Source organism: Mesobacillus maritimus, assembly GCF_023715205.1.
Classification (GTDB): domain Bacteria; phylum Bacillota; class Bacilli; order Bacillales; family Cytobacillaceae; genus Mesobacillus_B; species Mesobacillus_B maritimus_C.
Genome location: NZ_JAMBNR010000004.1, coordinates 288358 through 346028 on the forward strand (window position 1 = coordinate 288358; position 57671 = coordinate 346028).

The 57671-nt window shown below is 39.5% G+C and carries 52 protein-coding genes and 1 riboswitch (1 of these 53 running past the window's edge); of the genes, 38 read left to right on the forward strand and 14 right to left on the reverse strand.

The window, feature by feature from the left end; genetic code table 11:
- Positions 1-359: 359 nt before the first annotated feature.
- Positions 360-2015, reverse strand: coding sequence for a glutamine--tRNA ligase/YqeY domain fusion protein (locus M3182_RS07780; protein ID WP_251557581.1), 1656 nt, complete (start codon positions 2013-2015; stop codon positions 360-362).
- Between the two features lie 375 nt (positions 2016-2390).
- Between M3182_RS07780 and M3182_RS07785 the strand changes: the two genes are divergently transcribed.
- A complete protein-coding gene (locus M3182_RS07785; protein WP_432806691.1) occupies positions 2391-3167 on the forward strand; it encodes a threonine/serine exporter family protein in 777 nt (258 codons plus the stop codon).
- Positions 3168-3184: 17 nt separating this feature from the next.
- Complete coding sequence (locus tag M3182_RS07790) at positions 3185-3640, forward strand: threonine/serine exporter family protein (RefSeq protein WP_251429045.1); 456 nt, start codon at positions 3185-3187, stop codon at positions 3638-3640.
- Positions 3641-3901: 261 nt separating this feature from the next.
- Here the strand turns inward: M3182_RS07790 and M3182_RS07795 are convergent, their stop codons facing one another.
- Entirely contained in the window at positions 3902-4888 is a 987-nt protein-coding gene (locus M3182_RS07795; protein ID WP_251557582.1) for an NADPH:quinone oxidoreductase family protein, read from the reverse strand.
- A gap of 546 nt (positions 4889-5434) precedes the next feature.
- Here M3182_RS07795 and M3182_RS07800 point away from each other — a divergent pair.
- The 7 genes from M3182_RS07800 to M3182_RS07830 all read left to right on the forward strand — a co-directional run bounded on the left by M3182_RS07800 (position 5435) and on the right by M3182_RS07830 (position 11274).
- Positions 5435-6616, forward strand: a complete 1182-nt coding sequence (locus M3182_RS07800; RefSeq protein ID WP_251429049.1) for an MFS transporter — start codon at positions 5435-5437, stop codon at positions 6614-6616.
- Positions 6597-8726: a formate dehydrogenase subunit alpha gene (fdhF, locus tag M3182_RS07805; protein ID WP_251429051.1), complete on the forward strand. Its 2130-nt coding sequence runs from the start codon at positions 6597-6599 to the stop codon at positions 8724-8726. The genes M3182_RS07800 and fdhF overlap by 20 nt, the downstream gene beginning before the upstream one ends.
- 77 nt (positions 8727-8803) lie before the next feature.
- The gene (locus tag M3182_RS07810; RefSeq protein WP_251429054.1) at positions 8804-9352 is read left to right on the forward strand and encodes a 4Fe-4S dicluster domain-containing protein; all 549 of its coding nucleotides are present in this window, start codon (positions 8804-8806) and stop codon (positions 9350-9352) included.
- Positions 9353-9537: 185 nt separating this feature from the next.
- Positions 9538-10278 (forward strand): Mrp/NBP35 family ATP-binding protein, encoded by a 741-nt coding sequence (locus M3182_RS07815; protein ID WP_251429057.1) that lies wholly within the window; start codon positions 9538-9540, stop codon positions 10276-10278.
- A 34-nt stretch (positions 10279-10312) separates the two neighbouring features.
- Positions 10313-10843 carry a Rieske 2Fe-2S domain-containing protein gene (locus tag M3182_RS07820; RefSeq protein ID WP_251557583.1) on the forward strand — a complete coding sequence of 177 codons (531 nt, stop codon included), beginning with the start codon at positions 10313-10315 and terminating at the stop codon, positions 10841-10843.
- Complete coding sequence (locus M3182_RS07825; protein ID WP_251429063.1) at positions 10836-11033, forward strand: hypothetical protein; 198 nt, start codon at positions 10836-10838, stop codon at positions 11031-11033. Before M3182_RS07820 ends, M3182_RS07825 begins: the two co-directional genes overlap by 8 nt.
- A 40-nt stretch (positions 11034-11073) precedes the next feature.
- Positions 11074-11274 carry a hypothetical protein gene (locus tag M3182_RS07830; protein ID WP_251429066.1) on the forward strand — a complete coding sequence of 67 codons (201 nt, stop codon included), beginning with the start codon at positions 11074-11076 and terminating at the stop codon, positions 11272-11274.
- A gap of 66 nt (positions 11275-11340) precedes the next feature.
- Here the strand turns inward: M3182_RS07830 and M3182_RS07835 are convergent, their stop codons facing one another.
- Positions 11341-11850, reverse strand: coding sequence for a hypothetical protein (locus tag M3182_RS07835; protein WP_251429069.1), 510 nt, complete (start codon positions 11848-11850; stop codon positions 11341-11343).
- Positions 11851-12137: 287 nt separating this feature from the next.
- Between M3182_RS07835 and M3182_RS07840 the strand changes: the two genes are divergently transcribed.
- The gene (locus M3182_RS07840; RefSeq protein WP_251557584.1) at positions 12138-14879 is read left to right on the forward strand and encodes a GTP-binding protein; all 2742 of its coding nucleotides are present in this window, start codon (positions 12138-12140) and stop codon (positions 14877-14879) included.
- Between the two features lie 67 nt (positions 14880-14946).
- On the opposite strand, the gene M3182_RS07845 is transcribed toward M3182_RS07840, so the two are convergent.
- From M3182_RS07845 to M3182_RS07855, 3 genes are all read right to left on the reverse strand, one after another.
- The gene (locus M3182_RS07845; protein WP_251429073.1) at positions 14947-15504 is read right to left on the reverse strand and encodes a sugar O-acetyltransferase; all 558 of its coding nucleotides are present in this window, start codon (positions 15502-15504) and stop codon (positions 14947-14949) included.
- Positions 15505-15541: 37 nt separating this feature from the next.
- Positions 15542-16564 (reverse strand): ROK family transcriptional regulator, encoded by a 1023-nt coding sequence (locus M3182_RS07850; protein ID WP_251557585.1) that lies wholly within the window; start codon positions 16562-16564, stop codon positions 15542-15544.
- A 210-nt stretch (positions 16565-16774) separates the two neighbouring features.
- Positions 16775-17986 carry an MFS transporter gene (locus tag M3182_RS07855; protein ID WP_251429077.1) on the reverse strand — a complete coding sequence of 404 codons (1212 nt, stop codon included), beginning with the start codon at positions 17984-17986 and terminating at the stop codon, positions 16775-16777.
- Positions 17987-18175: 189 nt separating this feature from the next.
- On the opposite strand from M3182_RS07855, the gene M3182_RS07860 reads away from it, so the two are divergent.
- Positions 18176-18928 (forward strand): FixH family protein, encoded by a 753-nt coding sequence (locus M3182_RS07860; RefSeq protein WP_251557586.1) that lies wholly within the window; start codon positions 18176-18178, stop codon positions 18926-18928.
- Positions 18929-19166: 238 nt separating this feature from the next.
- Positions 19167-20357, forward strand: a complete 1191-nt coding sequence (locus tag M3182_RS07865; RefSeq protein WP_251557587.1) for a M14 family metallopeptidase — start codon at positions 19167-19169, stop codon at positions 20355-20357.
- A gap of 338 nt (positions 20358-20695) precedes the next feature.
- On the opposite strand, the gene M3182_RS07870 is transcribed toward M3182_RS07865, so the two are convergent.
- On the reverse strand, positions 20696-23074 hold the full coding sequence (locus M3182_RS07870; protein WP_251557588.1) for a M14 family zinc carboxypeptidase: 2379 nt from the start codon (positions 23072-23074) through the stop codon (positions 20696-20698).
- Positions 23075-23539: 465 nt separating this feature from the next.
- On the opposite strand from M3182_RS07870, the gene nirB reads away from it, so the two are divergent.
- The 17 genes from nirB (at position 23540) to M3182_RS07955 (ending at position 45451) form a co-directional block, all read left to right on the forward strand.
- Positions 23540-25966, forward strand: coding sequence for a nitrite reductase large subunit NirB (nirB, locus tag M3182_RS07875; RefSeq protein ID WP_251557589.1), 2427 nt, complete (start codon positions 23540-23542; stop codon positions 25964-25966).
- 15 nt (positions 25967-25981) lie between these two features.
- Positions 25982-26290 (forward strand): nitrite reductase small subunit NirD, encoded by a 309-nt coding sequence (gene nirD, locus M3182_RS07880; protein ID WP_251429089.1) that lies wholly within the window; start codon positions 25982-25984, stop codon positions 26288-26290.
- A gap of 83 nt (positions 26291-26373) precedes the next feature.
- A complete protein-coding gene (cobA, locus tag M3182_RS07885; RefSeq protein ID WP_251557590.1) occupies positions 26374-27807 on the forward strand; it encodes a uroporphyrinogen-III C-methyltransferase in 1434 nt (477 codons plus the stop codon).
- Between the two features lie 296 nt (positions 27808-28103).
- Positions 28104-29024, forward strand: a complete 921-nt coding sequence (locus M3182_RS07890; protein ID WP_251557591.1) for a DMT family transporter — start codon at positions 28104-28106, stop codon at positions 29022-29024.
- Positions 29025-29109: 85 nt separating this feature from the next.
- Positions 29110-29877 carry a 3-hydroxyacyl-CoA dehydrogenase gene (locus tag M3182_RS07895; RefSeq protein ID WP_251429097.1) on the forward strand — a complete coding sequence of 256 codons (768 nt, stop codon included), beginning with the start codon at positions 29110-29112 and terminating at the stop codon, positions 29875-29877.
- Positions 29878-30033: 156 nt separating this feature from the next.
- On the forward strand, positions 30034-31179 hold the full coding sequence (locus M3182_RS07900; RefSeq protein WP_251429100.1) for an acyl-CoA dehydrogenase family protein: 1146 nt from the start codon (positions 30034-30036) through the stop codon (positions 31177-31179).
- A gap of 46 nt (positions 31180-31225) precedes the next feature.
- Positions 31226-32377, forward strand: a complete 1152-nt coding sequence (locus tag M3182_RS07905) for a thiolase family protein (RefSeq protein WP_251557592.1) — start codon at positions 31226-31228, stop codon at positions 32375-32377.
- A 42-nt stretch (positions 32378-32419) separates the two neighbouring features.
- Complete coding sequence (locus M3182_RS07910; protein WP_251557593.1) at positions 32420-33988, forward strand: fatty acid--CoA ligase; 1569 nt, start codon at positions 32420-32422, stop codon at positions 33986-33988.
- A 95-nt stretch (positions 33989-34083) separates the two neighbouring features.
- The gene (locus tag M3182_RS07915; protein ID WP_251557594.1) at positions 34084-35175 is read left to right on the forward strand and encodes a CaiB/BaiF CoA transferase family protein; all 1092 of its coding nucleotides are present in this window, start codon (positions 34084-34086) and stop codon (positions 35173-35175) included.
- Positions 35176-35334: 159 nt separating this feature from the next.
- Positions 35335-36954, forward strand: a complete 1620-nt coding sequence (locus M3182_RS07920; protein ID WP_251429112.1) for a long-chain fatty acid--CoA ligase — start codon at positions 35335-35337, stop codon at positions 36952-36954.
- An 18-nt stretch (positions 36955-36972) separates the two neighbouring features.
- Positions 36973-37461 (forward strand): DinB family protein, encoded by a 489-nt coding sequence (locus M3182_RS07925; RefSeq protein ID WP_251557595.1) that lies wholly within the window; start codon positions 36973-36975, stop codon positions 37459-37461.
- Between the two features lie 66 nt (positions 37462-37527).
- Positions 37528-38082, forward strand: coding sequence for a thioredoxin family protein (locus M3182_RS07930; RefSeq protein ID WP_432806595.1), 555 nt, complete (start codon positions 37528-37530; stop codon positions 38080-38082).
- 395 nt (positions 38083-38477) lie between these two features.
- Positions 38478-40202, forward strand: a complete 1725-nt coding sequence (locus tag M3182_RS07935; protein ID WP_251557596.1) for an ABC transporter ATP-binding protein — start codon at positions 38478-38480, stop codon at positions 40200-40202.
- A 12-nt stretch (positions 40203-40214) separates the two neighbouring features.
- On the forward strand, positions 40215-42002 hold the full coding sequence (locus M3182_RS07940; protein WP_251557597.1) for an ABC transporter ATP-binding protein: 1788 nt from the start codon (positions 40215-40217) through the stop codon (positions 42000-42002).
- A gap of 82 nt (positions 42003-42084) precedes the next feature.
- Positions 42085-42195, forward strand: a riboswitch (SAM riboswitch).
- A 94-nt stretch (positions 42196-42289) separates the two neighbouring features.
- Positions 42290-43507 (forward strand): homoserine dehydrogenase, encoded by a 1218-nt coding sequence (locus M3182_RS07945; RefSeq protein WP_251557598.1) that lies wholly within the window; start codon positions 42290-42292, stop codon positions 43505-43507.
- A gap of 288 nt (positions 43508-43795) precedes the next feature.
- Positions 43796-44242, forward strand: coding sequence for a MarR family winged helix-turn-helix transcriptional regulator (locus tag M3182_RS07950; protein ID WP_251429125.1), 447 nt, complete (start codon positions 43796-43798; stop codon positions 44240-44242).
- Complete coding sequence (locus tag M3182_RS07955; protein WP_251429126.1) at positions 44243-45451, forward strand: MFS transporter; 1209 nt, start codon at positions 44243-44245, stop codon at positions 45449-45451.
- 706 nt (positions 45452-46157) lie between these two features.
- Here the strand turns inward: M3182_RS07955 and M3182_RS07960 are convergent.
- The 3 genes from M3182_RS07960 to M3182_RS07970 form a co-directional block, all read right to left on the reverse strand.
- Positions 46158-46343, reverse strand: a complete 186-nt coding sequence (locus tag M3182_RS07960; RefSeq protein WP_251429129.1) for a YfhD family protein — start codon at positions 46341-46343, stop codon at positions 46158-46160.
- A gap of 130 nt (positions 46344-46473) precedes the next feature.
- A complete protein-coding gene (locus M3182_RS07965) occupies positions 46474-46602 on the reverse strand; it encodes a YfhE family protein (protein ID WP_221874246.1) in 129 nt (42 codons plus the stop codon).
- Positions 46603-46657: 55 nt separating this feature from the next.
- Positions 46658-47578, reverse strand: coding sequence for a TIGR01777 family oxidoreductase (locus tag M3182_RS07970; protein WP_251429132.1), 921 nt, complete (start codon positions 47576-47578; stop codon positions 46658-46660).
- Between the two features lie 93 nt (positions 47579-47671).
- Here M3182_RS07970 and recX point away from each other — a divergent pair, with 93 nt between their 5' ends.
- Both recX and M3182_RS07980 read left to right on the forward strand, forming a co-directional pair.
- Entirely contained in the window at positions 47672-48487 is an 816-nt protein-coding gene (recX, locus tag M3182_RS07975) for a recombination regulator RecX (protein WP_349775430.1), read from the forward strand.
- Positions 48488-48569: 82 nt separating this feature from the next.
- Entirely contained in the window at positions 48570-48902 is a 333-nt protein-coding gene (locus M3182_RS07980; RefSeq protein WP_251429135.1) for a YfhH family protein, read from the forward strand.
- Positions 48903-48926: 24 nt separating this feature from the next.
- Here M3182_RS07980 and M3182_RS07985 read toward each other — a convergent pair whose 3' ends face one another.
- Positions 48927-49097, reverse strand: coding sequence for a small, acid-soluble spore protein K (locus M3182_RS07985; protein ID WP_251429138.1), 171 nt, complete (start codon positions 49095-49097; stop codon positions 48927-48929).
- A gap of 110 nt (positions 49098-49207) precedes the next feature.
- Between M3182_RS07985 and M3182_RS07990 the strand changes: the two genes are divergently transcribed.
- Positions 49208-49477: a YfhJ family protein gene (locus M3182_RS07990; protein ID WP_251429141.1), complete on the forward strand. Its 270-nt coding sequence runs from the start codon at positions 49208-49210 to the stop codon at positions 49475-49477.
- 70 nt (positions 49478-49547) lie between these two features.
- Here M3182_RS07990 and M3182_RS07995 read toward each other — a convergent pair whose 3' ends face one another.
- Positions 49548-50528: a metal-dependent hydrolase gene (locus M3182_RS07995; protein WP_251557599.1), complete on the reverse strand. Its 981-nt coding sequence runs from the start codon at positions 50526-50528 to the stop codon at positions 49548-49550.
- A 136-nt stretch (positions 50529-50664) separates the two neighbouring features.
- Between M3182_RS07995 and mutY the strand changes: the two genes are divergently transcribed.
- Complete coding sequence (gene mutY, locus M3182_RS08000) at positions 50665-51765, forward strand: A/G-specific adenine glycosylase (RefSeq protein WP_251429147.1); 1101 nt, start codon at positions 50665-50667, stop codon at positions 51763-51765.
- Between the two features lie 24 nt (positions 51766-51789).
- Here the strand turns inward: mutY and M3182_RS08005 are convergent, their stop codons facing one another.
- Positions 51790-52014: a mother cell protein YfhS gene (locus M3182_RS08005; protein ID WP_251429150.1), complete on the reverse strand. Its 225-nt coding sequence runs from the start codon at positions 52012-52014 to the stop codon at positions 51790-51792.
- A gap of 112 nt (positions 52015-52126) precedes the next feature.
- On the opposite strand from M3182_RS08005, the gene fabL reads away from it, so the two are divergent.
- The 5 genes from fabL (at position 52127) to M3182_RS08030 (ending at position 56526) form a co-directional block, all read left to right on the forward strand.
- Positions 52127-52876 carry an enoyl-[acyl-carrier-protein] reductase FabL gene (gene fabL, locus M3182_RS08010; RefSeq protein WP_251557600.1) on the forward strand — a complete coding sequence of 250 codons (750 nt, stop codon included), beginning with the start codon at positions 52127-52129 and terminating at the stop codon, positions 52874-52876.
- Positions 52877-52974: 98 nt separating this feature from the next.
- A complete protein-coding gene (locus tag M3182_RS08015) occupies positions 52975-53301 on the forward strand; it encodes a gamma-type small acid-soluble spore protein (RefSeq protein WP_251429156.1) in 327 nt (108 codons plus the stop codon).
- Between the two features lie 408 nt (positions 53302-53709).
- Positions 53710-53964: a YgaB family protein gene (locus M3182_RS08020; protein WP_251429223.1), complete on the forward strand. Its 255-nt coding sequence runs from the start codon at positions 53710-53712 to the stop codon at positions 53962-53964.
- Positions 53965-54164: 200 nt separating this feature from the next.
- Positions 54165-54695: a nucleoside tri-diphosphate phosphatase gene (gene ntdP / locus M3182_RS08025; RefSeq protein ID WP_251429159.1), complete on the forward strand. Its 531-nt coding sequence runs from the start codon at positions 54165-54167 to the stop codon at positions 54693-54695.
- 82 nt (positions 54696-54777) lie between these two features.
- A complete protein-coding gene (locus tag M3182_RS08030) occupies positions 54778-56526 on the forward strand; it encodes an ABC transporter ATP-binding protein (RefSeq protein WP_251429163.1) in 1749 nt (582 codons plus the stop codon).
- A gap of 139 nt (positions 56527-56665) precedes the next feature.
- Here M3182_RS08030 and M3182_RS08035 read toward each other — a convergent pair whose 3' ends face one another.
- Positions 56666-57671, reverse strand: the 3' portion of a protein-coding gene (locus M3182_RS08035; protein WP_251557601.1) for an FUSC family protein. It continues 77 nt past the right edge of the window; 1006 of the gene's 1083 nt are visible here — the last part of the coding sequence; the start codon falls outside the window, past its right edge — the gene reads right to left on this strand; its stop codon occupies positions 56666-56668.

Genomic DNA, 57671 nt, shown 5'->3' on the forward strand with positions numbered 1-57671 from the left:
GGGAGAACCATTTTCTATTTGGGAAATGGTTCTTTTTTTGGTGAATGGACGTAGTTTTAGGGGACAGTTAGACAGAGGGGGGGACGCGGTATGTTAGTGCCCAAAGTGGGGAAAGAACTTAGAGTAAGGAAACGAATAGGATTGATTGGTGCCCTAAGTGGGGAAAAAATCGAGAGAAAGGAAACCAATAGTTTTGACTTGTGACCAAAAGTAATGGAAAAATCACTCTAAGGTCACCAATAACAATAAAAAAACAAAAAGCGTTTGCCTAGTGTGCGCCATCAATACGACACGCCCAAAAGGCAAAACGCTTTTTTATAAGTCAGAGCCGGACACTAATCTTTTGAATTAGTTATGTCTTATAATTTAAAAGAACTTTTCAGTGAAACAATACGATTAAAGACAAGTTTGTCAGCTGTTGTATGTTTAGGGTCAACATTGAAATAGCCGTGACGGAAGAACTGGAATTTATCTTGTGCCTTAGCTTCATTCATATTTGGCTCAATATATCCTTGTAGAACTTCAAGCGAGTTTTTGTTCACATAATCAAGGAATGTTTTCTCTTCTTCTTCGCTTTCTTCTTTATCAGCGTCAAGAATGAGCGGTTCATATAGGCGGAACTCAGCTGGGATCGCATGTTTTGCATCTACCCAATGCAAGGTTCCTTTCACTTTCCGGCCAGTAAAACCAGTGCCGCTCTTTGTTTCAGGATCATACGTACAACGAAGTTCAATCACATTACCGGCTTCGTCCTTGATGACTTCTTCACACTTAATGAAATAGGCATGCTTTAAGCGGACTTCATTTCCAGGGAAGAGGCGGAAATACTTCTTCGGTGGATTTTCCATAAAGTCGTCTTGTTCCACATAGATTTCGCGTGAGAAAGGAATCTTTCTTGTGCCCATCTCAGGATTTTCAGGATTGATTTCAGCATCAAGCCATTCAACTTGTCCTTCTGGGTAATTCGTGATGACTACTTTTAATGGTTTTAAAACACCCATAGTTCTTGGTGCTTTTAGTTTTAAATCTTCCCTTACAAAATGTTCAAGCATTTGGGCGTCAACGGTAGAATATCCTTTTGAAACACCTGCTGCAGCAACAAATTCACGGATTGCCTCTGGTGTAAAACCGCGTCTTCTTAACCCAGAGATGGTTGGAAGTCGTGGGTCATCCCAGCCGTCAACATAATTCTCTTCTACTAGTTGTTTTAATTTGCGTTTACTCATGACGGTATTGGTGAGGTTTAAACGTCCAAACTCGATTTGTTGAGGAACGTTTTTCATCTCGCATTCCGCTACAACCCAATTATAAAAAGGGCGTTGATCTTCAAATTCAGTTGTACACAGAGAGTGTGTGACACCCTCAATGGCATCTTCTAACGGATGTGCAAAAGCATACATTGGATAAATACACCATTTGTCACCAGTATTATGATGGCTTGTATGGGAAATTCGATAAATCACTGGATCGCGTAAGTTGATATTGGGTGATGCCATATCAATTTTAGCACGGAGGACTTTTTCTCCATTCCCAAATTCACCTTTGCGCATGCGTTCAAATAGGTCAAGGTTTTCCTCAACAGTACGGTTGCGATATGGACTTTCCTTTCCGGGTTCAGTTAGTGTACCACGGTATTCACGAATTTCATCTGCAGAAAGGTCATCGACAAATGCTTTGCCTTTTTTAATCAAAAAAACTGCGCGATCATACATCTCATCAAAATAGTTTGATGCATAACAAAGGTCGTCCCATTCATAACCTAACCACGCGACATCTTCTTTGATGGAGTCAACATATTCCTGATCCTCTTTTAAAGGGTTTGTATCATCAAAGCGGAGGTTGGTTTTCCCATTGAACTCATCAGCTAGACCAAAGTTAATCACAATTGACTTTGCATGACCAATGTGAAGGTAGCCGTTCGGTTCAGGCGGAAACCGAGTAACAATTTTATCGTGCTTCCCAGTTTCCAAATCTTCCTTAATAATGGTTTTAATAAAATTTGAGTTTTCTTCCAACCTGAATCACCTTTCCGTTCTTTTATGTATGACTCTTCTCCCAAACTCAGTTGCATTTAAGCGTGTAAGTAAACTGCCAACTTTCTAAGAAAAGAGTCTAAAAATTGACCTACAACATACAAAATAGCTTTTCCTACGTTAAAATGGGTTTTAGGATTTTAACATCAAATGTACGAAGTAAACTTAATGTAAAGTATTATCATCATTATACATTTCTATAGAACTTTATACTAATAAGAAATGAGTAGAAATACAAGTTTATCGCAGATTAATTCATAAGGAAAATGGATTTGTTTAGAGAGAAAAACTCTTTTTTATCATTTTTTGCTTGTTTCTGGTATTTTAAGTAGTAGAAATTATGGGAGTTTCGTTCCTATGTTAAGTGAGGAGATTATGAATAATCAAAATCAAATCTATGAAATCATGAACGTATGTCTGTTAGCAGGGAAGATTATGTTAAGGAGTGGAGCGGAGACTTATCGGGTTGAAGATACAATGAGAAGAATTGCCCTGGCGTTTGGAATTGAGGAAACCCATAGCTATGTGACACCGACAGGAATTATGTTCTCTGCAGATTATGGTCAGCCTGAGACGACAAGACTTGTCAGGATTTCTGAGCGGACGACGGATTTAAAGAAAGTAGCCTTAGTCAATGATGTTTCTCGGAGAATTAGTGGCGGTGTGATCGACCTAAATGAAGCGCGCCGTCAATTAAAAGAAATTGAAAGAGCTGACCTAATGTATCCGCTTTGGATGCAAATTTTTGCAGCCGGAATGGCCAGCGGTTGCTTTGCAATTATGTTTCTCGGTGGTTGGGGTGACTTTATACCAGCGTTAATGGCTGGTGGGGCAGGATATTATTCATTTATTTTGTTTCATCGACTTATTCCCGTAAAGTTTTTCGCTGAATTCCTAGCCTCCGTGTTTATTGGCGTCTGCTCTTCAATCTTTCTATTGATTGGGATTGGAAATGAGCTAGATAAAATCATTATCGGCGCAGTAATGCCGCTTGTACCAGGGCTTTTGATTACAAATGCTGTTCGAGATTTGATGGCCGGTCATTTGGTGTCTGGCTTGTCAAAAGGAGCAGAGGCGTTTCTGACTGCATTTGCAATTGGGTCGGGAATTGCTGTTGTTTTATCATTGCAATAAATACTTGGGGGACGGACATGATTTATTTGGAACAGCTTATTACTAGCTTCATTGCATCCGCCGCATTTGGTGTAATCTTCAACGCGCCAAAAGAATCCTTAGTAAAATGCGGATTATCAGGTATGTTAGGCTGGATTGTGTACTATTTGCTAACATCATATGGATACGGGACCGTGTTAGGGACCCTTGCAGCATCCTTTCTTATTGCATTTATTAGTCATCTATTTGCTAAGCATTATAAAATGCCGATGATTATTTTTAGTGTAGCGGGAGTCATTCCGCTTGTACCAGGTGGATTGGCATACGATACAATGAGGAATTTTGTGGAAAATGACTACAATACAGGCATAGCACTAGGTGTTAAGGCACTAATGATATCAGGAGCCATTGCCGTGGGACTAATCTTCTCGGAAGTGTTAAATTATGTCATCCGGAAATCCGCGATTCATCCTTATAATAGTAGTAATAAATGATTAACTAGAGTGTTTGCCTGCTGCATTTTGGAGCGCAGGCCGCACCTTGCGTCCCTTATGCATTACTTTAAGGATATTGCCGATTTAATTACTGTGACGACAGTGTTTTTCGACTTTTAGTCAATAAAACTACATGATTGGTTCATTTCTCGGGAAATACGACATGGAAATGACAAAGAGAATGTCGTTAAACGAGAATCCAGAAAAAAACAAAGCGCTCTTCCATTTTATTTAGGAAGTGCGCTTTGTTTTGGGAGTTTTTTATAGTTTTACAATTGTTCTACCGCGAGCTTCTCCTTTTAATATAGTAGCTAAAGCAGTTGGGAGGTTTTCAAGCGTAATTTCATTTTTTATAGATTGAAGCAGTTCATTAGGCTTTAAGTCGGTTGCCATTCGTTTCCATAAATCTGCTCTAACCTCCATTGGACAGAACACAGAATCAATCCCTAGGACATTTACTCCTCTCAAGATAAAAGGAAAAACGGTCGCTGCTACATCTGTTCCACCTGTTAACCCACTTACCGCTACCGATCCATTGTACTGCAGCTTACTTACGATGCTGCTTAAGGTGCTTCCTCCAACAGGATCAACTGCAGCAGCCCATAATTGTTTATCGAGAGGTCTAAATTTATCGCCGGTCACATCAGACCGGGAAATCACCTCAGCTGCACCAATGCTAGTTAAATACGAATGCTCAGATTCCTTTCCGGTACTTGCGACTACATGATATCCCCGTTTAGCAAGCATAGCGACTGCAATACTGCCAACTCCTCCAGTTGCTCCAGTCACAAGCACCTTCCCTTTTTCAGGTCTTAATCCATTTTCTTCGAGACGATGTACAGAAAGAGCCGCTGTAAAACCTGCTGTTCCTAATATCATTGATTCCTCTAGAGTAAGCCCATCGGGAAGAGGCACAATCCTATCACCAGGAATCCGAGCGTACTCACTGTAACCGCCAGTATGGGAGACGCCAATTTCATAACTAGTGGCAATGATCTCTTGTCCTGGTTTAAAGCGACTATCTTTTGACTCTACGATGGTTCCAGCAAGATCAATTCCTGGAATCATAGGGTAGGTTTGGACAATTTTTCCGTTTGGTATGCTAGCAAGTCCATCCTTATAATTTACGCTTGAATAAGCAACCTTTATGGTTACATCTCCTTCAGAAAGGTCACCAAGTGTGACCTGTTGGATATTCGCTGTAAAGCCTTCATCTTTTTTATTGACTACAAACGCACGAAAATTCATTCAGCTAAACCTCCTTCTAATCCTTACTTATAGTATAGGCGAGTTTGTTCCCAGCTTCTAGGGGGATTCCAAACTTCCCCAGTGAAAAATTCCCAACACCAAAAATAGGTCGAAAAAACAAAAGATGTGACGTACTTCACATACGCTAGTTTCGTTCATCAATTAGTATTTTAGTAAGGCTGATTTCGTAATGATTGTTGTTTAGAATCCTAAAGCCGATTTTAACGATAGACAAGCTTTTTTGGCATTATTCCTTAGTTTGTAAGCTCTTTTCTCCTCTTTATGAAATTACTCTGAAATGCAACAAAGTTTGAGGAAAGAGCCTTTAGTAAAGATAGATTTATTGAAGATGAAATGACGAAGTAGTGGGGTGACGTTAGAAGAGATTAATCAAACGTATGCTTGAATAAGTTGTCACATAAAAGTCACAAACAATAGCTGATATAACACTATTCACAAAGTGTTTACATTTAAAACCGAAGTAGGCAAAAACTGCATGGTATGATGATTTTCGAACTCAAGAAACTCACGAGGAGGTAGAACGCAATGTTTAAACTAGAAAAATCATTTTATTCAAAAACTAGTATGTATTCCTTTTTTGCGATAGTCATTTTGTTCTTTTTAATGTGGGTATCCACTTCACAATTTCTTCATATAGATATGGCCTTATTGGGTTATATGATTGGAACTGGGGTTTTTGCAATCGGCCTTGTTATTCGTTTCAGTTTCTGGATTTACCGTGCAGCAACAAACAAGGTAGCTACACGGAGTGTTAAAAACTTATTCACGAAAGAACGAATGAAGCGTAATGCCAAATCGATTACTAAAACTCTTATCGATAACATCCTCTTGCAAAAATTCATCTTTAAACGCGGACTATACCGCGGAATTCAACACATCATGATTTCATGGGGCTGTATTATTTCGTTTGCTTTTACTTTCGGTTTAACGTTTGGGTGGTTTCGTTTTGATTTAGTTGATCCTGAAACGTATCAAATGGTTGCCTTTAATATCCCATTAATTACAATGGCTGCTCATGGATGGCTAGCAGAAATCTTTTATAACATGCTAAATATCGGTGCAGTTATGGTACTAATTGGTGTTTCAATGGCTTTGTTCCGCCGAATCAGAGACTACGATGTGAAAGTTACTCAGCGCTTTGAGTTTGACCTTTTACCCTTATATATTTTACTTGCCGTAACTGGAACGGGATTAGCACTTACAGTTTCGTATAAGTTCCTTGATGGTTGGATGCACCCACATATTTCACTGGTTCATCAAATTACAGTTGTCGTAATGTTGATGTACTTTCCGTTCGGTAAATTATTTCATGTTCCAATTCGTCCGCTAGCTACTGCGGTACCGATGAGTTACCAAGAAACATTAAAAGTAGACACAAAGACTTGTAAAAGTTGTGCTCAACCATACAGTAATGATGACCAAATTGCAGACGTACAAGCGATTTTAAAGCAGCAAAGTTTTGACCTACAACTAGCAGATGGGACGTATTTATCAGATTACTGTCCAGCATGTCGACGTAGAATGCGCGCTTTAAAACAAATGAATCTAGAAGCTCCAAAAGGAAATCCATATGGTCCAGTTAATACGAATAATGGCATTCATATTTCTGGCTTTGGAAAAAAACGTACAGATGACTTTTATGGAATAGAAGAAGATGTAAAGAAAGACTTAGGGGAGGAAAAAGAATATGAGCCAGTTTCTCGTTAAGGAAGGCGTAAAAAATCAGATTCGTAAAGGCGAAAAATTAGTAACCACACATTGTTGTTATTGTGGAATGCAGTGTGGGATGCATATACGAGTAAACGAAAAGACCAATAAGGTGGTTGGGGTTGAACCCCGTTATGACTGGGTGCTAACTAGAGGGAAAATGTGCCCTAAAGGGGTAACAGCTTATCAAACAGTCGACCATCCAGATCGAATTAAGCGTCCACTGATTAAAAAGAATGGTCAATTTGTAGAGTCTTCTTGGGATGAAGCACTTGATTTGATTGAGAATAAATATAAAGAACTCCAAAGAAATTACGGCAAAGATAGCCTTTCTGTATACGGCGGTGTATCGATGACAAACGAGAAGTGTTATTTAGTCGGTAAATATGCTCGTGTTGCTTTAGGAACACGTTATCTCGATTATAATGGCCGTTATTGTATGAGTTCTGCGGCTGGTGGGTTTAATAAAACACTCGGTATGGACCGAGGATCCACTCTTCCGTGGACAGAGTTAGAACACACAGACTGTTTCTTCATGGCTGGTTCAAATACAGCAGAATGTCATCCTACAAGTATTCAGTGGTTCTGGAAAGCAAAAGACAAAGGCGCAAAAATTATTGTTGCAGATCCTCGTGAAACGGCAACAGCAAGGGTAGCGGATGTTCATTTGGACCTACTACCTGGCACAGACTCTGCCTTAGCGAATGGAATTATGCATCTGTTAATCAAACATGATTATGTGGACAATGAATATGTTCAAGAGCGTTGCAATAATTTTGGAGAATTAAAAGAAATGACGGCAAAGTTTACGCCTGAATATACATCGAAAATTACTGGAATTTCAGTCGAAAAAATTGTTAAAGCTGCTCATATCTTCGGAAAATCTCCACGTTCTGTTGTAATGTTTGCTCGTGGGGCTGAACAGCAAACTGCTGGGGTAGACAATGTAAGCTTATATACGTCAATGGCTTTACTTCGAGGCCAAATTGGAAAGTTTGCTTCAGGTGTTGCAACATTCACGGGTCAAGGAAACGGTCAAGGTGGACGTGAACATGGACAAAAGTCAGACTTACTTCCAGGCTACCGTAAACTAACGGACCCAAAGGCAGTTGAGTACATCTCTGGAGTTTGGGGAATCAAGCCAGAAGAAATGCCAAAACCTGGGGTATCTGCTTATGAAATGTTTGATCTTATGAAAAATAAAACAATTCGTGGGTTACATGTTATCTGTTCAAATCCAGTAGTATCTTCACCAAATATTAACCATGTTTATGAAGCTTTGAGAGAACTAGATTTCCTGGTTGTTAGTGATTTCTTCCTTTCAGAAACAGCTGAACTTGCTGATGTTGTTCTTCCAGCAACAACTTGGGCTGAAGACGAAGGAACAACAACAAATATCGAAGGTCGTGTAATCCATATTCGAAAAGTAGTTGAACCAATCGGAGAGTCCAAGCCGGACTGGGAAATTATGAGTCTTATTGCTGAGCGTATGGGTAAGGGAAAACATTTCCAATACCGTGAACCACGAGAAATCTTCAATGAACTTCGCCTCGCTTCAAAAGGCGGTAAAGCAGATTATTATGGTGTCACATATGAAAAGATTGATGAGCAAGATGGAGTATTCTGGCCAGCACCTACTGAAGACCACCCAGGTTCACCAAGCGTCTTTAAAGAGAAGTTTGCAACAGAAGATGGGAAAGCAAATCTTGCAGTTTGTGATTGGAAAGGTCCAGCTGAGGTAAAGTCCACTGAATATCCAATCTGGTTAACGACAGGTCGCGTGGTTTTCCATTACCTATCTGGTAATCAGACTAGACGTGTGGGCTTCTTGAAAGAACAATGTCCAGAACCATTTGTCGAGATGCATCCAGAATTAGCTAGTCAATACCAAGTAATAAATGGTGAAAAAGTGAAATTGACAACTCCGCGTGGGGACATGATTGTCCCAGTTAAAATAACGAAAGCCATCCGTAAAGATGTCGTATTTGTTCCTTATCATTGGGGAAAAGAATTGGCAGTTAATCAATTAACAAGCCCGGCGTTAGACCCTATCTCACGGATGCCTGAATTTAAAGTTTGTCCAGTGAAACTAGAAAAACTTGCAAAGTAAAAAAGCAAAGTGAGAGGCTTTCTTCATGCCATTTGAAAGAAGAGGGCCCTCCGCTTTCCTAAGGAGGAACGGCCAGAATGAATAAAATTATGTATCTTGAATTTGAACGCTGTATCGGTTGCCGTGCTTGTCAGGCAGCTTGCCGTGAGTGTGGAGACCATGATGCAAAAGAACGGAACTATGTAGAATACGTCGACTTTACGGAATCACGCCAAACTTTCCCGATGCTATGTATGCAATGTAAAGATCCAGCATGTGCTCGTGTTTGTCCGGCCAATGCGATTCAAATTACGGAAGAAGGGGTTGTTTTATCTGCAATGGAAGAGAAATGTATTGGTTGCCGTAACTGTACATTTGGTTGTCCATTTGGAATTCCTAAATTCGACTTTGAAAAGAATAAAATGTACAAATGTGATATGTGTTATGACCGTACAAGAGATGATATCCCGCCAATGTGTGCTTCTGTATGTCCAAGTGAAGCGATTCGTTTTATCGACTTCGATGAAATGCAACAGTTAAGAAGAAGACGTACACAAATGAACCTTGTTGAAGGGAAAAAACCTCAAGAAGGAAATAAATGGGATTATGTGCCGGAATTCTTTGGAGTCTATACAGATTCCCAGTAAGGATAAGCATTGTTAAGTGAATGTGAGCTGGTCCAAGGTGAGCGCTAAGTTCTTTAGGGCCGGCTCGTTTTTATTATTCCTTCGAAAAAAATGACCATACACGACCTAAGAATGTTTGAAACTGAAAGGCTCATACTAAGGGGTAAAATCTTAGAGCTAAAAAAATAGATAAAAGAGGTGCTTTTATGTTAAAAGGCAATGTCCTCGCGGTTACAAGTGGTAAAGGTGGAGTTGGAAAATCCTCTTTATCAGTGAATCTTGCGCTTGCGCTTCAAAAGTTAGGAAAATCAGTTGCCATTATTGATTTAGATATATACGGATTTAGTATTCCAAAAATCTTGAATATCGATTATAAACCAAAAACATTTAATGGTAAAATCATCCCCGTTGAAACAAAAGGAATTAAACTAATGTCGATGGGATTTTTGGTAAATGGGAATGACCCAATTGTTTGGCGCGGACCTATGTTAGGAAAAATGATTGAGCATTTTACAAAGGATGTTCTGTGGGGAGAGCTCGACTATTTTATTCTCGATATGCCTCCTGGAACTGGGGATGTTGCACTAGATATGCATCTCATGATTCCAGAAAGCAAAGAAATTGTCGTCACAACTCCTCATAAAGCAGCAGCCTATGTTGCTGAACGAGCTGGAAGCATGGCGATGAAAAGTAATCATGAGGTTATTGGTGTAGTCGAAAATATGTCGTATTTTACACCACCAAATGGTGATGAAAAATATTTTATCTTTGGCAAAGGTGGAGGAGAAGAGCTTGCTTCTCAGTTAGGTGTAGAACTATTAGGGAAATTGCCAATCCAAGAGCCCAATGAATCTAATGATGCACCATCTATTGCAAAAGAAGGCACACAGCTTGAGAGGGCATACTTAAATCTTGCTCAGAAAATTGATGAAAAATATAACGGTTAAATAGAAATAGATAGTTGAACGGGAGGATTGTAAGATGACGGAGGATAGAAAGAAAAACAACCAGTCAGCAAATGATCAAGATATGATGAAATTGGTTGATAATTTAAATCGAAAAGAGGACGTGAATCTAAACCGTCGTGCGTTTTTGAAAGCATCCTTTGGAACAACGGTTGCGCTTGGCTTAGCAACAACCCCATTTGGTGTAATCTCAGCTGTTCGTAGTGAAAAAGAGGATAGCAATCAGGTTGAAATTGCGTCTGTAGATGAGTTGGCGATTGGGGAGGCCAAAAATTTCAATTATCCAACTGAAGATGAACCAGCTGTTTTAGTAAGAACTCCTGATGATCGTTATGTTGCTTACAATAATAAGTGTACACATCTACAATGTCCGGTCTTTTATGAGAAAAAAGATAATGTATTGCTCTGCCCTTGTCATAAAGGATATTTTGATGTTAACAATGGTCACCCAGTCGCAGGACCACCACAGAGAGAATTACCGAAAATCCTTCTAGAAGTGAAAGATGGAAAGGTGTTGGCTGTTGGGAGGGAATATCGTCATGGATAAGAAGCGAGTCTCCTTTTTATCAATTTTTGTTTTCTTAGCAATCAATGTCATTTCCCTTTCCAAGGTGATTGAGGGTTTTTACGGGAAAGAATATGGACATGTATACTCATTTATGATCGTTGCTTTGATTTCAACAGGACTTGCAACCATTGCCTTCTTTACTTGGCGAAAGCAAGAGTATAAAAGCTAAGAACTAGGGGGATTTTAATGAGTAAAGGAGGCTAGAAAAAATGGGCTCCCGCTCTCATGAAAAAGAAAAACTTGAAGAAGTATTAAAACACTCAGTGGAAGTTGAAGAAGATTTAATGCGTACCTATTTAATCACTGCTGAACGTATCCATGAAGATGATGAGTTGAAAGAGAGGCTGCAAAACTTTGCTGAAGGAAATGCAAAGCGCTCAAAGCAACTTTTAGACGAATTAAAGAAATAAAAAATCGGGGATGATGTACCCCGATTTTTTTGTTATGCACTTAATGGGTGATTACACTTTGCGTTCCTAACTAAATTGATTGGTCGGCTCGATCGTTATGCTGTCAGAATCAAATTTTTGTTCCCCAAAGATGGTGATAAGAGTGCAAGAAGTAATTCTAAATGGTTCTGTCTCTATTTTGTACTCCGCAAGTAATCCATTTCCTAGTTCTTCTCCTAGCTCATTCTTAATCAGAACGTTTTGTCCTTCAAGCGTCCGTAATTTGGCCTCCATCAAGAAAGTTTTCCACGCTTGCCAGTTATGAATCAAATGGGCGCTTTCTCCATTTTCTAAGTAACCTAATTGGCATTCGCTTTCATCTATCTCAACATTGTGTCCGGAAGTGATCTGTAGAATTATATCCCTTAAAACCTCATATTCTGCCATGTCTAGTTGCGGATGGATGGAGAAAACAATTTCCTCTTCGTTTCCCTGTAGCGTAGCAAGAGTTTTATGATTAAAAGTTACAGAATTTCCTTTTAAATATGGAGAGGTTACTTGTTCTTTATTTAACCCTTTGATAATCAATTTAAGCATGAGTATACTCCTTTGCATGTCTATTAAGGCTAGTTTCTTCTATTATATAATATGACCGTCTGACAACAAGGACAAACGTGAAAAAAAGGAGGACTACACCCTTAAATTTGTAAATAAATTCGTATGATATAAGAACGAAATAGTTTATATTACAATTTGTTTCCTTTTTGTTACAGAACGGAAAGTTAAATGACATTTATCTCTGTTAAAAGTTTGGTAGAATACAAGTGTCAGGATCATAGGAAATAATCAAATAAGACGGGAAAATATAGGTTGGAGGATTCCAAATGACAATAGAAAATCAGTTCATTAATAAGACCTATTTTGAGGAAATAATTGAAACTCCTACAGAAGACCCTATCCAGGTACTTAGTGAGCTATATCTAGAGGAAAATAAGAAGGAGATATCGGACTTTAGTTATATACGTTTTGCGCAAGGAGAGGTTTATTTTCATTATAAGGATTATGAAACAGCGATCTTCAAATGGGAGAATATTCACAATGAACTTGGACCTTGGGCAAAAAAGAATATGGCGGATGCCTATCTAGAGTTAGGCTTACCTGAGACCGCGGAAAGTCTTTATCAATCAATTGAAGGAGCTAGTCCTACATTACAAATCGAATCTGGACTACGATTGTTATCGATTTATCGAGAGAAAGGCTGGATTGAGCAGGCAACAGCCATTGTTCATTCAATTGTTACGATTAATCCAGATTATCCGAGATTAACAGAAACAGCATGGGAGTTTTTTGAAGAGCAAGCAGATAGGGATAATGCGATTAAACTTGCTTCTGAGGAAGCTGTTCGAACAGGAAGTTTAATTTGGTTTAATCGAATTGAAGACTATATTGGAAAAGGATATACAGCTGAGAAAGAACCATCCTATTTTAATTCGGTTCTCACTTCGCTATTCTCGATTAATCGACGCCGGTTTGAACAACTGGTTGGGACACTGTGGAACAGCTATAAAGGGAAAGAGACTTACTTACAGTGGATGCAAAACTTTAATTCAGTGTTTCTTGATTTAGAAGTCAGTCGTAATGAATCTTGGAATGAGTTATCGAAATGGTATCAAGAAGCATATTTAGAGTTGATGAACGGGTCTCGTTTGATTAAAGAACTTTCTCAACTCATCCCTAATCATCTAACAAATTGGGTTAAAATTACAGATTCATCTACATCTCTAATGGCCTCAGCAGCAGTAATGGCTTGGAGTGAGAGGTTTCCATCAACGATTCCAACAGAAGTAATTCGAGAAGCAGAAGAACTGATTCTTAACGCTGAAAATCATCCAACGGCACAAGAAGATAGCTTAGAATTATTACAAATGGTTGAGAAATGGGCGAAGGAAAATGGAATCGAACCAGGGCAAATCAATCAGTGGAAAATCAACGAATTGTTGGATCAAAATCAGTACCATTTGTTATTAGCAGGTCGTCTTGAGGAAGGAAAAGCCGAATTCATTAATCAATTATTCAATGAAACGCTTTTGACTGGTCCGACATCATCGATTGTAGCATTTAAATATGGAGAAGAGCCGGTTATCCAAGAAGTGACTGATAGTGGCACTGGTGAAATTAATGATAAAGAACAGTTCCAAGCAGCAATTGGTGTGCGACGTCAGAACCATAAAAAAGAAGTCGTCATTGACTTTGCTTTACCTAATGGATTTCTAAAGAATAATCAAGTGAAACTCGTGGGTCTTCCAGGAATGAATGAACAGAACGTAAATCAACATGCTCTTTATCAGTATGTTCACTTTGCGGATGGCTTGTTGTTCTTTCTCGATGAAGAAAGTTCACTGACAGATAAGGAGAAAGAGATCTTAAAGCAAGTTAATATTACCGCTCCTAATCTACCGATTCACTTTGTTATTCCAAAGTCTGGTTTACTTACCACTGAAGAAGAGACGCGGTTAATTGAGAAAACACTTAATCGAATTCAGGTTTATTATCCTAAGGCTAAACTGTTCATTCACTCAACCAATGGGAATAGTTCAGCGCTAAACCGAGAATTCTCAGAGTTCCTAAATTCCTTTTACGAAAAAGATAGAGTAGCCAACCAGCGAATCACTCAAATTCAACATTATGTACGCAAATCGATTGATTATTTATTAGATAAGCGTATTGAAATGGAGACAGAGTTGATTGATTCCATTCGCTGGAATGAGGAGATGGTATCGAAATTAACCGGGGCTATTCATCAGATTGAGGATTTAGAGGATGAAAAGAAAAAATCGATTAAGAATAGTTATGTAAGCCTAAAAGAAGAGTTAAAAAGTGACATGCTTTTAGAGATTCCTAAAATTCTTCGTGGTTGTGCGGAGTTAATTAAAGAGGATAGTGATTTTAGCAAACTCCATTTGGTGTTAAATGATGAGATGAATAGAAAAGTTCAAGATTATCTAGAAACTGTCATGTTGAAAAAGTTCCACGTTTCTCTACAGGAGTGGATTCAATCTGCAAGAAGTGAATTCGATCAGTCACAGTATATGTTGGATGAAATGTGCGCAGGATTTAATGGAATGTATGGTGAAGAGCGACTTCAACAAGAATGTGATTTCAAGATTCTGGATGATTGGAAACGGGATGCCAACCGGATGACAAGTGGCATTCAACTTGAAAGAATGAATTTCTTATTGCGCTTTACACCTGCTCAATTTTTATTGAAGAGTGCTGGGAAACTACTTTCGGTTCTTCCACAAAACAATACCATGATCTTTACTAAATATAAGGCTCATATTGAAAATGAGGATTACCAAGAATTTGCTCATAAAATTGCCCGCAAATTCTTTCAGCAATTTGAGTTGTTTGAGCAAGCAATCGAACGTGATATTAACTTATTCTATAAAGAGCCACTTGAGGTTTTAAATTCAGCAGTTGAGGAAGCTCTTCAGTTGATTGAAACAAACAAGGCGGAACTAGAAAGTATGCGAGTAAAACCCGAATTGTACCGAGACCCGCTTAATCTGTTTGAAGTGCAGCTTAGACAATATGAATGGATGGCAGCCGCTGGAAAGCAAATATAAAGTAAAAAAGATCAGCGATAACGCTGATCTTTTTTATCTCTATAATGCTATGAAATGAATTGGCTTATCAAACAATCTTTTTAATAATTTTAGCCGGATTTCCGCCAACAACAACGTTATCCGGAACATCTTTTGTTACAACTGCCCCTGATGCAATGACAGCATTGTTCCCTATCTTTACTCCTGGGTTAATGATGGCACCGCCCCCAATCCATACATTGTTTCCAATAGTAATGGGTTTTGCATACTCTTTGCCCGAATTCCGTTCAGTTGAATGAAGTGGATGGGTAGCTGTATAAATTTGAACTCCGGGCGCTAGCATACAATTATCCCCAAAGCGCACTTCACAAACATCTAAAATTGTACAATCGAAGTTAGCATAGAAATTTTCCCCTACATGCGTGTTATAGCCATAATCAAACCGAATATTTGGCTCCATCGATAAGTTTTCTCCAGTTGAACCGAGTAATTCTTTTAATAATTTTGTCCGTTTTTCTCCTTCAGTTTCTAAAGTCTGATTATAGACTCTAACTTTGCGTCTTGCTTCTTCACGCTCTTTTACCAATACTGGGTCAGCAGGATCGTACATTTCTCCAGCTAACATTTTCTCTTTTTCTGTTTTCATTTTATATATCCTACTTTCAAAACATATATCGTTCAATTTAATTTGGTTCCATTAGCATAAGGGTAATTCCGAGACTTTGTAATCCATATAAATAATCTTGTTTCCAATCACTAATTGTAAGGTTTGGAAGATGTTTAGATGGGATGTATTTTGAGCTCCCTATAGAAATCTTTTTTAAGGTTGTTTTTTCGATTTCGTCACTACAAAAAATGATTGTATGAGGATTAATAATCGCTGTAATTGTTGCTATTAATCGGCAAATCGCATCAATTTGAGCATCAGTAGAGAAGGTTGCGGTCATCGAATCACGATCATTTTCCAAAGCCTGCCGAAAGTTTCGATCGTTATATTGAGGGACGAATGAAACCTCGCCTGCAAAAAATGTACTACCTCGGACCACATCTCCATTGATCAAGAATCCTGCACCAGGTCCATTTTGACCAGAATATAAATAGACAAGGGATGTGTTGTTCTTCAGTCCACTATTTTTGTGAAATCCAAGAACAGCAGCATTCATATCATTCTCCACTACGACAGGTATGGAAAAGTGCTGTTCAAAATAGCCTTTTAAATCTAAGTTGTGAAACTGCTCGTATCCTGGGATATAAAAAATCTTTCCGTTATCAACCGACCCTGGGACACCAATTGCGATTGAACGAATGGTTGGATGTTGATCTACTATTTTTTCCATAAGCTTTGTTAAAGAAGTTAAATCATCTTCAACTAATACGCCATCAGTTTTTCCCGTATTCTTTACATCGCCTAAACAGTTATAAACAATATAATGGGTCTCTGTTCTCTCTAAAAAGATTGCCAATCCTAACATATACTCCGGATTGTATGCATATCTTTTGGCCCTTCTCCCACCATTTGAATCATCAAGACCGACTAGAATAAGTTCCCCTGCTTTTTCCATCTGTGCAAAGCATTTACTAATTGTCGGGAAACTGATTCCTAATCTATCACTTAGTTCAACTATGGTGGAACTTCCGAGTTCTAAGAGAGACTTGCGAATATTAGTCAGGATTTCTTTTCTCACTGATTTAGGAGTAACTTTCAAAGCATCACCGCCAATTAATAGAATAAACTTTTTAAATAAGTTTATTAAGTATTCATCAAAAAACTTATTAAAGAGGTTTAATAAGTGTTATTAATAACATAGCACATAAAATGGCTGTTAACAATGAAAGAGGGAAAGGGCATTACCATAAAGTGAACAACCAGTAAAATATAAAAAAAGCAGTTCAAAATTTGAACCGCTTTTTATCCATCAATGATTTCTGGCGAGTTTAGGATGCTTCTGCATCGAACTCACTAAGATAAGTCCACTAATTAGTAGGAGGGTACTTGTTATGAAAAACACAGATGAGATTCCGAACCACCCCGATAGGAATCCACCGAGTAGTGGACCAATAATATTGCCTAGAAATCGAAGACTTGTATTATAGCCAAGAACTTCTCCTTGCATTTCAACCGGAGCCTCGTGCCGGATGTAAGCAATCCTAACTGGGATAATACCTCCGAGTGTTAAACCCAGAGCAAAGCGAATTAGGACTAGTTGCCAAATATTCGTCACAAAAGCTCCAGGGAAATAAATAATTGCAGATAAAAATAACAAAATGACAAGAATCTTGATATAGCCGATGCGATCCGCGAGACTGCCCCATTTTCTCGCCATAAACAGGTTTCCCAAACCTGCTGCAGAAAAAGCCAACCCAGAGAAGAAAGCAATGCTCTCAACACCATTTAACTCAACAACATAAAGCGATAATATCGGTTGAATGCTGAAGTTTGCCACCTGTATAAGTGTTGAAATGAACATGACATTTAACAAGATGGGGTTTTTGATTATATGTGACCAGACTTCCTTCTTACTATAGGTTTTCTTCGTTTTTGAAGTTACACCAATGCGGTATTCTTTTACAGTTAAGACAAGAATCCCTGATAGTAAAATAAAAAATGACGTCGATTGGAATGTTGCAGCATATCCAAGGCTATCAGCTAGTACTCCCCCAATCATAGGACCAATGAGGGAACCGGTTATACTACCCGTTTGTAAGGTCCCGAGAACTTTTCCGGCCGTCTCTTTCGGTGTTTGGGTGGAAATAAACGCTTGTGATACCGGAATAAAACCGGAGAAAAAGCCCATAAATAATCTCAAAATAAATAATTGAAACACGGAGGTGGCATAACCTAAAAGAAACATTGATATAGCCATCCCAAATCCTAAAAACAATAAAATTCTTTTTCGACCAAATTTGTCTCCCATTCTACCGATAACAGGAGAAAAAAGAAACGCTGTAACAAAGGTTATCCCAAAAGTAATCCCGGACCAATTCTTAACATACTGATCAGAAAAATTCCCGAATGTTTCGATATATAAAGAAAGGAACGGCATGACCATCGTCATACTACCAGCGACAAAAAAATTGGCAAACCACATGATTGCCAGATTACGTTTTCCCACTTGTTGCTGGGTCATTTATTATACACTTCTTTCAAGTTGATATTTCGTTTACCTAAATAATTATAGCAAGAACTCTATTGGATTAGAACTAAACCGACTTTTCTTGTAACAATTGGCATACCCTAGAGGTTTGTACTTGTTTTTTATGTTGGAAATGATATGTTATTTTTAGATATGAAAATATAAACTTTTAGGAGTTAGAAAATGAAAAAAGTTGTTTTATCAATAACTATTCTTATGGTTTTGTTAATCAGTGCCTGTGGAAATGGTGAAGAAAGTGGTCAGAATGCAGAAGTCCCAGCCATCCTTGAAGTGGAGCTCAATTTACCTGAAGAAGAGCTACAGCCCGGTGCTGAAGTCACTTTAGAGACTTATGTGTCACAGGGAGGGGAAGCAGTCGAGGATGCAAATGAAGTAAAGTTTGAAGTGCTGAAAGAAGGCGAAGCCGACTCTGAGATGCTCGAAGGAGAGCACCAAGGAGATGGTCTGTATGCAGCAACCATGCTATTTGCTGAAGCAGGAAGCTACAAAGTGACCTCGCATGTAACAGCTCGCGATATGCATAATATGCCTTCCGAAACATTGATAATTGGAAACGCTAGTGAAGTAGAAGCAGAGGATACTGATGCTCACTCCGGTGAAAGTGAACACCATCATGAACATGAAGGAGCGGTAACTGTGGAGCTTCAATCAGATGTGGAACCTCAAGCAAATCAGGAAAATGAGCTGTCTGTATTGGTTAAAGAAAAAGACAACCCTTTAACAGATGCAAAGGTTTCATTTGAAATTTGGCGTGAAGGTCAAGAAAAACACGAATTCATTGATGCGAAGGAAACAGGGAATGGTATATATAAAGCAGGTAAAGCTTTTGAGTCTGCCGGTAACTACCAGCTTAATGTTCATATTAATAAAGATCATTTACATGAGCATCAGCTTTTTACGCTTACCGTAAAATAAAAAATCCAATAGTTTGAGTAGCCAGGTACGTACACTAAACGTGCCTGTTTTTTTGGGCTAATGTACGACTATCCTAATGGCAACAATGCTCGGTGTTTGTTGTGGGAAAACAATTTACTTGCTCTAATTGGATAAGAATTGGATAGCAAATTCATCCAGACCTGTGTCAGAGATATATAATTCTAGAAGTCAACATATGTTTATATAGATGCGATTCTGAACAGTGGGAGGAGCAGAAATGGACGTATTTGTAAGACAAGGGGATACTCTCTGGCGTTTTAGCCAGATTTTTAATGTGAATTTACAGTTGGTTATTGATTCTAACAGAGATATTCAAGGAGGAAGTTTATCGATTGGCCAACGAGTGAGGATTCCAGGGTTTGTTGCCGTCGATCATCGTATCAAACCTGGCGATACTTTATGGGGCATTGCCTCGAGGAGAAATTTATCACTAGATGCTCTATTCTTAGTGAATCCTGATATTAATCCAAATCGCCTACAAGTGGGGCAGACGATTAAAGTGCCACAGCGGATTACTTGGAGACTCGTTCAAGGAAAACAGGAATACGATTATAGCACGATGATGATGGATTTGGCACGACTTGAGCGGGTATACCCTTTTTTACGGTTGCCTTCTGCAGGAGAATCCGTTTTGGGCCACACAATACCTGAAGTATTGATTGGAAATGGCCCAAAACGGGTTCACTATAATGGCTCTTTTCATGCAAATGAATGGATTACAACGCCTGTAATTATGACATTTTTAAATGACTATCTATTGTCGTTAACGAATTATCAGCCAATCAGGGGATTATCTATGCAGCGTTTTTATGGTGAAAATACACTATCGGTTGTTCCAATGGTCAATCCGGATGGTGTCAATCTAGTCCTGAATGGCCCACCTGCCATCGAACCGCACCAAAGTAGGGTGGTCGAGTTAAACAATGGAAGCTTAGATTTTACTGGCTGGAAAGCAAATATTCGTGGTGTTGACTTGAATGATCAATTCCCAGCGCAGTGGGAATTAGAGAAGGAAAGGAATCAAGTTGGTCCGGGACCAAGAGATTATGTAGGTGAAAGTCCTTTAAGTGAGCCAGAGGCAATTGCGATGGCCGAACTCGCAAGGCGACGGGATTATGCTAGAGTATTAGCATTTCATACCCAGGGGGAGGTCATTTACTGGGGCTTTGAAAATCTTGAGCCTCGGGAGGCAGAGACAATTGTCCAAGAATTTGGTCGTGTAAGTGGCTATGAACCGGTAAAAACCATTGAGAGTTATGCCGGCTATAAAGATTGGTTTATCCAAGATTGGCGGCGTCCAGGGTTTACAGTTGAGCTTGGCTTTGGGGTTAATCCATTGCCGTTGTCTCAATTTGATGAGATTTACGAGGAATCATTGGGGATATTTTTGGCAGGGCTGTATATGTGAGTAGGGGTGCGTGCGTTGTTTGGTGAGGCGATAGAATATTGATTGGAGATATTTGGTGTTTGTAGAGTATACTGGGGCTTTGTTGAGAAAATGGGTAGATTGGTATAGCAACACCGAAGAAACGTAGAGAAAAGAGATAGTTTCGTAGAAAAAACGGCCAAAATCGTAGAGTAAAAATAGGAATTTGAATTTTGCATGTGTGTTTTCATCTATTTTGTCGTTTTGTTAATAAAGCAAAGCCCGGCATTATTTAAATGCCGGGCTAAATCTAATTTTTGAGTGAGATTAGAGTTAAATATAGGTATCTAGCTACAGAACCATGCACTAATAAGACGATTTTACTTCGTGAAAATTGAATTCGATAGTAGGCGGAACAAATAATCAGTATGGTCGCGGAAGCCTGCTTCAAGACCGATCAAAGTAACATCTTTATCCTCTTCCTTAACAATCACTGGTTGGCCTTGAGCAATATTGTTATTTGCCCAGTGTCCAGCAAGGAAGAAGTTTTCGGAATCATCGATTGATGCAGCAACTTCATCATTTCCTGCCACTTCATACCATGTTGGGCGATAGACGAATCCAAAGTCATCTTGACCATACGCTGCTGTTAATCCTTCACCGGAATAATCAATTTTTACAATACCATTGCTGTTATAGCCGGCAGTTTTAACGGTATTATCTGTAAGACCAAGTTGTTCCGTAGCAATCGATGCCCCTGCACCGACAGCAAGGTATTTTCCACCATCAGCTAAGAAGGAGTTTATATTTTGTTTCAAAGCATCTAGTTGTGCCTGACTCTGAAGGATGAACTCCTTATTTCCGGCTCTATTCGTACTAGTGGTAATTAACGTTTCAGTTCCACTATAAACGAACACATCGAATCCACTTAACCCTTGCTCTGCGACTTCAACAGGGGTTACTTCGGTCACATCAAAGCCAAGGCGTTTTAACGCAAGCTTGGTTCCCGCATGGGATTGAGCTTTGTTGATGCCGCCATCTTTTAAAATAGCCACTTTCATGCTTTGCAAAACTTCCGCATCAGCAGGTACTTTTGCTGTGCCGATTTCTAAACCTGAGGCTTTCACAGCTGCTGAAACTTCGTTTGCTTTAGCATTAGCATAGAAGTTCCCCTCAGCATCACGTAATACGGTCACACCTTCGTTTAACAACGTATTCGCAAGTTCGACTGCTTTTACAGAACTGTTTGGAATCAAGAATGGACCTTTTCCAGAAACAGCACCTTGTCCGTCCACTTTATTCACCTTTGAGGAGACGACATTTACTTCTTCCTGAACTGGATTGGCTTCAAAACCCCATAGTTCAGGAAGGCTCCATGCGGAAATATCATACATGGAAGGAGTATCATTCGAGATATCCTCTCCATCCCAAAGCATTGTATTGGCAAGACCTGCTTTAGCTTGATTCATTGGGACAATGTAGGTTCCCTTTTCATATTGCTTTCCACCTGCAGTAAATGACTTTGCAGCTTGTACCACTTCAATGTCATTAAAGAGAAGGTGGTTAACAGCTTTTTCCGTTACTGTAGGGTCTTTTTCATCAACAGGTAGGATGTAGGCATTTGGAAAATGTCCTTCATCATGGTACGGATGGTCAAACTGAATTCCTCGCTTGAACATCTCAATTTGGTCTGTGATCATTTCCTGTTTGTTATCTGTCGCGTATTTTAGTGCACCCATGATGGCGTTGTACATCCAACGTACACCATCTTCGTCGTTTGTTGGCGACTCAAGGGTATGTCCATATGCACCGTGATACATTGCATACATTGGCGTGAAAATTGGTGGATAATCATCCCAGCCATCAGCATCATCACGTTGAGGAATATAAACACCTTTCATTTCTTTGTATTGGTTACCATCGTAACTCACTTTGTCTGCTAGAATTTCAGACTCCATTGCCTCGGCTTGGCCGTATGCCCATTTTTGATATAAATCATATTCATAATTTGGATTATGTGGAGGAGTACAAGGTTCAATGAGTCCTTCTAAATTAGGACCATAACCACTTACATAACCGTGAGTATCAAGGAATACCATTGGATTCCACTCGGTAAGAAGCTCTACCGTTTCACGTGTTTCTGGCTGTGATTGCGTAATAAAGTCACGGTTTAAGTCAATTCCCTCGCCATTAAAACGAGTGGCATCCACACGTCCATCAGGATTTTGGACTACATTGAAAATAAGAATGTTATTTTCTAAGATTTCCTTTGTTTCTTCGTCGTTCTCAAGAGCAAAGCGCTCTATTAACTGGATAACCGCGTCACTGCCAACAAATTCAGTTCCATGGATGGATCCATTGATCATAATTGGAACTTTAAAATCAGGGTTATTCGCAATCCAATCCTGAGCTTTTTCAGGGTTTTTAAACATTTGTTTTCTTAATGCTTGAATCTTTCCGAACTTCCCTTGTGATTTCGGGTCGGCAATCGTAACAACGTAGAGTGGATAACCTTCAGAGGAAGTTCCTCTAACTTCAACCTTGATTCGGTTCGACTTCTTGTCAATTTCCTCAAGCTTTTCACCGATTTGAGAAAACTTCATAAAATCATAGTTTTCACTATTAAATAAGCTTTCATCTTGTTCTTCATTTACGTTTACATTTACCCATTTAACCGGACCTGCAAGTGCAGCGGGTGTTGGGATTGAAACTAGTAAACTAGCAGCAAGCACACCCGTCATCCATTTTGTCTTTTTCAAATTAAATCCCCCTAATATGCATTAAAATATAAATTTACGTATAAATATTCATTGGTTTTATTGTATTTTAGTAGGGTCACCGGTTCAATAGTTCAATACTCCTGTTATTTACATTTATTGGGATGTATATGTATGTGCGATTTAGGCTATTAGTACTAGATATGGATAAATTTACAATAACGATGTGGGATTTGACAAATGTATCTTATATAGAGTTCATGAAGCAAGTTTTTGAAGGAAACAGGGAAAAGTGTGTTGCATGAAGAGGCTGAAGTCAGTATGAGTGTCCCACAATTTCCCCTCTAAGTTTGACACATTTGTGAAACAATGCACAAACAACAGAAAATGTGATTTATTTCACAAAATAATTCACCTAAAAGGATTACAATTTAATCATTAAGAGAACAATATATACCCTTAACAAGGTGCTAATAGATAACATTCAATTAATAGGGGGAATTTGGTATGAGCAAGAAAAAACTTGTAATGATTGGGAACGGTATGGCTGGTGTGAGGACAATCGAAGATATGTTAAAGATTGCCCCTGAAGCATTTGAAATTACCATCTTTGGAAATGAACCACATCCAAATTATAATCGGATTCAACTTTCAACTGTTTTACAAGGTGATACTACTGTAGAAGATATTATTATGAATAGTTGGGAATGGTATCGGGATCATGATATTCAATTGTTTACGAATGAAGCAATTGTAAAAATTGATTCCGAAGCAAAACAAGTGATTTCTGATAAAGGTAGAAAAGTAGAATATGATGAATTGATTATTGCTACGGGTTCAAGTTCGTTTATTTTACCAATTCCGGGGGCCGATAAAAAAGGAGTTACGGGTTTTCGTGATATCCAAGATTGTGAAATGATGATCAAGACAGCGAAGGAATATAAAAGGGCAGCGGTGATTGGGGGCGGCTTGCTCGGTCTTGAAGCGGCACGCGGCTTACTTAACCTTGGCATGGAAGTGGATGTTATTCACTTAATGCCTCATTTAATGGAACGGCAGCTAGATCCAACGGCTTCGAATATGCTGAAAGAAGAGCTTGAAGCCCAAGGAATGAATTTTATCATGGAAAAGCAGACTACAGAGATTCTTGGAGACGAAAGAGTGACTGGTCTACGCTTCTCAGATGGAAAAGAAATTGCTGCTGATTTGGTCGTTATGGCAGTAGGAATCCGACCAAACGTTCAAGTGGCAAGCGAAAGTGGAATTTATGTGAATCGCGGCATTGTTGTTGACGATTATATGCAAACAAGTATGCCAAATGTATATGCTGTCGGTGAATGTGCAGAACATCGCGAAATGGTGTATGGCTTGGTTGCTCCTTTATATGAACAAGGAAAAGTGCTCGCTACGAAACTTTGTGGTGTCGAGACCAAACCTTATGAAGGCTCCATTGTTGGAACAGGCTTAAAAGTTTCGGGTGTAGATTTATTTTCAGCAGGGGAAATCAATGACGATCCGAAAACGAAATCGATCAAAGTGCATAACGAATTTGATGGTGTTTATAAAAAAGTTATCATTCGTGACAACAAGATTTCCGGTATTGTCCTTTATGGTGATACAAAAGATAGCTCAAGATTATTTAGAATGCTGTTGAAAAAAGAAGACGTAAGCGGTATGACGAGCGTGTCGATTCTAGAAAGTGGTTGTTGTGGAGGCGGAGAGTCAAGTGATGTTGCCACAATGGCAGCTGATGAAATTGTTTGTGGCTGCAATGGAGTTACAAAGGGAACAATTGTCGAAGCGATTCAAACGAAAGATCTAACTTCTGTTGAAGAAGTGGGAAGTTGCACAAACGCTGGTCGTTCATGTGGACGTTGTAAGTCTTTAATCTCAGATATTCTTGCTCATGCGCTAGGAGACAAGTACGATGTGGCAGCAAAGAAAACGGCTTTATGTGGTTGTACAACTTTAAGTCGTGATGAAGTTGTAGCAGAAATTAAGCAAAAGGGTCTGACAAGTGTGAAAGAGGTCATGAATGTCCTCGGATGGAAACAAGAAGAAGGGTGTACAAAGTGTCGTCCAGCCTTGAACTATTATCTAGGCATGATCCTTCAAGACCAGTATAAGGATGATCGTGACTCTCGACTTGTAAATGAAAAGATGCATGCAAATATTCAAAAAGACGGAACATACTCTGTTATTCCAAGAATGTATGGCGGTGTAACTTCTGCTCAGGACTTGAAAAAAATCGCGGAAGTGGCTGAAAAATACGATGTGCCACTTGTAAAACTAACTGGCGGTCAGCGAATTGGTCTTTATGGAGTTAGCAAAGAAGATTTACCTTCCGTTTGGGAAGACCTCGGCATGCAGTCTGGTTATGCATACGGGAAGACATTGCGTACGGTTAAAACATGCGTGGGCGCGAAGTTCTGCCGCTATGGTACACAAGATTCAATGGGCCTAGGAATTGAGCTAGAGAAAAAGTTCGAGCGTTTAGACACTCCACATAAAGTAAAAATGGGGGTATCTGCTTGTCCAAGAAACTGCGCTGAATCAGGAATTAAGGACTTTGGTGTGGTTGGAATTGATGGTGGCTGGGAACTTTATGTTGCTGGTAATGGTGGCACAGACTTACGCGCCGGTGATTTATTTGCAACGGTTAAAACAAAAGACGAAGTCATTGAACTAATTGGAGCGTTTTTACAATATTACCGGGAGAATGCGAACTATCTGGAACGTACCTCAACATGGGTAGAGCGTGTAGGGCTTGACCATGTGAAAGAGGTTCTTGCCGACGAGCAGACAAGAAAGGCTTTAAATGACCGTTTAGATAAAACGTTAGAGAAATACAATGAACCATGGTCAGAAACAATTGAAAATAAAGAGATTAAAGATAAATACTACCAAAAACGTGATGTTCCAGTTTTAGTATAAGTGAGGGGGATTTAAATGAAGAAAACGTTGGTGACAGAATATCAAAGCTTACCAGAACGGGTCGGCCAGGTTTTTCGAGTAGATGGAGTAGAAATCGTTCTTTTCAGGCTATCTAATGGGGAAGTTCGAGCGATTGAAAATCGCAGCCCACATCCAAAAGGAGGGACCCTAAGTGAGGGGTTAGTTAGCGGGGAGTTTGTTTATTGTCCAGTTTATGATTTGAAAATTTCCTTGACGGATGGAAAAGTTCAGGCCCCTGATGAAGGTCAGGTGAAAATTTTTTCAGTAGAACGAGACAACGACCAGGTTTTTATCGTAAAGTAGAAATTAACGAAAAGAGAGGACAAACTGTTCTCTCTTTTTAAAAATCGTCTATTGTATAGATCAGGGGGAAGGGTGTCGGCACCATGACAGGAAAAGTATTTTTAGTTGGAGCAGGACCAGGAGACATAGGGCTTATTACGGTAAAAGGGATGGAAGCCATCCGACAGGCAGAAGTGATTTTATATGATCGTCTGGCGAATCCAAAGCTACTTGAGTTTGCCCCTGCTGGCTGTGAACTGATTTATTGTGGAAAACTTCCATACCGACATATCTTACGCCAGGATGCGATTAACGCCCTATTAGTCGAAAAAGGGTTAGAAGGAAAAGCAGTGGTACGCTTAAAAGGAGGGGACCCTGGTGTCTTTGGGAGAGTTGGGGAAGAAGCTGCAGCTTTAGCTGAGCACGGTATTCCTTATGAAATCGTTCCAGGGATTACTTCCGGGATTGCAGCTCCTTTATATGCTGGAATTCCGGTAACCCACCGAGAGTTTGGTGAAAGTTTTGCTGTAATTACAGCTCATGATAAGTCGCAAGAGGGACAACCGAAGCTGAACTGGGCTAGTCTGGCGACCGGAATTGATACCATTGCCTTTTATATGGGGATTTCCAACCTACCATATATTGCAGAAAATCTCATAAAGCATGGAAAACCGACTGATACTCCAGTTATCCTAATTCGGTGGGGTACCTTTGGGCGTCAGGAAACATTAGAAGGAACCCTCGAGAATATTGCTGATAAAGCAAAAACAGCTAATTTTGCAAACCCTGCAATTACGTTGGTGGGGAAGATTGTTTCTCTTCGTGAAAAGTTAAATTGGTTTGAACAAAAGCCGTTATTCGGCCGGCAGATCCTCCTTGCAAGAACTGGCACGAAGGAAAGTGGCTTGGCTAAGGAATTAATCAATCAAGGCGCTGATGTCATTGAGTTCCCAAGATGGAAACGAACAAAAGCACCTGTTAATCGAGACATTCTCCGAAAACTGTCTGCTTATAAGCAAGTTTTATTTACCTCTCCTGAGAGTGTCACAGATTTTTTTGAGGATTTGATACGCGAAAGAATCGATGTGCGTAGTTTATCGGCAACCCTTTATGGGAAATCGACAAAATCGATTAAGGCTCTAAACGAAAAAGGTTTGCTTGCACAGCTTGTTGAGGAAGAGGCTAACTTTGAGGAATCTATATTGGTTGTAGGGGATAACTCCCAGAAACCAGGTGATGGAGTAGATTTTTATCTAACGAGCGTAAAAGAAGTGGATAAAAGCTTTTTGCCAATCGCAAATAGAATGTTAGAAGAGGCAGGAGTGAATACTCTACTATTTCCGTCTGCTGAATCCGTTCAAGTGGTCTTGAAAGAAGGCGTTTCGGAAGGAATCATCAGCAAGGAGCTTTTTGAAACCGCGGAAATTGCTTGTCTCGGTAAAAAAACAGCGGCAACACTGCAAGATATGGGGTTTAAAGTAGACCGAGTGGCTGCTACTCCTACAAGAAAGGATTTAATAAAGGCTTTAATGGAATAAATGATTAAGCACTACTCATAAAATAGTCATTAGAGTAGAGAAGAGGTGCTCCTTCTCTTTTAGTTAAATAATTTAGTGAAATTAGACTTCTTTAAGGCTCGCCTATTTGGCGGGTTTCTTTATTGTTAAAATCAAGTAGTGACTAGCATCAGATATTTCATAGTCTATCTGCGACTGGCATCAGCGCTTCAGAACAGAGTGGCTCCGATTTTGTTATGTGTTGCAATTGATTTACCGATATTTGGATATCTTGTGCTAGAATGATAGGGTCGAAAAACGAGAAAGAAGGGTATACCTTGAGGAATTTATCAATCTATTTAACTCTGTTGGGAGTTATGATCATCTGGGGGCTAAATGTTTCCGCTATAAAAATATTAGTTGAATCGTTTCCAACGATTCTCATTCAGGCGGTTCGTGTTTTTATGGCAGGGATCGTTGTTTTTATTGCTTTAGGGGTAATGAAAAAATTAAGGAAGCCAAATAAGAAAGAGTATGTTTACATTGTCTTTGGCGGACTATTAAATGTCACAGCACATCATTTATTCTTGGGTTTGGGACTTTCAAATACCTCGGCAGTAAACGGAGGACTAATACTAGGTATGGGACCTTTGCTTACGGCCTTGATGGCAATTCTATTTATTGGTACTCGTTTAACAATGGTACGGAGCATTGGCTTTATTTCTGGTGGAATTGGGATAGCTTTTATCGTTCTTGGTGGTGGAGAAGGGCTGAGCGGTATTTCGCTTGGCGATCTTTATGTTTTTTTATCTATTTTGGCACAAGCAGCTAGTTTTATTTTAATCTCAAAGGCTGCTAAAACGATGGATCCTCGCCTATTAACGGGCTATATGCTAATTTTCGGTTCGGTTGTTTTGATTATGGTTGGATCGGTGTTAGAGCCAGAAGGAATTATCAATGGTCTTATGAATGCAACGCTTGTTCAATGGCTTATTCTATTAGGATCTGCGGTGTTTGCAACCGCATTAGGTCATATGGTTTACAATCATGCTGTTGGAAAGGTAGGGCCAGCTGAGACGTCCATCTTCTTGAATCTGAATACTTTCTTTTCACTATTAGGAGCTGCTTTATTCCTTGGTGAAAAGGTTACGAGTTTTCATTTATATGGGTTAATCTTTATTATAATTGGAGTTTTATTTGGTTCCGGTGCATTAGAGGAAATCCAGCTTAGAAGAAGGTCTGCGAAAAATGTCGCGTGAATTTTCTGTCATTTATATTGCGAGATACATGTACATTCGTTAGGATAAATATAGTAGAACAAAAGTTACACAAGGAGGGATAGAATTGAACTCTAGTGCAGTGAAAGCAATTGTGACCGGTGGGGCTTCAGGCTTGGGAGAAGCGACGGTACGAAACATTGTAAAAAATGGCGGAAAGGCTGTTATTTTAGATTTGGCAATCGAACGGGGGAAAGCACTAACGGAAGAGCTTGGGGACAGTGTTTCCTTCGTTCTAACTGATGTAACGAATGAAGAAACAGTGAAGAACGCCATTGGGCAAGCGGTTAGATCACTCGGTGGTCTCAATACTGTCGTCAATTGCGCAGGCATTGGTGTTGCCAGCAAAGTGGTTAGCAAAAAAGGAGTTCATGATTTAGACCTGTTTTCAAAGGTCATTCAAATTAATCTGATAGGTACGTTTAATGTAATCCGTCTTGCTGCTGAGGAAATGAAGAACAATGAGGCCTCAGCTAATGGTGAAAAAGGGGTGATAATCAACACAGCCTCTGTTGCCGCTTTTGAAGGGCAAATTGGTCAAGCGGCTTATAGTGCTTCTAAGGGTGGCATTGTAAGTATGACGTTACCAATTGCTCGCGAGTTAGCTCAACATGGCATCCGTGTGATGACCATTGCTCCGGGATTATTCCATACCCCAATGTTTGACACTCTTCCTGAAGAGGCAAGAACCGCACTTGGAAAAATGATTCCATTCCCTCCTAGACTAGGTCACCCAGAAGAATATGCTCAGTTAGTAAATAGTATTATTGAAAACCCAATGCTAAATGGTGAAACAATCCGATTAGATGGAGGCATCCGGATGCAGCCCAAGTAAATGCTATACAGCGTGAGTGAGCAGAAAAACTAGTCTGATTTTATTATTTGTAATCTTCAGTCTTTGTCTCAATAGAATAGTAGTACAGTCTATGTTTGACCAACAAAGAAAAATAAGTCGAAAATTGTAAGCGATTGCATAAAGGAGAAGAGGCTAATGAGACATCCATACTTAACAGATGACCATGAAATGTTTAGAAAGTCGTTGCGGAAATTTCTTGAAAAAGAAGCTTATCCAAACTATGAAAAATGGGAAGAAGACCGAATGATCCCGAGAGAATTTTGGACAAAAATGGGGGAGCAAGGTTTTCTATGTCCAGATCTCGACGAGAAATATGGTGGAAGTGGAGTCGATTGGGGTTATTCGGTTGTTATTAATGAAGAACTTGAGCGTGTTGGTTCGGGCCTAATCGGGATTGGATTACATAGTGACATCGTGGCTCCTTATATTAATTCCTATGGAACAGAAGAGCAAAAACAACGCTGGTTGCCAAAGTTTGTGACTGGTGAAATCATCTCGGCCATTGCGATGACGGAACCCGGCACAGGTTCAGATTTAGCGGGTATTCAAACAACAGCTATTCTTGATGGGGACCATTATATTTTAAACGGACAAAAGACATTTATTACAAATGGAATCCAATCAGACTTTGTTTTAGTTGCATGTAAAACTGATCCGAAGGCAGTACCGCAACATAAAGGGGTAAGTTTGTTAGTTGTCGAAAGAGGAACACCTGGGTTTTCGCGTGGAAGAAAATTAAACAAAGTAGGGTTGCATTCACAGGATACGGCTGAACTAATTTTTGAAGATTGCCGTGTGCCGAAAGAGAACTTAATTGGGGATGAAGGGAAAGGGTTTCTTTATTTAATGGAAAAGTTGCAACAAGAAAGACTGCTAGTTGCGATTGCAGGGCAGGTTGCCTCAGAAGTCATGTTCGAGCAAACACTAGAGTATGTAAAAGTCCGTCAAGCGTTCGGGAAACCAATTGGGAAATTCCAAAACACGCAATTCATGCTTGTGGATATGGCTACTGATATTGAAATGGGACGTACGTTCCTAGACCAATTGATTGCTGAACACATTGAAGGTAAAAATGTTGTGACGAAAGTATCGATGGCAAAATGGAAGTTCACTGAAGTGGCAAAAAGAATTGCCACCGAGTGTATGCAGCTCCACGGAGGATATGGATATATGGAAGAATATGAGATTGCGAGAAGGTTCAGAGATATTCAAGTGTCAAGTATTTATGCCGGTACGAATGAAATTATGAAAACCATTATTGCAAAAAATTTAGGGCTATAAATAAAACGAGGGCACTGCTTGTTCCCAATTTAAAGGAGGAAATCATTTGAGAGAAGTGGTAATTGTTGAGGCGGTTCGAACACCTGTAGGTAGAAGAAATGGACTTTTAAGGGATATTCGTCCAGACGTGTTAGCTGCGGAAGTTTTGAAAGAACTTGTTCGGCGGACAGGTATTGAGGCAGGACTTGTTGACGACGTAATCCTAGGATGTGTATCACAGGCTGGAGAACAAGCTGGAGATATTGCCAGAGTTGCAGCGTTAACAGCTGGTTTCCCAATTGAAGTTCCGGGAACTACGGTCGATCGCCAATGTGGCTCTAGTCAACAAGCTGTTCATTTTGCTGCCCAAGCAATTTTGTCTGGAGATATGGATATCGTGATTGCCGGTGGGGTAGAAAGTATGTCCCGTGTTCCGATGGGATCGAACTATGGAAACGCAGACCCATTTAGCCCGCAGTTACGCGAGAGTTACGAAATGATTCATCAAGGCTTGTCAGCAGAACGGATTGCAGAGGCGTATGGATTTACTCGAGAAGAACTGGATGAGTTTTCAACTGAGAGTCATCGCCGTGCATTGAAAGCCCAAGCTGAAGGCTTTTTTGAAAAAGAAATTATGCCATTAGAGGTTACGCTTGAAAATGGAGAAAAGGTCGTTATTAAGGATGACTCTGGTCCAAGAGAAGGCACCACTGTTGAGGTTCTTGCGAATTTAAAAACCGTTTTCAAAGAAGATGGTGTCATTCATGCCGGGAATTCTAGCCAAATTAGTGATGGCGCTGGGGCGTTATTATTAATGTCGCGAGAAAAAGCAGAGGAACTTGGATTAAAGCCGCGTTTTCGCGTGTTAACAAGAGTTGTGGTTGGATCGGACCCTACAATGATGTTAACAGGCCCAATTCCGGCAACAAAAAAAGTGCTTGAAAAGGCTGGTCTTACTGTCGATGACATCGATGTGTTTGAAGTAAATGAAGCTTTTGCCTCTGTTCCGCTTGCTTGGTTAAAAGAGATTGGTGCCAACCCTGAAAAATTAAATCCAAACGGTGGAGCGATTGCGCTAGGACATCCTCTGGGTGCGAGTGGGGCACGGCTAATGTGTACGATGATGAGTGAACTAGAAAGAAGCGGTGGTCGCTACGGTTTACAAACCATGTGTGAAGGCCATGGAATGGCAAACGCAACCATTATTGAGCGTATTTAATTTCTAAAGTGGATAAATTCAACCGAGTATAGGGGGTAAAAGATGACCACTGTTGGCAAAATGTTCGATTTAACCGTTCAAAAGTATCCACACAAAGAGGCACTTTATGAACCGAGGAAAAACCTCCGGATGACCTATCAGGAATGGAGTATCGAGGTAAATAAGCTTGCGAACGCGCTTTTAAAAGAAGGTGTAAAAAAGGGGGACCGGGTTTCAACGTATCTTTATAATACGGAAGAACTCGCAACAACTTTTTTTGCTTGTGCAAAAATCGGTGCTGTTTTTAATCCAATTAACTTCCGGTTAATGGCCGAAGAAGTTGCCTACATTTTAAAGGACGCAATGCCGAAGGTTGTCATCTTTGAGAAAGATCTTGAATCGGCGATTACTTTAATTGAAAACCGCTTTCCACAGACTGCATTTTGGTTTATTGATGACGCGCCACCAGCATATGCTGCTGGCTACCATGAAAAGGTGCAACAAGCAGCAGATGCACCTATTAACATGGAAGTCTCGGAAACAGACCTTTATGCCATTATGTATACAAGCGGGACAACTGGACGTCCAAAAGGTGTGATGCATTTACATCGCGATATGGCAGAACAAAGCCTAATTGTCATGCATGCAAAAAAGTTAAATCCTCAAGATGTAGGTCTTGTCACGGCACCAATGTTTCATTGTGCTGAGCTTCATTGTGCCATACTCCCGCGTGTTCATATCGGGGCAAAGAATGTCATCCTCCACCAATTTCAGCCACAGAGAGTGTTACAACTTATTGAAACAGAAAAAATCACCAAATTTTTTGCTGCACCAACGATGTGGAATATGCTTCTACAAGAAGATTTATCTCAATATAAGATTGATAGTCTACAACTTGGATTATATGGAGCCGCGCCAATGGCCCCCGCCCTTGTACGTGCCTGCCAAGAGAAACTTGGAATCAAACTTGTTCAAGCCTACGGGATGACAGAGATGGGACCGGCAATTTCGTTTTTATCAGAAGAAGATCAATTAACTAAAGCGGGGTCAGCTGGGCAAGCCTGTTTAAATCATGAAATTCGAGTTGTTCGGGCTCGCGAAGATGGCCCATCCGACCCGGAAGAAAAAATGCCAGTAGGTGAGAACGGGGAAATCATTGTTCAAGGTCCGTGCATGATGACAGGTTATTATAATCGTCCAGAAGCTACTGAAAAAGCTCTATATAAGGGTTGGTACCACTCTGGAGATATTGGTTATCTTGATGAAGACGGGTATTTGTGGGTCAAGGACCGTGTTGACGATATGATTATTTCTGGTGGCGAAAATATTTATCCACGTGAAGTTGAAGATATTCTTTATGAACATAAAGGAGTCTTAGATGTTGCCATTATAGGTCAACCAGATGAACGCTGGGGGGAAGTTGTCACCGCATTTGTGGTCAAGAAAGATCCGGCATTAACTGAGTCAGAGCTTGATGCATTATGCAAACAGAGCGATAAACTTGCAAACTATAAACGTCCTCGAAAGTATATATTTGTGGACCAATTGCCGAGGAATGCAAGTGGAAAAATTCAAAAGTTTGTTTTACGCAAACAACTAGAAGAGCTGTTCACGGGGAACAAACACAGCTAATGTGCTGTGCTTAAGTAGGCGCTCTAACAGAGCAGAATAACTAGAAAAGTAGGCAAACCTTTCAGGCAATGGGCATATGAATGTGAGGGGGATTTATGTTAGATGGAATACGAGTCATAGATTTTACAAACTATCTTCCAGGGCCTTTTGCGACGCTTAGACTTGTAGATTTGGGAGCAGATATTATCAAAATTGAACCTCCCAGTGGAGATCCTGCTAGAAACACAGGTGTTCCAGAAGGTGAAGAAACAGGTGCCGTTTTTCGAGCACAAAATCGTGGAAAAAAAAGCGTTGCTTTGAATTTGAAAGCGGAAGAGGACCGGGCTATCGCCCTAAAGCTAATTGCTCAAGCTGATGCCGTCATCGAAAGCTTTCGACCAAATGTAATGGCAAAGTTGGGCCTAAGTTATGAAGAAGTCAGCAAGGTCAATCCTAAAATTGTTTATGTTTCAATCACTGGTTATGGGAAAGAAGGAGCAATGGCGGAGCTAGGGAGTCATGACCTTAACTATTTGGCTTTAAGTGGAATTCTTGCTCAATTAAAAGGTCGAGAAGGAAGGCCAGTGCACCCGACGAATACATTTGCTGATTTCATTGGTGGGATGGCGGCATCCGAACGAATTTTAGCAGGACTTGTCTCCCGATTGAAAACGGGGAAAGGAAGTTACCATTGTATATCTCTAACAGATGCAATGATTTCGTTGATGACCAACCACGTGTTAATTGAAAAGGAAACAGGATACCCATATGGAGTCAATGTCTTAAATGGAAGCATTGTTGCCTACGGATTATATGAAACGAAGGATAAGAGATTCATGAGTATGGGGGCTCTTGAGCCGAAATTTTGGGAACAATTCTGTCACGCTGTTGGTCGAACAGACTGGATTACTGCTCATTTTTCAAAAGCAGAAGCAGGAAATCCAGTCTATGAGGAACTTCAGTCATTGTTTAAAAGTAAAACATTAGCAGAGTGGACGGAGTTCGGTCAGCGAGTAGATTGTTGTTTAGCTCCTGTACTGGAAACTGGGGAGCTCGCAACCTTCCCATATTTCCGGGAGCGCGAAGTAATTTATGAGTCGCTAGATGGAGTTAGACAAGTAAGAATGCATGGAGATAAACAAGTAAATCAACAGGCACGTCCACCTGAAAAGGGAGAACATACTCAGTCTGTTTTAAAAGACTTGTAATCTAGTAGTATGCTCACTTTTTTCAACAATCACTTTGTAAAAGTAGCCTTTCATTTATAAAGATAACTTTATTCAAATTCAACTTTAGGATTTTTAGTTTATCAAAATTCTAGAGGAGATTTATTTTGAGAATAAAAATGGAAAGGGGTTAGGATGCCAATGATGAACGTACCTTTAACAGTCGGTTCTTTACTAGAAAGAGCAGAGAAGTTTTTTCCGAAAAAGATGGTCATTTCCAGAACTTTATCTGGAATTCACCGGCTTACTTATAAGGAAATTGGAGAGCGCACAAGAAGACTCGCGAGCGCGCTAGAAAAATTAGGAGTCAAACAAGGCGATAAAGTTGGGACATTTGCTTGGAACCATCATCGTCATTTAGAGGGTTACTTTGCGGCCCCAGGGATGGGAGCTGTGCTGCACACAATCAATATCCGTTTATCAGCAGAGCATATCACCTATATAGTCAATAACGCTGAAGATAAAGTGTTGCTGATTGATGAGGACTTGCTGCCACTAATTGAAAAAGTCAGTGATCAATTTAACTGTGTTAAAGCGTATGTCATTATGACGGATAAGGACGTTCTTCCCGAAACTTCTTTGGCGCCAGTCTATTCTTATGAAGAACTGCTTAAAGAAGGTGACCCTGGCTTTGAGTTTGTCAAAGATATTGATGAAAATGCGCCTGCGGGGATGTGCTATACCTCTGCAACGACAGGGAACCCAAAGGGGGTGCTTTATTCTCATCGCGGGATTGTTCTTCATAGTTATGCGGCAGGTTTGGCAGACACGATTGGGTTGTCTGAGAGTGATGTTTGTTTAGCTGTTGTACCGATGTTCCATGTGAATGCATGGGGACTTCCCTTTGCAGCTACTTGGTTTGGCTCGACCCAAGTAATGCCTGGGCCGCAGTTCACACCAAAATTATTAGTCGAACTAATTGAACAAGAACAAGTTACACTGACTGCTGGTGTACCTACGATTTGGTTAGGTGTTCTGAAAGAGCTCGAAACTGGAAATTATGATACTTCTTCCTTACGTGTCATCCTTTGCGGTGGATCAGCTGCTCCACGAGGAATGATTAAAACTTTTGAAAGTAAATACAACATCCCATTCCTACACGCATACGGGATGACTGAAACGACACCTCTCGTTACAGTTTCAAGATTAAAGAGTTATCAAGAGAATCTCGACTTGGAAGAAAAGCTAGATATCCGATCTAAGCAAGGGTTGCTCGTACCAGGTCTTGAAATGAAAGTTGTAAGCGGTGATGGCGAAGTGGAATGGAATGGTCAAGAAATGGGCGAACTCCTTATTCGGGGACCATGGATTGCTGACGAATATTACCGTGATGAGCGGACAAAAGATGCGTTCCGTGATGGCTGGTTGTATACAGGTGATGTGGCAACTGTAGATGAAGAAGGTGTAATTAAACTAGTTGACCGGACAAAGGATTTAATTAAGAGTGGTGGCGAGTGGATTTCATCGGTTGACCTTGAAAATGCCTTAATGGCACATGAGGCCGTATTTGAGGCGAGTGTGATCTCTGTGCCTCACCCACAATGGCAAGAGCGACCGCTTGCATGTGTTGTACTGAAAGAACCATTTAAAGGAAAAGTAAATAAGCAAGAATTGCTCGATTTTATTGCGCCTCAATTTGCTAAATGGTGGCTGCCAGATGACATAATTTTTATGGAAGAAATCCCAAAAACGTCTGTCGGGAAATTCCTAAAACGTGCCCTTCGTGACCAATTGAAAGACCATTTAGTTAATAATTCATAAACGAGGAGAGTGAAACAAATGGTATTAGAACAAATACAGGCTGTTAGAGACGAAGTTTTACAAAGTGTAAAAGGTCTTTCTGATGAGGAATTAAACAAAGCGCCTTCCGCTGAGAGTTGGAGCATTGCTCAAGTATTACTTCATTTGCAACAAATCGAGTCTTATTTCCTCTCACTTATGGATGCCGCCCTTCAAGGTCCAAATGAAGAGGTAAAGGAAAGAAATTTAGCTTATGTAACGGACCGTTCGCATAAAGCAAAATCACCTATTGATCCGCCTTCAGGATTTAAAACAAGGGAAGAAATCGTGGTTCGATTAACTCAATCTCGTGAAAAAGTTATTGCGTTGATCGATAAGAAAGATCCTGCCACTCTTTCAGAAAAGGCGCTTAACCACCCAGTGTTTGGTAAAACAAGTGTAAAACAAACACTCGAGTTTATAGCTGCTCATGAGAAACGTCATATTGAGCAGATTCAGGAAATTAAACAAACACTGGTGGTAAAATAAGATGGAAAAGGGAGGCACCTTTTGGGGGTGCCTTCTGTTATTTAGCGAAAGTGGGGTTGGTTAATAGTGAAAACATTAACAGAATGGTTTGTGCAGGGGATGACACAACAAGAATATATCTCGAGTATGACAAAAAACAGAGAAGAAATGTTAGGAGTATACAACAAATTTCAACTTGAAGACATGGATAAGGAATTTCTTCACCAGCTGCACTCAAGGGAATTACGAGCGCTGGTTTTGACAGCAGACTGGTGTGGAGATGCGATGGTGAATCTCCCCATATTTATGAGAATCGCCAATGAGGCCTTAATTGAGGTTCGCTACTTCATTCGTGATGAAAACTTAGAATTGATGGATCGCTATTTAACTAATGGAAAATCACGTTCGATTCCGATTATTGTCCTTGTGGATAAAAATGGAGAGGAAGTGGGCAAATGGGGTCCCCGCGCACCAGAAGCTCAAAAGCTAGCAGATGAGTTATTTGGCTCATTGCCAGCTAAAGGAACACCAGAGTTTGAAGCAGCATTTAAAGAAGCGATTCCACAGTTTCAGAAAAACTTATTAGAGAATCGGGAATTGCATGCCGCTATTTGTGCGGATATGATTTCTTCGTTGAAATAGTAGTTAGTCGGCTAGTGCAATGGTACAACCATAAAAAGCAGTCTAATCTTGAAATGAATTAGACTGCTTTTTACTTGAAGATTTTTTGGGGGCAGCCTGTACCTCGAAGAAACTGCTAATAACAAAGGGTTGTGAGACAGAAAAAGGAGAGCCCCGTAAAAACAGTCCACCAACAATAGCTTCATAGACAAAACCATAAGGAATCCCACAACTTCTGTCTAAACTAGAAGTTAGATTCATCAAACACCAAAGTAATCTTTTCCTACATCACTTTATTATTTTCTGATAAATGCTAATTTTTCCTAATGAAGATAGTATAATACAGTCTATAGAATCCTTCGTTAAACGAAGGAACCGGAGTAATTTCTATAAAAAGCAAAGCGGGAGGAACTTAGATGAAAAAAGTATTATCCCTATTAAAACCTTACCGACTCCCGATGGCGATTGCAATTGTTTTAATGTTAATCGAGTTAGCGGTTGAGCTGTGGCAGCCTCTGTTAATGGCTCAGATTATTGATCAAGGAATCGCTGCGAATGATCTACATACGGTTATAAAATATGGCGGAATTATGTTGGGGATTTCCCTGTTAGCTTTTATTGCGGGGATAACAAACTCTTTTTTCGCAGCTTACGCGAGCCAAAACTTTGGTTACGATTTGCGAAAGAATTTATATGAAAAGGTTCAGTCATTTTCATTCGCGAATTTTAATAAATTTCCCACCTCATCCTTGATTACAAGGATGACAAATGATGTGAATCAACTTCAGATGACCTTGTTTATGAGTTTGCGGATTGCTTTGCGGGCCCCGTTGCTAGTGATTGGTGGAATCGTTATGGCTCTGAGTGTGAATTTTAAGCTCGCACTTGGATTCGTTTTAGTGATTCCGCCGTTGTTCGTATTCTTATTTTGGATTATGCGACGCTCAACTAAATTATTTAAACTGGTTCAAGGAAAGCTTGATCAGGTAAACAGTGTGATGCGTGAAAATCTTTCGGGAATCAGATTGATTCGTGCTTTTTCTAGAGGAAGTCATGAGTCCCAAAGATTTAAAAGATCGAATCAAGAACTGATGGACAGAACGGTGTTTGCGTTAAGAATAACGGAGACAGCTATCCCTGTGCTACTGTTCTTTTTAAACATCACTGTTCTGGTTGTTCTTTGGTTCGGAAATCTCGATATCAATAATGGAACTGTTAGCGTGGGTGAAGTCGTTGCAGTTGTAAACTACACAGCAAGAATCACGACGGCCTTTTCAATGTTTTCTTGGATTATTATGGTGTACTCACGAGCGATTGCTTCAACAGGGAGGATTGAGGAAGTTCTTGATTCGGAGGCGGATTTATATGGTGGTTTAAATAAACTCGAAATGGTTAACCAACAGGGAGGAAGAATTGAGTTTGAGCATGTTTCTTTTCGTTACCCAGATACAAAGGCGGATGTGTTATCAGATATTCATTTTCGAATAGAATCAGGAGAAACTGTTGCTGTTTTAGGAGCGACGGGTTCTGGTAAATCCTCCTTGTTTCAATTGATTCCAAGGCTATATGATACGACCGAAGGGACCGTAAAAATAGATGGCGTTGATGTTCGCACCCTTGAGTTTGACCATTTGCGGAAACAAATCGGCTATGTTCCTCAAGAAGCTTTGCTTTTTACAGGGAGCATTAAAGACAATCTTGCATGGGGAAAAGAGGATGCAAGTTTAGAAGAAATGATTCAAGCGACAGAAGATGCCCAAATCCATAAAACAATAACAAAACTTCCCGAACAATACGATACGATGATTGGTCAAAAAGGCGTCAATTTATCAGGCGGTCAGAAACAGAGATTATCGATTGCGCGAGCATTAATTAAAAAGCCGCGAATATTGTTGCTTGATGATAGTACAAGTGCATTAGATTTGAAAACGGAAGCCAAATTATTAGATGCGCTAAAACAATATCAATGTACAACATTGATTATTACTCAAAAGATTAGCACAGCGAAGGAAGCTGACCAGATTCTGATTTTAGAAGATGGAAAAATGATTGCGGCGGGCGATCACCATTATCTGATGGACAAATCAAAGTTATATCAGGATATATATCGTTCGCAGCAGAGTTTGATTGTGAATGATTGAGAGGTGAGGTAAGTGAAACAAAAGACTCATACAGGTAAAGAGGTAGATAGAGGGAGTTTCATAAAAACGATTAGAAGAATATGGAGATACCTGTCAGAGTATAAAGTATTTTTAACATGGGTTCTATTAATGGTTGTTATGAGCTCCGCTCTAGGATTGTTAGGACCGTTTATGATAGGACGGACTATTGACACTTATCTTGCTACGGCGACCACTGATGGGCTAGCACTTGTTTTAGTCGGACTCGCTGCTGTTTATTTTTTTCACTCCATATCCTTGTGGTTGCAAAACTATTGGATGATTGGAATCGCTCAAGAGACTGTTTTTACGATAAGAACGCAATTGTTCACAAAACTTCATAAACTGCCCATTCAGTTTTTTGATAAGCGCCAATCGGGGGAACTGATGAGTAGAATTACGAATGATATTGAAAACGTCAGTACAACATTAAACAGCTCCGTCATTCAAGTGTTCTCTAGTTTGCTCACTTTAGTTGGAACACTGGTGGTTATGTTATGGCTAAGTCCTTTGCTCACACTGGTAACGATGACAATTGTCCCGATCATGTTTCTTGGAATGAAATGGATTACCACTCGCACGGGTAGGCTTTACAAAGAACAACAGAAGAATTTAGGTGAATTGAATGGTTTTATAGAGGAGAGCATCTCTGGTCAGAAAATAATAAAGTCGTTCTCACAGGAACCAAAAGTTATCGCAGAATTTCTTGAAAAGAGTGAAAAAGTAAAAAAAGCCGGGTACTGGGCGCAAGTGTATGCAGGTTTTATTCCAAAATTAATGAACATGCTGAACAACTTAAGTTTTACGTTTGTGGCAGCCGCTGGTGGTATTTTTGCTCTCAATGGAATGGTTTCCATCGGAACAATTGTTATTTTTACGGAATACGCTAGGCAATTCACACGACCATTGAATGATTTATCGAATCAATTTAATACGTTGCTGTCCGCTGTTGCTGGTGCTGAACGAGTCTTTGACATTATTGATGACCGTGAGGAAGCAGAAAATGAAATAGATGCAATAGATATTACTGACCTTAAGGGAAAGGTAGAGTTTCGCGATGTTAACTTCGCCTATGATCGAGGCGAGGACATTGTTCAGAATATCTCTTTTCAGGCAACCCCTGGGGAAAAGGTGGCTCTCGTTGGACCAACTGGTGCTGGGAAGTCTACAATCATAAACTTAATTACTCGATTTTACGAACCGAATAGCGGTGTTATTTTGTTCGATAACCAAGATAGTCAAATCATTACAAGAGCAAGCTTGAGGAAGCAAATGGCTTTTGTTCTTCAGGACTCGTTTCTTTTTCAAGGGACAATAAGAGAGAATATCCGCTATGGTCGACTTGATGCAAGTGATCAAGAAGTTGAAGAAGCTGCAATCGCGGCAAATGCATATTCGTTCATCAAACGGATGCCTCAAGGGTTTGATACCGAACTAAAGCAAGACGGTTCCGGGGTTTCTCAAGGACAGAAGCAATTATTATCTATTGCTCGTGCAATCCTGGCCAATCCCTCAATCTTAATCCTTGATGAAGCGACAAGCAGTATTGATACGATTACAGAATTGAAAATTCAAGAAGCGCTTGAGCTGTTAATGGAAGGAAGAACGTCCTTTATCATTGCACATCGATTAAATACGATTCAGCAAGCAGATCAAATACTTGTTGTTGAGGATGGCGGGATTATTGAAAAAGGGCCCCATCACGAGCTGATGAAACGGAAAGGGTTTTATTATGATCTCTATCAAAACCAAATAAAAACAAAAGTCGCCAAAGCGCTATAAAAATAGTCAAAACGGTTTGACAGTTTCCTCTATCTGTAATAGAATCAACCTAATTAAACGTTGAATATTTAGAATTTAAATACTCTTATCGAGAGTGGCGGAGGGAAATGGCCCAATGAAGCCCGGCAACCTTCAAGGTAGTTTCTTGAAAAGGTGCTAATTCCAGCAGGTAGGGATACCTGAAAGATAAGGGGGGGATGGGGTCCTCTTCTTATGAAGAGGGCCCCGCTTTTGTATAGCGAAGAATATCTTCCCCTCTTTTCAACACGGAAAAGGAAGTGGTTAATGTGTCTACAATCAAGGTAGCGATTCTTGGCTTTGGAACGGTTGGGGAAGGAGTTTATAAAACGATTCAATCTCACCAAGAGAAGCTAAAGGGAGTTTTGGGTAAAAGTGTAGAAGTTGCAGCAGTATTGGTAAAAAATAAGCATAAAAAACGTGATATCAACGAAGGTATACTTGTAACGGAAGATTTTGAAGAAATTCTGAACCTGAAGGAGCTTGATGTCGTCGTTGAAGCGATTGTAGGAGAGAACCCTGCCTTCTCCTATTTGGAAAAAGCGATTCAAAAAGGCTGTCATATTATTACGGCGAATAAAGAAATGTTTGCCTTACACGGAACAACTTTACAGAAGCTTGCAGACGAGCATCAAGTGTCTGTCGGATTCGAAGCAACTGTTGCAGGTGGAGTCCCAGTCATTCAAACGGTTCAACAATTATTAAATATTAATCAGATCATAAAGATGGAAGGGATTTTAAACGGTACTTCCAATTATATTCTGACCGAAATGCGTGCTAATCAGGTATCATTTTCAGAAGCATTAGAAGCTGCTCAAGTAAAAGGATATGCAGAGGCGGATCCGACAAATGATGTTGAGGGTTATGATGCTTTCTATAAATTAATGATTCTAAGTGAAATTGCTTTTGGGGAAAAGCCGGACTGGAGTAATGTCCCTCGCGAGGGAATAACAGAAATCACACCTGAACAAATTAAAGAAGCAGAAAAATTGGGCTTACGGTTTAAATTAATTGCCTCAATAGAGCAGTCTCAAGGAGAAATTAAAGGATATGTGCGACCAACGCTTGTTTCAGAATCACATCCTCTCTATCATATTGAAGGTGTGGAAAACTCAGTTTCAATTGAAGCAGACATTGTTGGAAGAATAACCCTTCAAGGACCTGGTGCAGGGATGCTTCCAACAACGAGTGCAGTCATTGAGGATCTCATCCATGTGGTTCTGGGAAACGGGCAGCAAGCTATTTTTTCTGGTGTTCCGTCCGGCCTACTCAAACAAGACGAAAAACAACAACAAAAGTGGCTAATCATGAACAAGAACGGTGTACTTTTAACAAGTTCAAGTTCAGCCCAGAAGGAGTCTCATGTACTGGTAAAAGCAGATGAGCCAACCATACATACGCTTCGTGATGACAATAAACAAGCAAGCTTCTTTCAAGTATTAGGAGAAATGAAATCAAATCTGTTTGTTCGCAACGATTCAGCTTGAAATTGTCTGAGAACAAAACCTCGAACTGTTTGTTAGAATTTAACAGTTTGAGGTTTTTTTTTTCAGATCGATAAAAACATGAATTAGGTTTATGCGCAGTCATTCCTTCTAAAGCCAACTAAATAACATGGGGGGTATCTGCTTCAGCGTTTAGGAACTATTAAGAGCGAATACTTTAAAATTTAAAGAAGTTACCTAGGTAAATAAATAGTTACCTAAGTAACTATTTTTATGGTATAGTAGATTTTATTGTTAAAATTCCGCAAGTAGGTAAGGTGAATACACAAGATGTTATCGAACAGTCATGTATTATTCCACTCGGTTCATCAGTTATCGAGAGTATTGGCTAAACACTTAAATGACGCACTCGAACCTTTTGGGTTATACAATGCTCAATGGGCTGTTTTGTTTGTATTAAAAGAGAACGGTACTTTAACACAAAAAGAACTTTGTCAGTACTTGGCTGTAGAAGCGCCACCTATGACACGAACGATTCAAAGACTGTACAAACAAGGTTATATTGAACAACAAACAGGTCAGGATAGAAGGAAAAAGTTTATCCAACTGACTCAAAAAGCGCAGGAAGAATATCCAAAGTGGGAAAAAGCAGTAATGGAAGCGAATGAAAAATTACTAGGGCCTATTCCAGAAAATACCCAAGAGGAGTTAACAGCCGTAATAACAAATTGGCTTACCGAAATTAAATTGGAGAACAGCAAGTTAGGGGGAAATTAAATGCAAGAACCTGCACCAAAACTTTGGACGAAAAACTTTATAAGTGTTTCAATCAGTAATTTCTTTTTATTTATGACATTTTACTTTCTATTAGTCACGATGCCTGTTTTTGTTCTGAATGACATGGGTGGTAAAGAATCACAGGCCGGACTCGTGACAACGGTCTTTTTATTGTCCGCAATAATTATAAGGCCTATTGCAGGGCGTTGGATTGAAAAAATTGGGGCGAGATTAATTCTGTTGTGTTCCTTAATTCTTTTTTCTGTTGTTACATTGATTTATTTTGCTGCTGACTCAATTGGCATATTGCTTACAATAAGATTCATTCATGGTATTGGCTTTGGTATGGCAACCACAGCGACTGGATCCATTGTCGCAGCAATCATCCCTGATTCCCGTCGTGGGGAAGGAATGGGATATTTTGTGCTTTCTTCTAACTTAGCAATGGTCGTTGGCCCTTTCTTTGGACTAACGGCAATGCAGCAATGGGGAGTTTCCACAATGCTCTTAATGGGAGTTATCGCCGCATTTATTGGTTTAGTTGCAGGCTTGTTTATCACTCCGCCAAAAAGAGCGGCAAAGTCATCCAATACAAATGCAGTTAAAGGATCATTTAGCTTCAAAGAGATGTTTGAATTAAATGCGATTCCGATTGCGATAACAGGCGCCTTTTTCGCTATTGTATATTCAGCTATTCTGTCATTTGTTTCAATTTATGCAGTTGAAATTGGTGCATCCAATGTGGCAAGTTACTTTTTCGTTGTGTATGCAGTCGTTCTTCTCATTTCTAGACCATACACTGGTAAGTGGTATGATGTTTACGGAGCGAATGCAATTATCTACCCTTCCATTATCTTGTTTGCTATTGGAATGTTGATTTTAGGCATAGCAGATTCTGCCTTTTTATTCTTAGTGGCAGCAGCGTTTGCGGGCATAGGTTGGGGGACGTTATTTCCTAGTTATCAAACCATTGCAATTACAGTCGCTGATCCGAAACGGCGACCAGTTGCAACGGCAACCTTTTTATCGATTTATGATATCGGAATCGGTTTAGGCTCTTTTATAGTAGGGCTTGCGGCAGCGAAGGTTAGTTTAGGAACGCTTTACCTATATAGTTCGGTCTATATTTTAATCGGCCTTGGGCTTTATTATGTATTACAAGGTCGTCATTTACGTTCATCAAACAAAAAAGAAAGAGAAAGTTATTGACTTTTGAAGTTTAGTTTGTTATTATGGTAATTCAGCTTCACTTTTATAAGTACAACATTGTGTCAATAAACTTATGGCATTCTGCTTATCTTTTTAAATGGAACAACTTATTCACACTGGATCGGCTTCGGAGCCGTAAGGATGTAAGAGAGGTAGGGCTTACGTCGTTTAGGTTAAAAGATCATCAAGTGGAATATTTTACCGCGGCAGTTTATAGCGAATAACATATACATCTTGTGAAGTTGCAAGTTACTACGTAGATAAGAAAGCGGACTGGTTATGACCAGTTCGCTTTTTCAATGGAGAAAACGGGAGTGATTGGTGAATTATCCACAGCTGTTTTTGTGAAAATAAAGTGGAGAAAAAGTAGATTTCCACAAAGTTACTAACATTATCCACTGGGCAATTTAGTTATCCACAGATACATATCCACAAAGGTATTTACTAGTATTAGAGATACTGACACATATTATCCACACTGTTCACAATTATGTGGATAAGTTATTAACAAAAAGATGCTTGTGTGAATTTTTTGTGAAAACGATTGTTTAATTTGGGGAAATAACGTATAGTAAAGATAACAAAGTTAGTGAAAACATTCACAAACTTTGTTCCCAAAACATTAAACAACCCCCTACCCCTTACTAAAAAAGCAGGATATAAAATCCTGCTTTTTAGTGATAGGGTAGGGATATTTCTTTTTTTTTTAATGCATTTTCTTTTTAGCTCGTGCATCAGCAGCTTTGGAACGTGCCATTGCCTCAAGATCTTCGTGATCAGCAAGGTCACGATCAAACTCTACATCAAGCCCATCTGACTTCATATTCTGTGGAACTTGAGGAAGCTTTGCTGTATTTTTGTCTCTACTTCTTTGACCTCTTGAACGTCCCATTATTATAGACCCCTTTCAAACAACGAAATAAAAGCACGGAATATTTCGTTCCGTACTTTTATGATTCGCTATATTCTTCGGGTTATAAGTGGTAATTTTAGTTTCCATTACACATTATTTTTGTGATTACTTATTGATCTCGTTTCTTATTGGCAAAACCTGCTGCGCGGTCAGCGGCTCTGAACTCATGACTATAAGTGACTTCTTGCATGCTTGATAGTGTATGTCTGCGTTTTTCTTTTCTTTTTTTATCTGCCATTGTTATCATCCTTCCAGATTGTTTTCGTTCTTCAGTATTTCCATAAGTGGAAGGATTAAACAGAATTTGAGTGATTTGCGATTGCCTTTAATGCCATTTCTAGTTCCGGATAATGAAAGACAAAGCCACTTTTCAGAAGTTTCTCTGGAAATACATATTGTCCTTTAAGCAGAAGTAAACTCATTTCGCCAAGTATAACTTTTAAAACAAATGACGGAACCGGAAGCCAGTGAGGTCTTTCCCATATATAAGAAATTGCCCTACCGAACTTCTTCATTGGTACTGGGGACGGCGCTGTAAAATTGACTGGTCCTTTTACAAGTTCGTTTTCTATGACAAATAAGATGGCTCTTACAACATCTTGCACATGAATCCATGATACCCATTGATTTCCACTTCCAATTGTCCCACCGATAAAAAAACGGTAAGGAAGTAACATCAAAGGAAATGCACCTTGCTGATCATCTAGCACTAATCCGAAACGACAAAGAACGGTTCGGATTCCTTCCTTTTCAATTTTTTTAACAGATGTTTCCCACTTTACCACTGTATCAGCTAAAAAGTCGTTTCCAGGTTGTTCTGTTCTTTCCGTATATTCCTCTTTCTCTGAAGTTCCATAAAATCCTATAGCACTTGCGTTTACAAATACTTTTGGTTTACGTGGAAGTTTGTTGATAATCCGGTGTAACTCATCAACAGCAGACAGGCGGCTTGTTACAATTTTTTCTTTTCCTTTTGATGACCACCTTGTATTAATGGTTGAGCCGGCAAGGTTAATCATTACATCCACACTCCCAAGCCTTTCTTCCGGTTTGGCGCCATCATGCAGCCAAGAAATATAGTGAACGGGTCCGCTATTTAAGGAGTATTTCTTTTTGTCTCTCGTTAAAATGAAAACTTCGTGTCCTCGCTCAACCAACAAACTTGATAGGGTTTCTCCAATTAACCCTGTTCCTCCGGCAATGACAATCTTCACATAAACCCCCACCTTTTCTTTTCCTTCTCTGTAATTTACTCCCCTAATCCTCAAATTCCTCTAACGTATGGTAAATTAATGAGTGAGGTGAATATGATGCCAGTAATCACGAAGATAAAAGCACAAAAAAATAATAAAGATCGTTATAGCATCTTCGCAGACTTTGGTCGAGGCGAGGAATATGCTTTTAGTGTTGATGAGGATGTTTTAATTAAATATCAATTAAAAAAAGGCATGGAGCTTGATGATTTATCGGTTACAGAGATGCTTTATCAAGATGATATTCGTAAAGCTTATAATATGGCAATCCAATATTTAGCACACAGAATGAGATCTGAAGGAGAAGTTAGAGAACAGTTAAAAAAGAAAGAAGTTGCCGAGCCAATTATTCAAGAAGCTATACAACGTTTATATAAGCATCGGTTTTTAGATGATTTAGAGTTTGCAAAAGCATTTGTTCGGACACAAATGAATACAACAGATAAGGGACCAAAATTGATAAAAATGTCTCTTAAAGAAAAAGGAGTAAAAGGACCAGTAATTGATGAATCAATTAAAGAGTTTGTTGTTGAACATCAAGTCGATAAGGCAATCGACCTTGCCCAGAAGAATTTTACTAAGAACCATAAAGATTCATCGCGGTTCCTTAAACAAAAGACAGAACAGCTTTTAGTAAGGAAAGGTTACCCGTTTAACATTATTCAAATTGTTATGGAAGAATTAGACACAGAAAAAGCGGTAGGTGAAGAAATGATTGCCCTAAAGTATCACGCTGAAAAATTACAAAGAAAATATATAAAGTTTGAAAGGTACGAACAGAAACAGAAAATGAAACAGGCTTTGTATAACAAGGGTTTTTCGTTTGATTTGATTGAAAAGTGCTTAGTGGAGCTTTTTGAGGATGAGTAAAGACCTTCAGAGCAGTAATACTTTATTTATCTTTTTAAGTTCGTTATGATGAAGAAAGTGAAATCAGGGAGTGTGAAAAGGTATGCAAGAAAAACGATATAGCCAATTAACTGCTCAAGAGCTTAAACAGGAAATTGCAACTCTTACCGAAAAAGCTAGAAAAGCAGAGCAGTTAGGGATGGTCAATGAATATGCTGTCCTAGAGAGAAAAATGGCGATGGCCAAAGCCTATTTGCTTAACCCAGATGATTTTAAGCCGGGTGATGTGTATGAAATTGATGGAGACCCAGGTAGTTATTTTAAAATAGAATATATGAACGGAGTCTTTGCTTGGGGAAACAGACTCAATCACCCCGAAAAAGAAGAAGCGTTGCCGATAAGTTTGTTAGGCAAACAGAGGCAAAACCAGGGATGAACCTGATTTTGCCTACAGTTTAGATTAAAAATTTGGAGTATCACTTTCGCGATTCGATGAAGCTCTCATCCGTTCTTGAGGATGGGTGTTGATTGTGCCATCTGCCCTTCTTGAAGCATACTCAGCTTTTGCACGCGGCTCACCTTCAAAACGATTATGGTTCATGTTAGGGAAATTTTTTGCTTTATTTCGCATGATATATCCTCCTTGAAGGGTGATTGTACGCGACCGTAAGAGGACACGCTTTAATAGTATTCACACTTTGAAGGGCTTTAGACACGGATAAATTTGCAAGGAGAAATGATATGAAAGACATTCAAGAAAAGCTCGCTCATTTATTGTTAGAAAAAAATAACGAGATTACTTTCCACCAAGCGCTTACTTGGGTAGAGCTATTGTGGGATGATTTTGAAACGACTTCTGCAAAGGCTGGAAGAGAATATTTGGGCAGTGAAATGACGGAAAGAGTAGTCAGACAATGGATCCAACATTATGGGGGGAAATTGCATGACTTTGTTGCAACGAACCCTAAATACAAACATTATTTAGAGCAAAATAATAAAAAATTGCATTAAAAAAGCGATGCGTACCACTGCATCGCTTTTTTAGCTGGGTGAATGGCTAATGGAAAGGTTAAAAGGGCCACTAGTTTGGTATGATTTCCAATTTCTTTTTTAGCTTTTCCTCACTATAGATCCAACCGGTATAGGAGCTAAGAATGTTTAACTCCTTATCTAGCTTGACTACTGCGACAAACGGATAGTGACCGTTGCTTCGGTAGCGAAGGTCAATAAAACGGACCTCATAGTGGTCTTCGTAGTCATCCAGTTCCCAACGGTAAACAGGGGAAAAGGAAAGAAATGCAGAAAGATTAGAGTCCTGTTTAGCTGCTTTTAAAACGGCAGTTTCTGGTACAGGCACACGGTTGAATTGATCAAGGATTTGTACATTTAGCCTTTTAGCCCGACCAACAAAAAATTGATGGGAGTTCATGACCGCAATACGCCATTCGCTGTTTTTCATCGTCGGGGCAATGATAATTTCAGTAGCATCAGGAATCAATTCCTGTACAATTTGTATCAGTTTTCGTTTGTATAGAACCCGATGAATATAATAGGCAAAAATAACCGCGTACATTCCTAAAAACGTATATCCTGGAGAAGCGCCAAAAACCCAAGCAACAATGGCGATAACATGCAAGATAAAAATGAACGGATCGAAGGTATTAATAATGCCTAAAGCAAGCCATTTCTTTGAAAAAGGCCGTAATGCTTGTGTACCATAGGCATTAAAGATATCAACAAAAACATGGAGGAAGACTGCGAGTTGCGTCCACATCCATAAATGAAGCAAATTTATCTCAGGGTTAAATAGATAAATTCCGCCGACAATCAACATCGGCCAAAGGATTATCGCAGGAATGGAATGGGTGATTCCACGGTGATTTCGAATGTAAACAGCATTGTTTTTTAACTTCAGGACAGTATCAATGTCAGGGATTTGTGAGCCGATAATAGTGGCAATAAGAACACTTGTGGCTGTTGCGGAACTCTCTGAAATGACTGGATCAAGAGTTGCAATTCCACCTATAGCCACTCCCATGACAATATGTGTTCCTGTGTCCAAGGAAAAAACCTCCTAATCAGGAATAAGATTACGAATTAGTATCCCCTATTTTTAATGTATTATGGTGTTAAGAAACCGGACATTCATATTGTATTTTCCCAAAATAACTGAATGTTAACAAAGCGGAGGCAAAAAATTGAGTAACAATGATTTGAAAAATTTAGAGGACCTGGATAAACGATCCTTTCAAGAAGATTTAATTGGCTGGTTTGAAAGTGAAATGCGTGACCTGCCCTGGCGTAAAGATCAAGACCCTTATAAAATTTGGGTTTCAGAAATTATGCTCCAACAAACCAGAGTAGATACGGTTATTCCTTATTTTACTAGATTTCTAAAGGAATTTCCAACAATAGAAGCATTAGCCAATGCAAACGAAGATGATGTTTTAAAAGCATGGGAAGGGCTGGGATATTATTCTAGAGTACGTAACCTCCAATCAGCTGTAAAAGAGGTACATGAAAAATATGATGGACAAGTTCCTGATACCCCAAACGAGATTTCCTCATTAAAAGGGGTGGGGCCTTACACTGCGGGGGCGATATTAAGTATCGCTTATGGAAAACCTGAACCAGCGGTTGATGGGAATGTTATGCGTGTTTTATCGAGAATTTTAGTCATATGGGATGATATCGCAAAACCAGCTAGTCGAAAGAAGTTTGAGGCAGCGGTTAGAGAAATCATCTCTCATGAAAATCCATCTTATTTTAATCAGGCTTTAATGGAACTTGGTGCGCTAATTTGTACTCCTACGTCTCCTTCCTGTTTATTATGTCCGGTAAGAGAGCATTGTCAGGCTTATATGAACGGTGTTGAAAGCGATCTTCCAGTAAAGACGAAAAAGAAAAAACAAAGACCTGTGGAACTAGTTGCGGCTGTTTTAGAGGATGACCAAAACCGAATTTTAATTCGGAAGCGGCCTGAGTCAGGGTTATTAGCAAACTTATGGGAGTTTCCAAATGTAGAAGTGACAAAAGAATATAGAAGTGAAAAAGAGCAGTTTGTTGATTATATTCAAGAGCAGTATCCTGTTGAGCTTACCTTAGAACAAATGATTGGGCGAATTGAGCATGTTTTTTCTCACCTGATTTGGAATATTCATGTATATAAAGGACATTTAACAGGTGAAATAGTAGAAACATCTACATTAAAGCTTATATCAATAGAGGAAATTGAAAAATTTGCTTTTCCAGTTTCGCATCAAAAAATCCTAAAACAATTTCTAGAGGAGAAAAGGTAAAGTCTCCTCTAGAAATTTGGAATGTCAGTCATATTGGATTTTCGTTCCATGTGTATAATCCGCTTCATTTCGCTTTAAGCCGCCACGTCTTTCAATTTCTTCAACAATTTGTCTATGCAGTGATTGGCCTTCGACATTTAAATAAGGTACGACTTGTTGCATGGAATGATGAAAAAAGGCTAGTTCACTGTCTTTCCAGTCTGTTTTAGAAATCATCGTCAGTTCAGTCATATCCCTTCCTACATACATATCATCTCTTCCTTTCTGTTGAGAAACTATGAGTAGTTTGAGTACGAGGATTGTCTTATATACTCGGAACCGATAAAATTAAAACCAAATTGATAAGAAGGGAAGAAATACAATGGAGAATAAAGTTGCACTTGTAACAGGTAGTAGTCGGGGAATTGGAAAAAGAATTGCCCTTGAATTAGCGAAAGAAGGATACGACCTAGTCATAAATTATGCTCGAAGTAAAAATGCTGCCCTAGAAACAGCGAAAGAAATTGAGGCACTTGGACGTAAAGCTTTGGTAATTAAAGCTAATGTAGGTGACGTTGAAAAAATTAAACAGATGTTTGAAAAGATAGATGAAGAATATGGGAGGTTAGACATTTTTGTCAATAATGCGGCCTCGGGTGTTCAACGGCCTGCGTTGGAGCTGGAAGAAAAACATTGGGATTGGACAATGAATATTAACAGTAAGGCCCTATTGTTCTGTGCACAAGAAGCAGCCAAATTGATGGAGAAAAATGGGGAAGGAAAAATTGTCAGTATCAGTTCCCTTGGTTCAATACGTTATCTAGAAAATTATACGGCAGTCGGCGTGTCGAAAGCTGCCTTAGAGGCGCTAACTCGCTATTTGGCTGTGGAATTAGCTCGGAAAAACATTATTGTAAATGCTGTTTCTGGAGGGGCAGTCGATACAGATGCCTTAGCGCACTTCCCAAATCGAGAAGAGATGTTGGCTGAGGCCAGAGAGAAAACTCCAGCCGGTAGAATGGTGGAAATGGACGACATTGTCAACAGTGTGATGTTCCTTTTAGGTGATCGATCTGATATGATTCGTGGACAAACTATTATAGTGGATGGCGGGATTTCACTGCTGGTATAGGCTCCCACTTTTTTAAAAAATATTCTTTTTTTTCTTCTTGTTTTTTTGGATATCACCTTAACCCGATGGTTACATTAATAGTCGTGGAGGTGATAACAATGGCAAACAGACAAAACCAAACTCAATCTGGTACAAACATTCAGCAAGTAAGACAACAAAACGCTCAAGCTTCTCAAGGTGGAGCTGCAGGTGCTGGGCAATTCGGTACTGAGTTCGCTAGTGAAACAAACGCGCAACAAGTACGTGAGCAAAACGCTCGTGCTTCTCGCGCTGGTGGAGCTGCAACTGCAAAGTCTGGCCAAGGCCAATATGCAACTGAATTTGGTCTAGAAAGCCAAACGAATGCACAAGAAGTACGCCGCCAAAACCAGCAAGCTGAAGCTAAAAAATCTCAGAACGCTGGTGGACAATTCGGACAACAATAATTGCCCATTTACAGAATAACATCTCTCCTTCGGGGGAGATGTTTTTTTGTATTGAAGTAGTGTTAGCATGATCCTTTCAAAGTTTAAATCCTATGGTTTTAAAAAACAGAAAATCCCCGTTTAATTACATAAAATTACGTTCTAACTTCAGAAATTGAAACAAAAACCATTTTCCTGTTTACAAAAAAAGTTGTTTTCACAAAGTTAGCTATGATTCCATTCAAAGTTCGTTTCGAGACAAAAAGAGCCAAACAAAGCAACATAAAGCTGATATATGTACATTAAAAAAACTAATGATTAACTCTTTCGACAAAGAATCCTATTCATCAACAGAACTAGTCAAAGGAAGCATAGTTGTTACCACGAATTATAAAAGTAGAAAAACTTATTACAGGCGGTGGCAGAAAAGTGAATCAGTTTAATGAATTAGTTTCTATGCAAATGAAAACAATGGATAAGCTCCTATATTTACAGTCTGAACTTGAGCGCTGCCAACAGATTGAACAACAGCTTGCCACGTTAAGACAGAATACAGAATTAGTGGAGATACGGGAAGAAATTGATCGGATGAAGGAAGAACTAAAAGATATCCATAGGACATTTGAAGAACAAACGGAAGAGGTCATCCGCTCCTATCAAGAAATGAAGATCATGATTCCCTGACAAGGAGACAGCAGTCAGGAGAAAATAAGCAATGATTGGAGCCCCTAATTCAAAAACGGTGGCTCTTTTGTTTTAAATTTTAAGTATAACCGTTATAATAGTAACAAAAAGGAATCGTTTTGTTGCCTTGTGTCGGTTTTAGTTACAATAAATGTAATTAGGTTGCAAAATCTCCAAGAAAGGAAAGTAGGGGAGAAGTTATGGGCGTACCCACCGAAGGTGAATCAGTCCAAATACATAGTTATAAGCATAATGGTCACATCCATAGAGTTTGGGATGAGACAACGGTTTTAAAGGGCACGCAAAACCTCGTTATCGGTGGTAATGATCGCACCATTGTAACGGAGTCTGACGGGCGTACTTGGATAACTAGAGAGCCCGCTATTTGTTATTTTCATTCTCAGCATTGGTTCAATGTAATCGGAATGATCCGTGAAGATGGCGTTTATTATTATTGCAATCTTAGTTCTCCGTTTATCTTTGACGATGAAGCCCTAAAATACATTGATTACGATTTGGATATTAAAGTATTTCCGGATATGACGTTTAATTTGTTGGATGAAGATGAGTATGAACGACATCGTCAAGAGATGCAGTATCCTGAAGTAATAGACAAAATTTTAAAGTTTAATGTTGAAAAGCTCATTCGTTGGATTAGGCAAAGAAAGGGCCCGTTTGCTCCCGATTTTATTGATATTTGGTATGAACGGTATTTAACTTACAGACGTTGAGTGGTAGAAACCTGTTGGTTAGCCCAGCAGGTTTTTTTACCTGTTAACGAAAAGCATGTATTAACTTAGGGGGAATTTCACCTTGGGCAGTATAAACAGATATCTTCAATTTGTAAAACCATATCGGTGGCAGATTATAGGAACCATTATTATTGGGGTCTTGAAATTTGCGATCCCCCTCTTGATTCCATTATTAATTAAATTTGTTTTAGACGATATCGTGCAAAACGACGATATGACTGGTGCGGAAAAATCAGATCAATTACTCTTAGTTATGGGTATCATGATTGTCGTTTTTGTCGTTTTGCGCCCACCTATTGAATATTATCGCCAATATTTTGCACAGTGGACGGCTAGTAAGATTTTATACGATATTCGCGATAGATTGTTTACACACCTTCAAAAACTAAGCTTTAAGTATTACTCAAATACTAGGGCAGGAGAGGTTATTTCGAGGGTCATCAATGATGTTGAACAAACGAAGACATTTGTAATTACAGGGTTGATGAATTTATGGCTAGATGTCGCAACGATTATAATCGCTGTAACGATCATGTTCACTATGGATATAGGCCTAACATTTGTTTCTTTGGTCCTATTTCCGTTATATGCCTTTTCAATCCGCTACTTTTTTGGGAATCTTCGGAAGTTGACAAGGGTGCGTTCTCAAGCACTAGCAGAAGTGCAGAGTTATTTGCATGAGCGTGTTGCTGGAATATCATTGGTGAAAAGCTTTGCCTTAGAGGAGCATGAGCAGAAGCAATTTGATAAGCAAAACAGAAATTTCTTAGAAAAAGCGCTAGACCATACACGTTGGAATGCAAAAGCGTTTGCTGTGGTAAACACAATTACGGATATTGCTCCGTTGTTGGTTATTGGGTATGCTGGCTTTCAAGCAGTTAACGGGGATATCACCATTGGAACGATGGTTGCTTTTATTGCTTATATTGATAAACTCTATAATCCGCTAAGGAGATTAGTGAATTCTTCTACAACTCTTACTCAGTCGATTGCATCAATGGATAGGGTTTTTGAATTTATGGATGAGAAATACGATATTCAGGACACTCCAAATGCCGTTGAGTTAGAAAAGGTACACGGAGAAATAAAGTTTGAAAATGTGAACTTTGCTTATGAAGAGAAAGGCGAGTCCGTCCTAAAAAATATCAATCTTGAAGTGAAAAAAGGGGAGACCATTGCTCTTGTGGGAATGAGTGGAGGTGGAAAGTCTTCATTTGTCAGCTTGATCCCAAGGTTTTATGACACGACGGAGGGAAGAATCTTATTAGACGGTAAGGATATTCGAAACTTTAAAGTTCGGTCCCTACGCGATAAGATTGGTATGGTTCTTCAAGATAATATTTTATTTAGTGAATCGGTGAAAACGAATATCCTCCTTGGAAATCCAAGTGCGACAGATGAGGAGGTCATAGCAGCAGCTATGGCCGCAAATGCACATGATTTCATTATGGCGCTACCTGAAGGCTATGATACGAAAGTGGGAGAGAGGGGAGTTAAACTTTCCGGAGGACAGCGGCAGCGTGTGGCAATTGCCCGTGTCTTTTTGAAAAATCCACCAATCTTGATTCTGGATGAAGCGACCTCAGCGCTTGATTTAGAAAGTGAACATTTAATTCAGGAAGCACTCGAAAAACTGGCTAAGGATCGGACGACTTTCCTCGTGGCACACAGGCTATCAACGATTACACATGCAGATCGTATTGTATTGATTGAACATGGGGAGATCGTAGAAGTTGGAAATCATGAGGAGTTAATGAGTCTTGAAGGAGGCTATCACCGATTATTCCAGGTGCAGCAGCTTGAAGATTAAAAAGGTATAGATAAGATAAAAACAGCAGCCGAAAGATTGGCTGCTGTTTTTCAATAAGGCTGTTTTCTTATACTTTTTTGTTAAAATTTGGTGTGTAATGCCAGTCATCCTCTTATGAGACTCTTTTACTTTTACTTGCTTATTCTTCTATCTTGGTCTCAACTTCTAGATGTTGGTCATCTTTATGAAAAGAGTGGAAGCTCGTAATTAAGGTGTCTAAATGTTCAACATGTTCTCCGTACTCCATGATGATAGAGACTAGCTGCATCATATGGTAGAGAATTTGTTTGTTATCATCAACAAAATCCTTTTGCTGTGAGAGGAACAACTCAAATAGTTCTTTTCGATTTAGGCATTCATGACCTTCCATGATGGCGGCCTCAGGTTTGATTTTTCCAATATATTTCAACAGTACTTGTTCATGGTGATTGATTAGGCAATCGAGTTCTTGTTGAATGGCCTCTTGAAAAGACTCAGGCATATGAAGAATTTCATTTTCGTAACGATGGAGTCTCTTCAATGTATCTAAAGCCTTCTTTGTCGTCGTATTCATTTGTCGATAAACGACAAGCTTCCGAGATTTTGCTAGGATATTTTTCTTAAAATAATCTCGCTCTTCTTTGTACATAACATATAAGTGTTCTAGCTTTAGAATTTCTTCTCTCAGTTTCTCTATATCAGCCTTTAGCAGTTGATGTTCCGTTGCATTCCGAGTGCTAATTCGAATCCACTTTGAAATTTCCTCTGTTATACTTGTGTTCTTTTGGTATAGCTTGCTTTCGTATTTGGGAGGCAAGAACACAAGATTGACTATAAATGCTGCAAATACACCAATCATTACTGTAGAAAAGCGAAGGAGAGCAAATTCTATGAATTCATCCCCAGGTGTCACCATAATGGCGATCAAGGTCACAAGTGAAAGTGAGATCGTATTTTCTAAGTTGAACTTGAGATTTAAGGTTATCAGCAAAATCGCTGCAAGACCGATGATAAAAAACTCATTCCCAAACATTAGAACAAATACAACCGCAATGACGGCTCCGATAATGTTCCCTTGAATTTGTTCGATTACGGTTAGATAAGATCGGTAAATTGTAGGTTGCAAAGCGAAGATGGCCGCAATCCCAGCAAAAACTGGGGAAGGG

What these genes read in the sequence shown, in the direction of transcription:
- M3182_RS07835 (WP_251429069.1), bottom strand. Translation starts at nt 11,850, where the DNA reads ATGCTTAAATTGATTATCAAAGGGTTAAATAAAGAACAAGTAACCTCT.
- nirD (WP_251429089.1), top strand. Translation starts at nt 25,982, where the DNA reads ATGAAGAAAACGTTGGTGACAGAATATCAAAGCTTACCAGAACGGGTC.
- M3182_RS07920 (WP_251429112.1), top strand. Translation starts at nt 35,335, where the DNA reads ATGATGAACGTACCTTTAACAGTCGGTTCTTTACTAGAAAGAGCAGAG.
- fabL (WP_251557600.1), top strand. Translation starts at nt 52,127, where the DNA reads ATGGAGAATAAAGTTGCACTTGTAACAGGTAGTAGTCGGGGAATTGGA.
- cobA (WP_251557590.1), top strand. Translation starts at nt 26,374, where the DNA reads ATGACAGGAAAAGTATTTTTAGTTGGAGCAGGACCAGGAGACATAGGG.
- M3182_RS07795 (WP_251557582.1), bottom strand. Translation starts at nt 4,888, where the DNA reads ATGAATTTTCGTGCGTTTGTAGTCAATAAAAAAGATGAAGGCTTTACA.
- ntdP (WP_251429159.1), top strand. Translation starts at nt 54,165, where the DNA reads ATGGGCGTACCCACCGAAGGTGAATCAGTCCAAATACATAGTTATAAG.
- M3182_RS07900 (WP_251429100.1), top strand. Translation starts at nt 30,034, where the DNA reads ATGAGACATCCATACTTAACAGATGACCATGAAATGTTTAGAAAGTCG.
- M3182_RS07860 (WP_251557586.1), top strand. Translation starts at nt 18,176, where the DNA reads ATGAAAAAAGTTGTTTTATCAATAACTATTCTTATGGTTTTGTTAATC.
- M3182_RS07950 (WP_251429125.1), top strand. Translation starts at nt 43,796, where the DNA reads ATGTTATCGAACAGTCATGTATTATTCCACTCGGTTCATCAGTTATCG.
- M3182_RS07785 (WP_432806691.1), top strand. Translation starts at nt 2,391, where the DNA reads ATGTTAAGTGAGGAGATTATGAATAATCAAAATCAAATCTATGAAATC.
- M3182_RS07965 (WP_221874246.1), bottom strand. Translation starts at nt 46,602, where the DNA reads ATGGCAGATAAAAAAAGAAAAGAAAAACGCAGACATACACTATCAAGC.
- M3182_RS07990 (WP_251429141.1), top strand. Translation starts at nt 49,208, where the DNA reads ATGAAAGACATTCAAGAAAAGCTCGCTCATTTATTGTTAGAAAAAAAT.
- M3182_RS07790 (WP_251429045.1), top strand. Translation starts at nt 3,185, where the DNA reads ATGATTTATTTGGAACAGCTTATTACTAGCTTCATTGCATCCGCCGCA.
- M3182_RS07855 (WP_251429077.1), bottom strand. Translation starts at nt 17,986, where the DNA reads ATGACCCAGCAACAAGTGGGAAAACGTAATCTGGCAATCATGTGGTTT.
- M3182_RS07925 (WP_251557595.1), top strand. Translation starts at nt 36,973, where the DNA reads ATGGTATTAGAACAAATACAGGCTGTTAGAGACGAAGTTTTACAAAGT.
- M3182_RS07960 (WP_251429129.1), bottom strand. Translation starts at nt 46,343, where the DNA reads ATGGGACGTTCAAGAGGTCAAAGAAGTAGAGACAAAAATACAGCAAAG.
- M3182_RS07915 (WP_251557594.1), top strand. Translation starts at nt 34,084, where the DNA reads ATGTTAGATGGAATACGAGTCATAGATTTTACAAACTATCTTCCAGGG.
- nirB (WP_251557589.1), top strand. Translation starts at nt 23,540, where the DNA reads ATGAGCAAGAAAAAACTTGTAATGATTGGGAACGGTATGGCTGGTGTG.
- M3182_RS07935 (WP_251557596.1), top strand. Translation starts at nt 38,478, where the DNA reads ATGAAAAAAGTATTATCCCTATTAAAACCTTACCGACTCCCGATGGCG.
- M3182_RS07800 (WP_251429049.1), top strand. Translation starts at nt 5,435, where the DNA reads ATGTTTAAACTAGAAAAATCATTTTATTCAAAAACTAGTATGTATTCC.
- M3182_RS07810 (WP_251429054.1), top strand. Translation starts at nt 8,804, where the DNA reads ATGAATAAAATTATGTATCTTGAATTTGAACGCTGTATCGGTTGCCGT.
- M3182_RS07815 (WP_251429057.1), top strand. Translation starts at nt 9,538, where the DNA reads ATGTTAAAAGGCAATGTCCTCGCGGTTACAAGTGGTAAAGGTGGAGTT.
- M3182_RS07985 (WP_251429138.1), bottom strand. Translation starts at nt 49,097, where the DNA reads ATGCGAAATAAAGCAAAAAATTTCCCTAACATGAACCATAATCGTTTT.
- M3182_RS07840 (WP_251557584.1), top strand. Translation starts at nt 12,138, where the DNA reads ATGACAATAGAAAATCAGTTCATTAATAAGACCTATTTTGAGGAAATA.
- M3182_RS07845 (WP_251429073.1), bottom strand. Translation starts at nt 15,504, where the DNA reads ATGAAAACAGAAAAAGAGAAAATGTTAGCTGGAGAAATGTACGATCCT.
- M3182_RS07830 (WP_251429066.1), top strand. Translation starts at nt 11,074, where the DNA reads ATGGGCTCCCGCTCTCATGAAAAAGAAAAACTTGAAGAAGTATTAAAA.
- M3182_RS08005 (WP_251429150.1), bottom strand. Translation starts at nt 52,014, where the DNA reads ATGTATGTAGGAAGGGATATGACTGAACTGACGATGATTTCTAAAACA.
- M3182_RS07820 (WP_251557583.1), top strand. Translation starts at nt 10,313, where the DNA reads ATGACGGAGGATAGAAAGAAAAACAACCAGTCAGCAAATGATCAAGAT.
- M3182_RS08015 (WP_251429156.1), top strand. Translation starts at nt 52,975, where the DNA reads ATGGCAAACAGACAAAACCAAACTCAATCTGGTACAAACATTCAGCAA.
- M3182_RS07980 (WP_251429135.1), top strand. Translation starts at nt 48,570, where the DNA reads ATGCAAGAAAAACGATATAGCCAATTAACTGCTCAAGAGCTTAAACAG.
- M3182_RS07955 (WP_251429126.1), top strand. Translation starts at nt 44,243, where the DNA reads ATGCAAGAACCTGCACCAAAACTTTGGACGAAAAACTTTATAAGTGTT.
- fdhF (WP_251429051.1), top strand. Translation starts at nt 6,597, where the DNA reads ATGAGCCAGTTTCTCGTTAAGGAAGGCGTAAAAAATCAGATTCGTAAA.
- recX (WP_349775430.1), top strand. Translation starts at nt 47,672, where the DNA reads ATGATGCCAGTAATCACGAAGATAAAAGCACAAAAAAATAATAAAGAT.
- M3182_RS07865 (WP_251557587.1), top strand. Translation starts at nt 19,167, where the DNA reads ATGGACGTATTTGTAAGACAAGGGGATACTCTCTGGCGTTTTAGCCAG.
- M3182_RS07910 (WP_251557593.1), top strand. Translation starts at nt 32,420, where the DNA reads ATGACCACTGTTGGCAAAATGTTCGATTTAACCGTTCAAAAGTATCCA.
- M3182_RS07825 (WP_251429063.1), top strand. Translation starts at nt 10,836, where the DNA reads ATGGATAAGAAGCGAGTCTCCTTTTTATCAATTTTTGTTTTCTTAGCA.